Here is a 55,833-nt window from a genome sequence, read left to right as displayed (position 1 = left end):
CCTATAAATACAGTGTGGATGACTTTCGAGTGTTGGCCAGACAAAATGGATTTACTCCGGTCACGTGTTTTACGGATCCAAACCAATATTTTAGTGTCCATTATCTAGAAAAGGCATGACGACAAAGAAACGACCATCCGATGGCGGATGGTCGTTTCTTTGTCAGGTCAGTCGGCTTCCGTCCGGAATCGGGTGTTCCGGGCAGACCAACACGGGCATGAGCTGATCGAGAGAGCCCAACTCGAGAATGCGTCCGGATGAGCCGCCGACGAGCCCCGGGACGTTTAGGGCGACCAGTGCTTGTTTGCCGATGATTTCTTCGTATTCAAAACGTGTTTCTTTCCAATCAAGAAACACAGACTGTTGAAATTCTAAGAAATCAATCAGCAGTAACAGTAAAGCGGATTCTTCGTCCGAAGTCTGAAGCGAACGAATTGTACCGACACGAATGTCAAGGGATTCCAGCTGATCAAGAGTCACGAAAGGTTTGATCGGATGCACATTCAACTCTCCTTTGATATCTTAAATATAGAACGTTTGTTCTTGTTTAATGGCGGGTATAGACTATCAAGAAGGTAAAAGTTCGTTCGTCGTGCGCTCATTGCGGTAAATAATCCTCCAGATTGATATCGAGTTCTTGCCCTAACGCTAACTTCGCTAATTCACGCCCGAGATAAGGACCAATCGTTAAGCCGGAGGCTCCAAGCCCGTTAGCGACCAGTACATTCGGATGAGTCGCGAGCCGTCCGATGATCGGTAAGGAAGTACTGGTATAAGGACGAAGTCCGACACGCATCTCATTGATTTTCGAGTCTTCCAGTGCAGGGGCAACCGGCAAGGCGCGTGTCAATAAAGCATGCATGCCCTTGACGGTCGGTTGGAGGTTATAGTCAAGTTGTTTCTCGTGCGTGGAGCCGAGTGCCAATTTTCCATCCTCGATCGATACAAGGTACAGTCCGCGTTGCCCCATGATGACGGGCCATTGTTCTGTCTGTTCCGCCATGATGTCCAGATGGAGAATCTGTCCCTTCTCAGGACGGATGTCAAGTTCAAGATGCAACGGTTTCAACAACTCATTGACCCAGACACCTGCCGTCAAGATGATCTGCTCCGCGTAATGCATTTCATCCTCAATTCGGACACCTTTCACTTGACCATCCACAACGATTAACGAGGCATCTGCTTCAACCACCTTCGCCTGCTGTTTGAGGGCGCCGCGTTCTAGTGCAGCGCGTAACGCACGTCCGTCAACTCGTGCTCCGCCGGAAACGAACAATGCATCCTCGACATATTCAATCAACGGAAACATCTGTTGCACGCGATCAGCGGTCAAACGCTCGATTTGCTGGATCGCCGGCGCCTCGGGAAAACGATTTTCAGCAATGATCTGCATTTTTTCGATTTTTGATGTTTCGTGTAAAGCGATGGCGCCTACTTTTTGATAGCCGGTCGTCGTCTCACCAAGTGCCTCGAGTTCCGGAATCAAGGTGTCATAATAATGAGCACCGTTATTGGCTAACCGATACCAAGCCTTGTTGCGACGTTGCGTCATCCAAGGACAAATGATTCCGGCTGCGACGTGCGTGGCACGACCCGCTTCTTTCCGGTCCACCAACAAGACGGATGCTCCTTCTTTCGCTAAATGATACGCGGTTGAGGCGCCGAGAATACCTGCTCCGATCACGATATGGCTGTACATGCTTTTCATCTCATTTCTAAAATAATCTAGTTCAAGTGTAAAGAAAAAAACGGCAAAGAACAAATACGAATGAGCAGCTGAAAACAGCACATTCAAATATGGGGAATGATGGGAAAATAAAACTTTTTATCAGAATGTTTCGTATACTCAATATAAACCTACATTTCACACGAAATTTACGGTTAGAAACTGCCTAATTCGGAAAGATACCCTTATAGGCATCACGTCCCGACATCATCGACTTGAGCATGGAGTCACCATTGAAGGAGGGGAAGGCAATGAACATTAGTCGCGCCATTGTACGCAAACGCTACACGGATCACACTTTGTTTTATTCTGCCATCCTAACTTGGAAGTTGCTTTTCTTCCTGCCCTTACTCATGTACGTCAATAGTGGGTCGGACCATGTTTTTCGTCTTTATTTTGTTCCTTATTTGACGGTCATTGTTTTATTTCGTGTCATGACCTACTTTGCCACGTATAAAGCTTCCTTTATGGAAATGACCGAGATGGGCTTATCTGTGTTCCTGATCATCGCAGATTTCTACTTGATTGCGTTATTTGATATTCCATTACCGTTTGGGATGGTCATCATGCTGTTATCGATCTTGCATTTTACTGCCGCATTCAGCCGTTTTCGTTGGTTTCGTCGTCGGCTTTGGCTCAACCGCCATTTGGAAATCTTAAATTTTCTGACCGATCATGGTGAGACGCCGATCAAGATTGCCGTGGTATCTGAAGACGAGATGCTTGTGACGACAAAAAGCGGCAAAGAGTTCACGTACCGTCACGTTTACTGGAACGGCTTTTACTTCGAACGCGGATAAAACAAAAAGACTGCAGCTCAGAGCTGCAGTCTTTTTTTGATGGAAATGGTACCGATTGTTTGCGATACTGAAGGCACAGTAACGAAAAGTAGGTGAACGTTTATGATACGTTGTCTCCTTGTGACAACCGATCATCAAGTTTTGGTGGAATCGGATTTAGATCGACTGCACGCACCAAATATCAAATGGTATTTTGTTGATTTTGACCAACCGACGGAGCATGAAAAACAACAGTTGGTGTCGGCATTTGAGTTTCATCCGTTGGCGCTTGAGGACTGTTTTCAATATTTGCAACGTCCGAAGTTAGAATATTATGAAGGGTACAGCTTTTTTGTTCTGCATGCCTTAGATACGGAATCGTTAAAAGGGAAGGAAATTAATCTGTTTGCCAATGAGAAGTATGTCGTTTCCTACCATGAAGAACCATCAAGCGAGATTGATTTGGTGTTCAATGCCTTTCAACGGATTCATGGCGACCATGAGCACTGGACGATCGAGATTGTACATAAAATCATGGATAAGATCGTTGACGGCTATTTTCCAATCGTGCATGCATTGGAAGATAAGATTTTTTCACTCGAAGGACGTTACGAACAGCGTGGAAACGATAAACGCATCATGGAAGACATCTTTGATATTCGATCCGATTTGTTGGAAGTGGCGCGAACGATTTTACCAATGCGGGATTTGTTATACCGTGTCGTTGAATCAAGACGACTGGCGATTCATGCAAATAAAAAAGCATTTTTCCAAGATATCTACGATCATCTGCTGAAACTCAACGACATGATTGAGTACAACCGCGAGATGACTTCCGAATTCCGGGACAATTTTATTTCGCTTAATTCATACCGGATGAACAATATCATGAAGACGTTGACAATTTTTACGACGATTTTTATGCCCTTGACGTTTATTGCCGGGATTTACGGGATGAACTTTGAACACATGCCGGAACTGACGACGAAGTATGGCTATTTCTTTGCTTTGGGCGGAATGGCGATGATCTCGATTAGCATGATTTTGTATTTCAGAAAAAATCATTGGTTTGATGAGTGAGGGGGAAAGCGGTTGGATATTCGACAATTACGATTTTTTACGACTATCGTGGATCAAGCGTACAACTTAACCCGTGCCTCGAAACACCTACATATTTCGCAACCTGCACTCAGCCAGCTGGTCCGCGATTTTGAAGAGTCGGAGCAAGTCGAACTGTTTGAACGCCATCATGGGCGTTTGACCGGTCTGACCGATGCGGGTCGACAATTTTATGAAGACGCCTTAAAAGTGTTACGCCAACATCAAGTCATGATGGAACATCTGCATGAACGATCCAATCTGATGCGGGGGAAAGTCCGGCTCGGCATTCCGCCTGTCATCTTACCGGTCCTGTTCTCGCAACTCATCCCGAAGCTGATGGCAGAACATCCGGGGATCGAGTTGGAAGTGATTGAAGAAGGGGCATTTGAATTAAAACGTCGTCTGTTGCTTGAAGAATTGGACTTAGCGATTTTGATTGAGCCGGGAGAGTCGTATGGAATCGAACGTTACCGGTTGATTGAAGATGAGGTCGTCGTCGCAGTCCGTCCCAGCCATCCGTTGAGTCAGCAACAGAACGTATCCTATCAAGAGTTGGCTGCAGAACCGCTTGTCATTCTCAATGACAGTTTCATGTTGCATCATCAAATTCTGTCGCAGTTTCGAAACGTTCAGGTGGAACCGCACATCTTTTTTACGTCCGGAGCGTGGGATTTATTGATCGGGATGGTCCAGGAACTGGATGTCGTGTCGATTTTACCAGAACCGATTTTACGGTTTCATCACGCGGAAGATATCCGAATTCTTCCGTTCGACCCACCGATGTTATGGGACGTCTCCCTCAATCATTTGGCGGGAGTCGAACAACGGCCGCTCGTCCGTCACGTCCACGAGTATGTCTTACATTATTTTAAATCGTACTGGCCGCATCCTTCCGGTCGAGAGGAAGCGGAATAAAAAAATCCCGGACGATTCGTGTCTCTTTCGATAAGAGGACGAAATCGATCGGGATTTTTGTTGACGTTCGGCTGGTATCAAGACGCGGACGCTGGTAACAGCTGATTGATTTTTACCTGTGCTTCTTTATACGGAGCAAGCGGATTCGGGGCGCTCAAGGTATCGCGTTCGACCTCGATTTGCTTCCGTAATGTGTCCTGCAGTGCCGCATACATCGCATCGAGTAAGACGACGACGTGTTGATGGGCGACAGTGCGTAATTGTTGTTCCTCGGAGTCCAGATATGCGGTGGCGTCCGGTTTCGTCATCTGCATCAAAGCGTCTTTTAATTGTTCTTTTTCGTTCCGTTCAAAAAAGGCTTTGGCATTTCGGAAATACTGTTTGACGGATTCGTAAGGTGTCGGGTCAAGAAACGGTCCCGTAAAACTTACAGCCGGCATCGAAAATGCCTCGAACGGCGATAATTGGAAGGACGGATTTAATTTCGTCGCAAACTGTTCTTCCTCTTGAAAACGTTGCGCAATGGCAGTTTTAATCCAACTGTCGATCCGGAAATGGGTCACCCGCAGTTCTTGTTCAAAATCATATTTTAAGAAGCCGAGCAATTCCTCCAAGGCTTGTTGTAAAGCGTGCTGTTTCGTGGCATTGGCAAACCGGACCGGATGATACGCTTCTTTAAAGAAGTCCGGGAACCGGTAATAAATACGCTGATTGACATGATGCAACAACTCATGAATTTCAGCGGATAACGCATGCCGCAGCAAGTCGGGACGATGATTTGAAAAATGTGTCTCGATTGTGGCCGCAATGTGGTCCAGTTCTTCCAGACGGACCTCTTTTCGCGCAATGTTGGATTCAGTTTGTTCAATCACTTGTCCTAACCGATGAACGGTTTTTTCCGTCTCATCCGATAAGGCTTGTAAGGCCAGTCCTTTTAAATCTTGTTCCAAAAACTGATGGAACACCTCTTCAAATGCGGCCAGTCCGGATTGCTGACGCTGTCCCGTCTGTTTTTCGGACAACGCCTGTAGGCTGGAGACGCCAAACAGTCGCGGTGCACGAATTCCGAACCGTTGCAATTCGGTTCCGACATACTGCAAGACGTCTTGCTTTTCAGACTCCTGACGGGCTAAATCAATGGCATTGACGATAAAAAACATCTTGTCGAGCTCAAAGGCATCCTTGACGCGCCCGAGTTGAATGAGAAATTCCCGATCTGCACGGGCAAACGCATGGTTGAAGTACGTGACGAACAGAATCGCATCGGCATCTTTGATATATTCAAAAGCGACGTCGGTGTGGCGGGCATTGATCGAATCAGCACCCGGTGTGTCGACCAACGTAATCCCGAGACGCGTCAGGGGGCTGTCGAAATACAAATCGATGATATCGACAAAACAACTGAGATGTTCTTGGGCGACGTATTCCGTAAACGTTGTCCGATCAACGGTTTGGGTCGTACCGATGAACCGTTGAACGATCGGATAACCGGTCGAAAAGGCACGTAAAAACGAGGCGTTTCGTAACTCCTGTTCCGAGCGGCTTTCAATCCAAGCGAGTGCGTCGGCAAGGGATTCGGCGGATGCGTCGAATTTGTCCAGCACATCATTTAAATCGCTGAGCAACTCCTGCTCGGTTTTAAACAGGATCGTCGCCGTCTCATGCGGATGTTCCGGACTGACCGGATTGATGCGGTTGATCGATGCCGTCGTCGGGTTAGGTGAAACCGGCAAGACCGCTTGCCCGAGCAACGCATTACAAAACGACGATTTACCGGCACTGAAGGCGCCGAACAAGGCAATCGTAAACGTACTCGCAGTGACCCGGGTCAACTTGTCTTCGAGATAGGCGACCGTTTCTTCGAATCCGTGCACTTGTGACAAAATGTTCTGGATCTGTTTGATGTCATGAAGCGAGTAGGTCAGCGCGTCTTTAGATGTGGTTGCGACCGGTTGTTCGATGGTCGCCGCTGTTTCTTTGAGTGATTCATGTGGTGTGAACGGGACGACATCTTGTGCTGCCCGTATCCGGTTTTGTTTCCATGCCGCTACTTGTTGCCGGGCAAGTTCCAGTTGATCATCAGAAGGCGCGGCGGCTTGTTCGAGATAGGTCGTCATCCCTTGCCGCGTTATCGTTTCTGTCGTCAACAGGTCACGTTTTTGGCGTAAGACATCTTGTTCGGCCAGTAACGCCTGAACGGCTGTCCCATCCATCCGTTCGAGTTCTCCGCGAACGGCGTCCCGCCACCGGTTTGTTTCTTTGACGTACCAGGCACTTGTCTGGCTGACGACCCGGTTTGTAAATTGCAGGACGGATTCGCCCGTAATCGTGATGCCTTCTTGCAACGCTTCTTCCATCACGTCGAGTGGAGGATCAAGCGGAAACTGATCGATGTGTAACGATTGCGTATCCGACAACAAGCCGGCTTCTTTTAATGATTGTTTCATCAGTTTGCGCAGGTGCAAAACGACTTCGGAGGTCGTGACGGACTGCAACGCATGCAACACTTCTTCGGCAATCTGTTGCTGGGTTTCTTGTGTTTTCTTGGCACTTTTGAAAAAGCCGACTTTAAACGTCGGCTGACGCGATTCAAGAAACGTTTTCATCTTTTCGCGGAGTTCAAACGGCATCAACGTCGCATTTCGAAGTAAACTTTCGCGGTGTTTGGAAAAACGGCTGACCCATTGTTCCGGTGACATCAACTGGATTTGTTGCTCGATCTGTGCCAAGCGTGAGAAAACCGTCTCCGGCTGGAGTTGTTCTTCGCGTGTCAGCTGTTCTTGACTGGCTTGTTCGGCTTCTTCGATCCGGGTACGCAAGTAGGTGACGTGTTCTTGATGCAGGCTTTCGAGCGTTGTCGCCGCGGACTGGAGCAGTTTCGGTTGAACGTCCCGGATGCTTTGTTCCACCAATTGCTTGACCGTCGCAAAATCGTTGTCCGGCTGTTCGGCTTCGCGCAAGCTGGTAAAGAAGATTCCTTTTGGTTCAACACCGTGCGCTGCAAATGCCTGGCGGACAGAGCGCTTGAACGATGCAAACGATAACTCGTTGGACTGGTGTTTATCAATTTGATTGACGATCAGATACAGCTCAGGAACGGAACTAAGCAATTCCTTCGTGACCATGAAATTCAACTCGGACTGAACATGATTGTAATCCATGACATAAAAAATAATATCGGCTAAGTGTAAGGCGGATTCGGTTGAGATCCGGTGCGCGTCGTCCACGGAGTCGACACCCGGTGTGTCCATCAAGACCAAACCGTTTGGTAACGTCGATGCCGCATGGGTGATGTCGATTCGTTCGACCGTTCCGTCACGCCCCAACGTCTCGAGGTGAGACAGCTCATCGGACGTCAACTTGACGGACGGACGATCATGGAAATGGACGATTGCTGCATCGTGTTGGTCATGTTGGACCGTGACGATATTCGCGCTCGTCGGAATCGGACTGGTCGGTAAAATCGATTCGCCCGTCAAGGCATTGATCATGCTGGATTTCCCGGCAGAAAAATGCCCGGCAAAAGCAATCGTAAATTCACGTTTCAACAATTTTTCCGAAAATTTATCTAATTTATCCAGTCGGAGTTGGTCCGACGAGGGGTGAATGAGTGTTGTCAGAAGCGCGGTCGCTTCTATCTGGTTCGTTAATCGTTCTTCGAATGAGCGCATGCGTATGAAACCCCTTTCTAACAATCCTGTTTTAGTGTAGCATGGTTAATTTATGTTCGTCATCTGTTGCAAGTAAGTTGTTGATACCCAATCTACCTAAAGCATTCAAACTGACGTTTTTCCAAAAATGGTTTATGCTGATACAGCAGGAGTAAACAGGAAAGAACTGTTAGATTTCATGTTACATAATGAAACGAAACATGGCTTGAGTCCTCTGAAAAGAAGGACTCAAGCCATGTTGGTCGAAATTTAAACAGTCAATTGGGTTCAGGAACAATCATTTCGGATTCGTCCGGACGCTCTTCAGTCGTTTGCATGAGTCGAAGCAAGTGTAATTTAAACAGATACATCACAAGTAAATGGATGTTGGCTTGCGTCGTTTTGTACAGCATCCACGGTAAGGCGGGTACATACTCATGGATGGCGATGAGACATTCTTGGGAACCCGGAATTTGGCGGAACTCGATCCGGCCTTTACTCCCGTCTTGTACTTGGGCGAATAGTCCGCCCGTAATCCGGTACGTCGCTTGTTGGGCATCTTGGAACGGTTCTTTTGTCAACTCAAGCAAGGGTTGATCCAAGAAGGGAACTTGAATCTGGACAAGCGTTTCGTCCGCCAGATGAGACGTCAGAAACGGTTTGGCGAAAGAGGACAACCAGTCGACATAATCATCGGCTGCCCAGTTCGCATCCCGGCCTTCCGGAAGACGGACCCGTTGGACGGACCGGACATCGAGTGATTCGGGCTTCTTCGCTGAACCCGACGAGCCTTTTTTCTGTTGCTTTTCTTCTTGTTCTTCTTGAAGTGCCATCCGAACCGACTCTTCAAAGGAAATTTTCCCGTCGCTGATCCCGTCGACCATCTTTTCCGGGTCGGCGACCATTTCATGTACCATACTTTCAACGAGTGGGTAAACCGTTTCTTTTGGTTCACCGGAGACTAAAGTGACCCAAAGCCGCGACAGATTGACCGTCATGAACGGTAAATCAAAGGTCGGCTGTTTTTTGCCGATCACTTCAGCCGTTTTTAAAATCATTTCTTTATAGGTCATGGATTCGGGACCGCCGATGTCGATCGCCCGATTCTTTAAGTCATCCCGTCCGACGCTTGCACCCAAGGCGTGGATGACATCAGGCAAGGCGACCGGGTGCGTTTGATTGCGTGTCCATTCCGGAAGCAACATCACAGGCAGGCGTTTGACGAGCTTAGATAGAATCGGGAAGGAAGAACCTTTGGGTCCGACGATCAAAGCGGCACGAATCGTCGTCACCGGTGTTCCGTAAGCTCCTAGCACCCGCTCGACTTCGAGACGGCTTTTCAGGTGGCGCGATAAATCTTCTGTTTCTTCGGGAATGATTCCGCTTAAGTAGACGATTTGCTGAATGCCGTTTTCTTTTGCCGCGCGGGCATAATTGTCAGCTAAAATCAAATCCATGTCTTCGAAAGAACCTTGCGTCAGCTTGGCGGACGGCATCATCGAATGGACCAAATAGATGGCGATGTCTGCGCCCTGTAATCCGTCAATCGTATCGTTGAGTGAAAAGAGATCGCATGACCGCCACTCGACGTTCGCCTCATCATCCTTGTCGTCGCCGTTCCGGGACAGCGCAATGACATCATATTTTTTCTTTAATTCATTTAATAAATTGTGTCCGATATATCCTGTTGCACCGGCGAGCGCCAGTCGTTTGCGTGGTTGTGTCATTTGATTTCCTCCTTGATTAGCACTACTTGAGCAATTTACCCGAATCGACTGCTTCGTAATCCAAACAAGTGTTTTCAAAAAATAAGGCTTCAGTCGTTAAAAACAGGGAAAAGAAAAAACAGGGAACACAGTCAAGGATTCAGCAGCAGTATCATCTGCACATTTACTTTTAGTTTAGGGAGAGGGACGAAGATGAATGAAGTCTGTTTCTTAGATGAACACCACTATAAGCGCTATCACATGATTTTGAGACGGTTGAATGCGAGGAATCGGTCGAACCATTCGTTTCAGTCGATCCTGTTCTTGGCAACGGGTAACTTACAATTGTTGCAACTGTTCAGTGATTATTTTTTCCCGGAGACGGGTGAGTTTTTTTACCAAGAGTTGTTAGCGGAACCGGTTGATAATCGGATTATTGAAGTCGAGCGTCAATTGCTGGTTCAGCTGTATAATGGTCGCACGACCTTGACCGTCATCGAGGTGATCGACCAGTTGAACCCGAAAGACTTGGAACTTGCGTTAGGGGCCATTCAAATCCGGTCATTCGGCGCAGATGAAGGCATCGTTCATCGGTAACAAAACTAACCCCATAGCTGACTAAAAAAGAAGTGGAATCGTTGATGATTCCACTTCTTTTTTGTGAGTCTGCTCTTCTATTCCATAACAAAAGAAGAAACGCTAAAAGATGTTTGTGATATCAGTTTATTATCATAAAACGGTATCCGAATAAAAGCTAAGCTTGTTTATTAAGATTTGATTGAAGGGGAATCCAACTGGAAATAAGATGTAAGTAACAGGAAATGTATGACGACCATCGTCTGAAAATTACGATGAGACGGGAGAGGAGTGGACGTATGCAACTCAAACAATCGATTTACCTTCATTCGCCGATTTTCATTCAAAACATCTTGACGACGATATATGGGCGCGTCTTGTACCAAGAACGATATGGAAGCGTCTATCAAAAGCGTTTTCAAGAATTAAAGGAGAAAGAACAATTTCGAGTCAACGCTGAAAAAGAACAGTTAAACCGTCTGAATCACTTTCTGGCGTTTTGTTACGACTACAGCACTTATTATAAAGAGCTTTTTGACGAAGCGCAGATTTCCTTACCGTTTCACGAATTAGAGGAGTTGAAGCAGATTCCTATTTTGAGCAAGGAACTGTTACGCACACGCAATGCAGACATCCATGCCAAAGTCCGGGCACCGATTCTTGGAAAAACGGGAGGGACGACCGGAAAGTCGATTCAAGTCCATTACACAAAAGACGATATGCAAATCCGAATGGCGCATCTGGATTACTTCAAATGGACACACGGGATTGAGCGCGGGATGCGCCGGGCCAGTTTTACCGGTCAAGTACTCGCAGCAACAAATCAAAAATCACCGGTCTATTGGCGGATGAACAAAACGATCAATCAAATGCTGTTTACAATCAAAAACATCAATCCGCAGACGGCTACTTCCTACATCGAACAATTAAACCGATTTGATCCCGAATCGATTGACGGATTACCGTCCGGAATGATTGAAGTCGCCCGACATGCCAAAAAATATGGGATTCCCTGTACGTTTCGACCGAAAGCGATTTTCCCGACGGCAGAGATGATGACGGCCGAAGAACGGAAATTGATTGAAGAAGTGTTCCACGCTCCGATTTTTGATCAATATGCCTCATCGGAAGGGGCGCCGATCGTCGCTGAATGCCGTTACGGAAAAAAACATCTGCATTACGAAATGGGCATTATCGAAGTCGAGGCAGATGGGCAGATTCTTGTGACGAGTTTTGACACACATGGAACGCCTCTCGTCCGCTATCGTGTCGGAGACCGGATGACACTCAGCGAAGAAACGTGTCAATGTGGTCATGCCGGTCCAATCATCGCATCGATTGATGGACGCGGACGCAGTTTCATTCAATTGAAGGACGGCCATCGCATTTTTGAAGGCGAACTTGCCGGTATCGTTCGTGCCTTTCCGAACTGCATCGAACGTGTCCAATACATCCAAGCAGATGAAGAGGAAGTCGTCATGCTGTATGTACCGGACGAACGCTGTTTTAAAGAAGAACATGAAAAAGAGCTTTATTTTGTCTTGAAACGGTTGTTTGGGGGACAAATGGAGGTTCTCTTGCGAGCGGTTCCGGAAATCCCAAAAGAAATCAGTGGCAAGACGCTGCTGATTAAACAGTTGATCCCGGACAACTTATAGAGAATAAAGATGTAAAAAAAAGCAGGTTTTTCCTGATTTTAAAAGGGAATGATCTGCTTTTTTTATGTTGTCAAAAGAGTCGCAAACTGTAAAAAACGGTAAAATGCTAGCACATTTCAAGGAAACCGGATGATTTTGTCATGTAGTTGTCAGAAAAGCGACATAAGCTAAAGGTATCAGATAAGTTCAGAATTATTTAAAGTGGATAAGTGATCGATTCATTGTTCGAGTGGTCGGCAATCCAGTCGTTGTTCGAAAGGACGTGCGCAGATGGGAATCAAAGAGCAAGTGTATCTGTATTCACCTGTGTTCCTACAAAATCTTTTGACGACATTGTACGGCTATCAGTTGCAGCGGGACCGGTATGGACCGGCGTATCAACAGCGGTTTCAGGAATTGATGGACAAACGGGCGGAAACGATCGATGTCGCAGCGGATCAATTGAAACGGCTCAATGATTTTTTGTTGTTTTGCCAGCATCACAGTCCTTATTATGAAGCGTTGTTTGCAGAATTGAACCTACAATTGCCGTTCGAGAAGCTGAAGGATCTGAAGCAGATCCCACCACTTGAAAAAGAAACGTTACGGCAACACATCGGATTAGTCCGAACAGATCTGCCGGCCCCGATTATCGGCAAGACAGGCGGCACGACAGGAAAGTCGATTCAAGTCCATTATACGAAGGCCGACATGCAGATTCGAATGGCGCATCTGGACTACTTCAAAGCGACGCATGGGGTCGAAAAAGGAATGCGGCGCATCAGTTTTACGGCGCAAGCCCTGGTCTCGGAACATCAGCGAACCCCCGTTTACTGGCGGATGAACCGAGCGCTCAATCAATTGTTGTTCACCGTCAAAAAAATCAGTCCGCGTACGATGACCGCCTATCTGCAAGCGATCGACGAGTTTGATCCGGAGTCGATCGACGGTTTACCGTCCGCAATGATTGAACTTGCCTATCATGCGAAACGAGAAGGAATCGAGCTGTCATGCCGGCCACGCGCCATTTTCCCGACGGCCGAAATGATGACACGAGAAGAACGGCAATTGATTGAAGACGTGTTCCATGGACCGGTTTTTGATCAATATGCTTCATCGGAAGGGGCACCAATCGTCTCGGAATGCCGGTGCGGACAAAAACATCTGCATTACGAGATGGGCATCATTGAACTGGAAGCAGACGGAGAAGTGCTCGTGACAAGCTTCGATACCCACGGTACACCGTTGATCCGCTACCGGGTCGGAGACCGGATGACCAGCAGTGGGAAGACGTGTTCCTGTGGTCATCCCGGTCCTGTGATTGATTCAATTGACGGTCGAAAACGGGGCTATCTCATTAAACCAGACGGTCAAAAAGTATTTGAAAGTCAGCTGTCGAGTCTCGTTAAAGTGTTGCCGAACAGCGTTGAACGGGTCCAGTATATTCAAAACAGTGAACGGGATATCACGTTTTTGTACATTCCGGATTGGACACGTTTTTCGTCGGAACACGAGCAGCAACTTTATCGTTTTTTGAAAACCTTACTGGGCGCAGACATGCAGGTGTCGCTTCGGGCAGTTCAAGAAATTCCGCGTGAGGTCAGCGGCAAAACGTTACTCGTCAAACAAATGATGGCCTAAAAGGCGGATCTTTTCGAAGATCGGTCTTTTTTTGTCGATGCCTTCGTCCAACTCAATGGAAATAGATGACAATCTCTTGTAGAATGGGAATCATTAGTGGACTAGGAGGAGAGACATGAAACCAGGCCCTAGCCTTTTGATTCTCGGGACGATGCACTTAGATCGTCCCGAGAACGGTGATCTGTTGCACCCGGCGCCGATTACAGTGTCGGATGCAGACCGTCAACAGCAAATCCAGACACTGATCGACGTGCTGTTGACGTTTCGACCAACGAAAGTGGCGCTCGAGACGACAGCGGACCGACAAGCACAACTCGATCAAGACTATGCCGCCTATCAAGAAGGCGCTTTTGAACTGACGGCCGATGAGCGGCATCAAATCGGGTTCCGGTTGGCCCGTCAAGCGAAGTTGCCACAGGTAAACGGCGTCGATTGGAATCAATCGATTGAGGGAGTGCCAAACCTCAGTCAACTCGAACAGGAAAAACCGGTTGGATTTCATCAGATCATCTCGCGGGAAACCGTGCGGATGAAACAATTGGATCAAGACATCAGGGGGCTCGATTTTTTGACCTTCTTTCAGAAAATCAATCAACCAGACACGACACGGGGTATGCATCAGACCTATTTGGAACTCGCGCGTCTCGGGGAGACGGGCATGCAGTGGGTTGCCCGGTATTGGTATGTCCGGAATCTGACGATCTTTAAGAACATCCTCGCACTCGTCGAATCATCGGATGAACGGATTATCGTGATTTATGGGTTGGCCCATGTGCATCTACTGCAACAACTGTTAACAGACAGCGGTCTGGTCGAAGTGACGACACTTGACGACCTGACACGATAAGGAGAGAAGTCAATGTTATTTCATTACCATCTGTGGACACCGTTCGTCGAAGAGACGGAACGGTTTTATCAAAAGCTTGGTTTTCGCGTGACGCAACGAATTGGAAAACAGGACGGAACGTTCACGTCGTTTGACCCGCCACTTGACTGGGACGATTTCCGTCATGAAAAGATTCTGTTTCGGATCATTGAGATGAAGCGGGGCGCAATCAACATTACGTTTGGGTACGGAAAAAAAGTCGCCTTCGACCACATCGGCTTTTGGGTGACAAAAGCCGAGCGGCTGGCGACACTTCAACGGGCGGAAACGTTGGGGTGGACGGTCCAGGCGAACGAACGCCGGACGTTCATTCAGACGCCTTACGGCTTTCGGATCGAATTGCAGACGCATCTGGATGCGATCGAATCACGATCGGGAGATCAACTTCTGCAGCTCGAGATTGCGACACCAAAATCAGGTCTTGCAGCGATGTTACACCGGTTACTCGAGCGACCGGTTCCGGAAATCACGACGTCAGCAGCCGAGCAGACACGTTTGGTTGACATGACGTTTTCCGGTGAGCACGCAAGACACGAGCAGGATCCAAACGGTCTGGAAGTGCGGACGGTGAGTAAGGTGCAACGTTAATCAACGAGTGGATAGGTGACGAAGACTTTTAACGGATGCGCGTCTGTCAGCAAGCGCTCGAAACATGCGACTAGATCGCGGGAAGCGACCGTTTGTTCATACAGTTGCTCGAGCTGCGGAACGTGCGGTGCCGTCTCGAAAAACCACGCAGCATGAGTGCGGTAATCCCACCCGTCACTCGAGCCGACAATCCGCAATTCTTTTTCGAAAAAAGCCGGCGTCAACGATAACGTCTCGTGATTCCCGTCCGACAAGATGCAGAGCTGACCGTGAGGAACCAGTGCCTCCTGTAACAGAGCAAAAGCGTCCTGACGGGCTAAGCATTCGAATGCATGCGTAAACGTGTCGGAAGACGGATCGTCGGGCTGAAACAAAGCCGTCGCGCCAAGTCGTAAAGCGAGGGCTGCCCGGACGGGATCCGGTTCAGAAACAATAATGCGTTCGACCTGATAATAGTGACGGAGATAAAAAACCGTCAATAACCCCATAACTCCCATCCCGGTCACGAGTACAGAATCCGTCGGCAGAGGCGCGAGTTTCCGCACGCCCTTCGCGGCGTCACACGACAAGATGTTCAGTAAGGCGAGTTTAGCGGAAATCCCGTCCGGAACAGGAATGGCTTTTGATGCCTCGACAAGCGCGACGTCCCGATGACCTTGAACTACCTCCACCTACGCTTCACTTAGAGGTGAAGGATTCCTGAGTTATCCGACCTAACGGTCGAAACTTGATCAGGCTAACCCCGTCGTCCCGACGGTTGAAGAAGCTAAGATACGTTCGGCTTCTTGTTTGAGATTCAGTCCTGCGTTCACATCCCGGTCGTGATGGATGCCGCAACTCGGGCATGTCCATTCACGCAAGCCAAGATGTTTCACGTCTTTGTGTTGATGTCCGCAACTGGAGCACAGTTGACTGGAAGCAAAGGTCTTGCCGACCTTCACGACGATTTTCCCATACCAGTCCGCCTTGTATTCCAGCATACGGAAGAACTCCGACCAACTGACGTCAGAGATGGATTTGCTCAACTTACGATTCTTCTGCATATTCTTCACTTGTAAGGTCTCGATCCCGATGACGTCGTGGTTTTGGACGATCTCGGTCGATACCTTCTGCAGGAAGTCAGTGCGCTTGTTGGCAATCTTCTCGTGGATACGGGCAACCTTTCGCTTCTGCTTCTGATAGTTCCTCGCCTCGGACAGCGTGACTTTCTTGTTCAAGGCGATGCGTTGACGGCGGGAGAGCTTACGCTGTTCGCGCGCCAGTTTCTTCTCGAGCGTACGGAAGTAACGGTCGTTCTTGTACACTGTGCCGTCCGACAGGATGGCGAAGTTCTTGAGTCCGACGTCGACGCCGACGGATGAACCGGTCTTCGGCAGTTCGTGGATCTCCTGCTCGACGAGCAGGGAGACGAAGTATTTGCCTGAAGCGTTACGTCGAATTGTGGCGTTCAAGATACGACCTGTGACCTGTCTCGAATGGGCGAAGCGAACCCATTTCAGCTTCGGAAGTTTGAGCTGGTTGCACACAATCGAGACTTCAGGAAGTTGAGACTTTCCCTGTATGTTCGTCTTGTACGATTGGACGGGATGGCGCTTGGACTTGAATCGAGGGCGTTCGTTCTGCTTCTTGAAGAAGCGGTCAAACGCATCAGCAAGATGTTTGACGCTGATCTGAACAGAGGTACTATCCACTTCTTTCAACCAGTCGAACTCCTGCTTCAACACAGGAATTTCTTTGGAACAAGAACCGTAGGACAGTCCTTTTCCAGTGGTCTTGTACAATTCATCCCACTTCGCCAAGAAGTGGTTGAAGATGAAGCGTGAACACCCGATCGTCTTCGCGATCAGGATTTCCTGCTCTTTTGTGGGGTAGATTCTGAATTTGTAGGCCTTGTGCTTCAACACCATTTTTCACCTCCTTTAAGGAAAATATACCCGAAAAGCAGGCTGGCGATTCATCTCCCACGTTCACTTCGTTTAAAAGTGGGTGTATTATCGCCTAATTTTGGTAAAAAATCCTTTTCAGAATAAAAATATGACAATTTTGTAAGGTGTGAACTTTTGGGAAGTAACCTGTTTACCGATCAGGATATGCTATTCTAGACAAAAGACTGAACAAGAAGAGGACGTGGCAGACATCGAACGCATTGAAATGTCGATTCATCGTGGATTAGTGGAATTAAAAAATTTAGATAAACGGATTCAAAAAGCACAGACCAAACCGTTCATCGGTGTTCATACCGGCAGTCAGGCTCCGGCAGGTTATCCGTCGGTCGTGACGTTTGCCGAAGAAGCCAAAGCCAATCTCCAATCGATTCGGGACTTGATGGAACGACGGAACCGGATCAAGTCGGCCATCACGGCGTCGAACGCTGTAACGGTCGTCCGGATTGCCGGGCGCGAGATGACCGTCGCCGAAGCCATCGACCGACGGGATGCCGGTCTGGTCTATGACCGTCAATTGTTGCAGACATTACAGACGCAACTCCGGCAGGTCGAGCAGACGATAGAAGAAGAACGTCAGGATATCACGCGTCGGGCTGACAGCCATATCGAGGCGACGTATGGTTCACGCGAGAAGGGCAATGCCGAGGAAATCGAAAAGTCACGGCGTTTGTTCCTTGAACGCTTGGAACCAAACTTGATTGATCCGTCACAGTTACGTCAAGTGATCGCTGAGCTCGACGAGACGATTGACACCTTTGAGGCGGAAGTCGATTTCACGCTGTCGGAAAGTAATACGGTCACGAAAATCTTCGCCTGATGAAAAAATTCCTTGTTTGTCCGATGATCCTGCGACCAAACACGCTTGTTTTGTGCGATAACAAAACGTCGGTGCGATGCACCTCACATCGGTTCTGAATGGAACCTCAAGTGAAAGTTCAACGCTGACAGCTCAACGGATAACGAACAATGGTCAACGATCAAATGATCAAAGCTTAAAGTTGAATGAGCAAAGACGGATAAAATCCACGGTACAACGGAATGAGAGAGGATTTGTTTGTTGCCTCTAGGAACACCGCGTGGCTGGGCAGACAAGGAATATACATAACTAAGAGAAGTAAAACAGGAAAGGATGAGACGGATGTTGCCGATTTATTTGTCTGTTTTGGAAATGTCGAATCTCACCCTTGCAGTTCTCATCGTGGGCGTCATCTTGACCTTCAAATACGGACGCCTGTTTGTGAGTAAAGAAATCCCGGCTGCAAGTAAACGAATCGCCGCTGTCTTGTATGGTGTGTGTCTGTTCGGTTTGAGCGGCATCGTCCTGGTGTTTTCATGATGACGAGACCTTTTTTGACAGGAACCTACCGTGTCAAAGAAGGTTTTTTTGATTCAAAGGCGAAAGGGTAAAGATGGAACAGTGAAGTGATTATTAAACCAAGGGGGAACTGAGGATGGACGGATTATTAAAACGCCGGATCGGGGCAGGCATCGTTGATTTACTCGTACAAGGAGTGGTTGCCGGTGTGCTCGAAGAAACCGTGTTGAAACGCGTCAAAAATAAGGCGGTTCATTCACTGATTACGGAACCGGCCGTCAATTTCCTTATCGAGACGACACAACTCGCGACAGGAAGCCGGCAAACCATCGGGCAACGACTGTTTCAGATTCAAGTCGTCAGTGACAACGGACAACCGCTCGCTGTCAAACAGATTGCGAAACGGATTGCTTACCGGGAAACGATTGCCCCGATCAAAACATGGAAAAACCGCAAAATTTATCTGCAGGACGGATCGGTGTTACCGGAGGATGAATTTGCCGGTACACGTGTTGTGCGGAAGGGAAAATAAAACAGCTGATTCGAAAAAAATCATATGAAATTACCGGGGACAGCAGATTTAAAATCTGCTGCCCCCTTTTCTTGTCGTAGTACTCAATAAGTGGTGCTAAACGAATATGTGGTGTGTTGAGAATATGGAGATCGTTGGTTGACGAGTGAGGATAAGATAAAAGGCTTCGAATCAAAGCACACACCAGAAACGGATTTTGTTCGTTGTTCACCTGCTTCAATAGACGGAATCCAGGCGGTAGACAAAAGAAATCCAGGTTGAGATGATTCAATGGTCATCCATCGACCGCTTAACGCTTCGTGAACGGCGATGACTGGTTTTTGACAAAACAAAAAATACGTATCTGTAAGGGATGCTGGCGTAGTCTCATCAATAAATAGGTGCTTCAAACGGCGTCCTAATTGAAAATCAAAGACTGTCCCCTTTGTCCGCATGAACCACGAATCGTTTAAAAGAGCGTAGGTTGGATTAAGGAAATAAGAACTAGAAAATTTTAAATCGTGTTGTGAGATACTCTCTTTTAAATTTCCACTTAAGTTGAAGAAGATAAGATTTGAAAGTGAGAGACGTAACGGCTGCTTAGTCTTAGCAAAATACCGAAGTATCAGTTGATTATCATTGGTCAGAATATAAAGGATTTCTATGTGAATGACGTGAATGTTTATGAAAATCGTAGTACACAGACGAACGCCTATTCGATGTGTCGTCGTAAACGCTTCCCCTGTAAATGGAATTAGATGCAAAGATAAGTTTGTTTCACAAGGCATACTGGATACCGATAAGTCATATAGATGACCCGATAGCCCATTAAAAAGCGAATTTTCGAGAGACGACGATTTTAAATTTCCGAGGAGGATATCTTCTTGATGACCATTTCGGTCAGGCACAAGTAAACGCTGGATTTGTCCTCCTTTGCTTAAAATATCGACTTCGATTCCTCGACTATTCTTTAAACGATACTGTGTCGACTGATCTGTTAATTGATTAATTTCAACCTTCAATTTCTTTCCTCCTCTTTTCGAATGAAATAAACCGGGTTTTAACGGTATAATAAAATAATGGCAACAGATTAAGTAAAAATGTTTTATTGAATTTTACCATAAAATAATTATTTTTTACTAAAATTTTTTATCTTTAAATTAATCAAAATCAGAGGTGGATGGATGATGGCAACGATTAAGGATATTGCAAAAGAAGTTGGATGTTCGATTTCGACGGTTTCGCGTGTGTTAAATAATGATCCAACTTTATCGGTGGGAGAAGAGACGAGGACTAGAATTTTTGAAGTGGCAGAAGAGGTCGGTTATCGAAAAAAAACATTAAAAACGCTCGTGAAAAACATCGCTTTTTTGTACTGGTTGACTGACAATGAAGAGCTCGAAGACGTCTATTTTCAAACGATGCGGGTTGAAATTGAGAAAAAAGCACGCGAAAACAATATTGAATTGACGACATATAAATTAGAAGGCGGAATTGAGAAAATTCCATTTGATATCGACGGATTTATTGCTGTTGGTTCCTTCATGAATCGTGAACTGGAATATTTGAGAGAATTGACAACACACGGCGTGTTCATCGATTCTACGCCGGATCCGGCATATTACGACTCTGTTCGTCCGGATCTTGCGCAAATCACGCGCCAGGCAATCGAGGTGTTGGTGGAACAAGGGCATAAGAAAATCGGATTTATCGGCGGGACGTATCATAATCTTGATACGGATGCAGAGGAGATGGACGGACGGGAACGGGCTTTTCGTCAAGCGATGGAAGAACGTCAGTTGTTGCGTGAAGACTTCATTTTTTGCCGGAAGGGTTTTTCGGTGGATAACGGTTATTACTTGATGAATCAAGCGGTTGAACAGCTCGGGGAAGAGTTGCCGACAGCTTTTTATGTCGCGGCAGACCCAATCGCGGTTGGTTGTTTACAAGTCTTGAATGAACAGCAAATTGAAATTCCGAAACGTGTCAGCCTGATAAGTGTCAACGATACAAGCATCTCGAAATATGTATCACCACCTTTGACAACATTCCACATTGACTTGGAGGAAATCTGTCAGAATGCGATTCAGTTGTTGCTGGAACGAATTTTAAAGAAACGGAAAGTCGTCAAAACCGTTTACATCGGCGCTGAATTAATTACGCGTAAAAGTACGTTGTAAATAAATTTAGTAAAATATTTTACTAAATTTATTTACAACGTTTTCTTGTGGTGTTATATTTTGAATAAGAAAACGCTTTCAAAAATGTTTTTATTCTTTTCATAATATGACTCATAGGAGGAGTAAGAAGATGAAGAAAACCATTACATACATGACTGTCCTGAGTAGTCTGGCATTAACGGTCTCGCTCGCGGCATGTGGTCCCGGGGAAGAGTCGCAGGAGAAGAAGGATGAAACATCGGGTAAAGAAGCGAAGCTTATTGTCTGGGAAGACATTGAAAAAGGAGAAGGAATCAAAGACATCGTTTCAAAATTCGAACAAGACAACGGCGTTGATGTGGAAATCGTTGAAAAACCGTATGCCAAGCAAATCGAGGACTTACGATTAGATGGTCCGGCGGGGACGGGTCCCGATTTATTGACGATGCCAGGGGATCAGATTGGGACTGCCGTAACAGAAGGAATCATCATGGAGATGGATGTTCCGAAAGAGATCCAGGCCATTTATACTGATGTTGCGCTCGATTCGCAAAAAGTGGATGGGAAACTCTATGGTGTCCCAAAAGCAGTGGAAACAACCGTTTTATACTACAACAAAAAACTGGTGTCTGAAGAGAAGTTACCGAAAACATTGGAAGAGTGGTATGCCTTATCCAAAAAAACGGCAACGGGGCAATCATTTGGATTTCTCGCTTTATTTGATCAAATTTATTATGCCCAAAGTGTCCTGAGCGGATATGGCGGCTACATTTTTAAGCAGGATGGCCAAGGGAAGTATCAGACGAAAGAAGTCGGGCTTGGGAATACCGGAGCCATCGAAGGTGCGACGTATATTCAAAAGTTTTACAAGGAAAAATTATTCCCGGCAGGCATCATCGGTGAGCAGGGAATCAATGTCCTCGAGTCCTTGTTTACGGAAGGGAAAGCGGCAGCCATCATCTCCGGTCCCTGGAATGTCGAGCCGTTTACGAAAGCCGGCATTGATTTCGGTATCACAAAATTGCCGGAACTTGAAAACGGGAAAAACATGAGTTCTTTCATCGGCGTCAAAAGTTATAATGTCAGTGCCTATTCCAAACAATCGGAGCTTGCGGGCAAACTGGCGCTTTATTTGACGAATGCGGAAAACTCTAAAAAACGTTTTGAAATCACAAAAGAAGTTCCGGCCGTCAGTGCGTTGGCAGAAGATCCTGCGGTCACAAAAAGTCCAGCCGCACAAGCAGTAGCCGAACAATCTAAATTTTCCGAGTTAACACCGAACGTCCCCGAAATGAATGAAGTCTGGAAGCCGGTTGATGCCGCACTTCAAACGATTGCCACCGGAAAAGCGGAACCGGAAGCAGCGATGAAGCAAGCCGTCAAGACGATTGACGGTCAGATTAAGGCGAAACACGGAACGAAATAACCGTGTTTGATGCGACAATGCCTGACAGTCAGAGATTCTAATAAAGAGGTGAAGGACGTGCAACACCGGAAAATTGGATTGATGTTATCGATCATTCCAGGACTTGGCCAATTGTATCACCGGCAATGGATGAAAGGCGGACTCTTGCTCGCGGTCAGCATTGCCTTTTGGATAGCGTTCGCCGATTTGCTCAACATGGGACTATGGGGAATCGTGACGCTCGGAACAGAAGTACCCCGCGACAACTCGATTTTTTTGTTGGCACAAGGCATCATCGCGATCATCATTTTGTTATTTGGGATCGGTCTTTATGTATTTAATTTACGGGACGCCTACCGCAATGGGCAAAAGCGGGACCAAGGCGTCCGACCGGATTCTTTGTGGTCGGATTATCGGAATTTAATGAATCAAGGTTATCCCTATTTAGTCAGTGGACCTTCGTTGTTTCTGTTGATATTTGCCGTGATTTTTCCTATTTTGTTCAGTTTCGCCTTGGCGTTTACGAATTATGATTTGTACCATTCCCCGCCTGCCAAACTGGCGGATTGGGTTGGATTTTCTACCTTTGCTCAAATCTTCACAGTTGATATTTGGCGGTCGACGTTCTTTGATGTGTTGTCTTGGACGATTGTCTGGACATTGGTCGCCTCGACGTTACAAGTGTCGCTTGGTATTTTTTTAGCAGTGCTCGTCAATCAAAAAGAGGTCCGGTTCAAACGTGTCATTCGGACGATTTTCGTTTTGCCGTGGGCGGTTCCCGGTTTTGTGACGATCCTTGTCTTTGCCGGACTTTTTAATGACAGCTTTGGTGCCATCAATCTGGACATTTTGTCTCTATTCGGTCTTGATCCGGTCCCGTGGTTGACAGATGAAAAGTGGACACGGGTTGCCCTTGTGTTCATGCAGGGATGGCTCGGATTCCCGTATGTCTTTTTAGTGACGACAGGTGTTTTGCAATCGATTCCTGATGATTTATACGAAGCAGCAACGATTGACGGCGCTTCGATTTTTGCGAAGTTTCGACATATTACGATGCCGATGGTACTGATTGCGATGTCGCCGATTATCATTACCCAGTTCACATTCAATTTTAATAACTTTAACATCATCTATCTCTTTAACGGGGGCGGACCGTCCGTACCGGGTTCCAATGCCGGCGGAACGGATATTCTCGTCTCCTGGATATATAAATTGACGATGCAGTCCGGTCAATACGCGTTAGCTGCTGCTTTGACGATCCTGCTTTCGATTTTTGTCATCGCGATTGCGTTATGGCAGTTTAGACGAACGAATGCCTTTAAGGAAGGAGCGTGACCGGGATGGCGACACGTAACATGACGCGGACGGTTCGTCTGACGCTGACCTATTTGATTCTGCTGTTCGTTGCGACCTGCATCATCTATCCCCTCTTGTGGACGATTGGTGCGAGCTTTAATCCGGGCAACAGTTTAGTCAGCACATCGATCATTCCAAAAAATCCAACACTTGATCATTACCGGGAATTATTTGCCGGAAAAGAAAGTCTGCAATACGGTCATTGGTATATGAACTCTTTGAAAATCAGTCTCTTTACGATGCTCGGAACGGTTGTCAGCGTTTCTTTTACAGCCTATGCTTTTTCAAGGTTTCGCTTCAAAGGACGCCAGCAAGCCCTGACGTTGTTCTTGCTGTTGCAAATGATTCCGCAGTTTTCTGCCTTGATTGCCCTGTTCGTACTGGCCCAGCTACTTGGCATGATGAACAGTCACTGGCTACTGATTCTATTATATATCGGCGGGCAAATTCCGATGAATACATACTTGATGAAAGGATATATGGATTCAATTCCGGTTGATCTGGATGAAAGTGCAAAACTCGACGGCGCCGGTCATACCCGGATTTTCATCCAAATTATTTTACCACTGTGTCGTCCGATGCTTGCCGTGGTCGCGATGAACGGATTTACGGGACCGCTCGGTGATTTTGTGCTGGCTTCGACAATTTTACGGACGCAGGAAGCGTATACGTTGCCGATTGGTCTGTTTAATCTCGTCAACGAAGCGATGGGAGCGAGCTATACGACGTTTGCTGCCGGAGCGATTTTAATCAGCATACCGGTCGCTATTCTGTTTGTCCTGCTGCAAAAACATTTTGTATCCGGGTTAACAGCCGGAGGCACAAAAGGGTAAAAGAGAAAGAACAGCTAAATTGGTGAGTAAGGGAGAGTTATATAATGGGACGAAGAATCTATACATCAAAGGCCAGGCATTTGTTGCACGGTGGGGACTATAATCCGGATCAGTGGCTCGACGTCCCGGATGTCTTGCAGGACGATTTACGGTTGATGCGTCTCGCACACACGAATACGTACTCGATCGGCATCTTTGCTTGGAGTGCGCTTGAACCGATCGAAAATCAGTTCACGTTCGAGTGGCTCGATCAAATCATCGACGAGATTCATGCGAACGGAGGCCAGGTCATATTGGCGACACCAAGCGGGGCGCGTCCTGCCTGGTTATCTCAAACGTACCCGGAAGTCCTGCGTGTCGATGAGAGGCGTGTCAAACAGCTCCACGGCGGGCGTCACAATCACTGTCTGACGTCGCCCGTCTATCGCAGGAAAACCGAGCAGATAAACCGCTTGTTGGCCGAACGTTACGGGACACACCCGGCGCTTTTGATGTGGCATGTCTCGAATGAGTACGGGGGCGAGTGTCATTGTCCGCTTTGCCAGGAAGCCTTTCGGAATTGGCTGAAAGTGAAGTATGAGACGCTTGAAGCGTTGAATGCCTCGTGGTGGAGTGCCTTCTGGAGTCATACATTTGATGACTGGTCGCAAATCGAATCGCCGTCGCCGATTGGTGAAAGTATGGTCCATGGTTTGAATCTGGACTGGAAACGCTTTGTGACGGATCAAACGATTTCCTTTTTTGAACAGGAAAGCGTACCTTTACGTGAATTGACGCCGGCACTTCCGATTACGACCAATTTCATGGCGGATACGGAGGACTTGATTCCTTTTCAAGCTCTCGATTACAGTCAATTTGCCAAACACGTCGATGTCGTCAGTTGGGATGCCTATCCGACTTGGCACAATGATTGGGAGACGACGGCCAATTTAGCGATGAAGGTCGGGTTCATCAACGACTTGTTCCGGAGTTTAAAACAGCAACCGTTCCTTTTGATGGAATCAACACCGAGTGCCGTCAACTGGCATCCCGTCAATAAAGCAAAACGTCCGGGCATGCATCTGTTATCCTCGATGCAAATGATTGCCCACGGTTCCGACAGTGTCCTTTATTTCCAGTGGCGCAAATCCCGCGGATCATCAGAAAAGTTCCACGGGGCGGTCGTCGATCATGACCGATCGGAGCATAACCGGGTCTTTCGGGAAGTCGCCCAAGTCGGACGGACCCTCGAACAATTAGATGCTGTGGTCGGTACGACGCGACCGGCGGAAGTGGCGATTGTCTATGATTGGGAAAATAACTGGGCATTAAACGATGCTCAAGGGTTTGCAAACGGGACGAAAGACTATCCACAAACCCTCCAGGAGCACTATCGCTTTTTTTACGAGCAGGATATTCCCGTCGATGTCATCACGAAGGAACAGCCGTTTGATGCTTACAAACTGCTGATCGTTCCGATGCTGTATTTGGTTAGTGCGACGACATTAGAGCGGTTGCAGCGTTTTGTCGAACAGGGTGGGACATTAGTCACGACGTACATGACGGGTCTCGTCGACGAACACGATTTGACGTATGCCGGATGGCCGGATGAACTGAAAACACTGTTTGGTCTGACACCACTCGAAACGGATACCCTTTATCCGAATGATCGGAACGGGGTGGCGTTTGACGGCAAACATTATGAACTGCAGGATTATGCGACGATCATGGAAGTAGCGGAAGCAGAGATCGTTGGTAGCTACACCGATGACTTTTATCGTCATACGCCGGCCGTGACAAAAAATCAATATAAACAAGGTGAGGCATGGTATATCGGCGGACGACTCGAGTCTGCATTTCAGCATGACTTGTATACGATGATAACGGATCGGTTAACCATCAAGGCGCTATTCGATACGTCGCATACGGCTGAAGTTTCGGTTCAAGTACGTCGTGGACAGGATGTGTACTACGGATTCATCATGAACTTTTCGGAAGTCGAGCAATCGATTAAACTGTTTGAGCCTTTGCTGGAGTCTTTAACACAAACGGAGATCAGCGGTCAACTGACGCTTAAGCCGTATGAAGTCAAGATAGTTGAACGGACGAATACAAACAATAAATGAATACGATACAAGGCGATTTTCCGAATGTAAATGTTCTAATGTTCGGAAAATCGTTTTTTTTGATGATGTTTCATTTAAAGGGCTGTCTCATTTTGCGAATGTCTCAACCACTCCAATAATTTTTTTGCCGGACGTGACAGGACGGCTTCCTTTTTCCAAATCAAAAACGTGTTTGAGGTGACGTTCGGCAGGAGCGGCACAAAAATCAGTTCACTGCCTGTTGTATTGATGATGTGATCAAGGCATAAAGCGTGACCAAGTCCTTCTTTGACCAAAAGTGACGCATTAAACAGTAAGTTATAAGTTCCGACGATGCGGCTTGCATTGAAATCGAGTCCCGTTTTTTCCGCAAACTGTTGCTGGTCTTTGGTTTGTTCCGAGATGATCAACGGTGCATTCCGTAAATCCGCTGCATCGACCGTCGTTTGTTGGCCCAGCGGATGGTCTCTTCGTGTCAAGATACCCCATCGGTCGGCTGTTGCAAGCTGTAAATGATGATATTCCTTGACGTCAAACGGTTCAATTACAAGACCGAAATCGAGAATGCCTTTGTCGAGTTTATCGAGGATATCTTGACCGTTGCCGCTGTGGATCCGGATGGTGACCTCAGGGTGCTGCTGATGCATCTCATGAAATGCCCGGATAACGCTTAACATACTGGTCGTCTCGCCGCCGCCGATGTAGAGATCACCGTGCAACGTTTCTTCCGTCGTCAGATTGGTGACGATTTTATCCGCCAGAGTAACCATTTCGCGCGCCCGTTCGGCTAAATAATAACCGTTCTCCGTCAAGATGATACCGCTCGGCGTCCGGTCAAATAAAACACCGTTTAACTCGTCTTCCAACCGTTGCAGTTGGCGGGACAATGCCGGTTGAGAGATCCGGAGAATGCGGGCGGCCCGGGTAATGTTTTTTTCTTCGACGACCGCTAAAAAATACCGTAACTGTTGTAGTTCCATGAGAATCCTCCTATGCGTTTTAGTTATGTCTTGTGATGTAATATTAGCATTAGACATGACTAATGGATACTTGTAGTGTTGTACACAAGCAAGACATACGAGGAGGAACATCAATGAGTACACCACTAAACAAAGTCATCGTCATCATGGGGGCATCCAGCGGGATTGGCGAAGCGACGGCCCGTTTATTAGCAGAACGAGGAGCGACACTGATGTTGGCAGCCCGTCGTCTCGACCGATTACAGGACATCCGGGACGCGTATCCGCAAGCGGATATTCGGATCAAGCAGGCAGACGTCACCCAGTTTGATCAGGTCGAAGCTGTGATTCAGGAAGCGAATTCGGCATTTGGACGGATTGATGTTCTGTTTAACAATGCCGGCATCATGCCGACCGCACCACTTGCCGCGGGTCACCGGGAGGACTGGAAACAGATGCTTGATATTAATGTCATGGGGGTACTAAACGGGATTGCCGCGGCGTTACCGATTATGGAACACCAACAAGCCGGTCATATCATTGCAACGGACTCAGTCGCCGGTCATGTCGTCTATCCGGAATCGGCCGTCTATTGCGGGACGAAGTTTGCCGTCCGGGCCATCATGGAAGGTCTGCGGCAAGAACAACGGGAAAACCAGATTAAATCAACCATCATTTCACCAGGTGCCGTGCAGACGGAACTCTACACGACGATCAAGGATCAAGCTGTCGGCGAATCGCTTCGTCAAGCGCAACAGGAATGGGGACTGACGAGCGAAGATGTGGCACAAGCCGTATTGTATGCGATCGACACACCGGACCGGGTTTCGATCAGCAACTTAATCATTCGCCCGACGCAACAACACGTGTGATGCCGATGGAATCATCATCACTTCTTCAACAGATTCAAAATCGACTGATTGAGGCAGACGATCCCCTGTTCGAGCAGATTCATGCCGTACAACGCGACGGAGAACGATTGCTCCACCGGTTGAACCAGCAACTGTTGTCACCAAAGGCGTTTCGTGACACGTTAGCCGAGTTGATCGGTCAGCCGGTCGATGAAAGTGTTGTCGTCTTACCCCCGTTTTATACGGACTTCGGGCAACACATTTCGCTCGGAAAAGACATCTTCATCAACCGTGGGGTGATGCTGACGGATCTCGGTTCGATTCAAATTGATGATCATGTGTTGATTGGTCCGTTTGCCAAGTTGTTGACCGTCAACCATCCGGTCAGTCCGGCAAAGCGGCGTGGTTTGCTCGTTGCCCCGATTCACTTGAAACAAAATGCCTGGATTGGAGCGGGGGCGACGATTCTACCGGGGGTGACGATCGGCGAACACGCGATTGTCGCAGCAAATGCGACCGTGACGAAAGATGTCCCGGACAAGGCGATTGTCGCCGGTACCCCGGCTCGAATCATCCGTTACGTTGATGAGACGGAGGGATGAAATGAACCGTCGTGTGATTGTCATAATGATGATTCTCTCGCTTGTACTGTCGGGGTGCGGTACGTCGGCGCCTGTGTCGACCGAATCAGACAAAACGGTCAAGGAGAGAGCAACCATGCGCATCGAAATCAATGGTCAAATCGCTTCAGTACAACTGGAAGACAACGCAACAACTACAGCCTTAATGGCGGACGCCCCGTTTACGATTAAAATGGATGACTTGCATCGAAATGAAAAGTACCATTATTTCGACAAGGCATTTCCGACGGATGCCCAATCGGTTCAGACGATTGAGGCTGGAGAAGTACTGCTGTATCAAAACAATTGTTTAGTGATTTTTTATGAAGCGGTCGAACCGGCGGCTGAATATACACGAATCGGACAAATCACCGATTTTGAGGACATTCAATCGCTGTTTGCTCCCGCAAGTATCCAGGTTCGTTTTCTGAAGGAATAGACGACGTAAAAAAGACTTACATCTGGTCACTGACCGATTGTAAGTCTTTTTAGGTTGATGTGTTTTGCGGTCATTTCAGGGACGGAGGTGAGAAGGAACTATCCAAATTCCATAACCGGTCTCCCAGTTGTTTAAGCAACTCGTTGGCCCGGCGCTCAATCGTCTCGGGAAGTGTCGTCTGGCTGAAGTAGCTCAGATTCAGACTTTCCCCGTCGCGCATCGCAAGCGTCCCCGTGACGTCTTTTGCGTGGTAAAGATGAATGACGCTGTATGTTTCATCCCCGTTCGGATACTGGAAGTAAAAGCGGGGACCGGAAAAGACGCCGATCAGTTCCAGTTGAGTCGTCTGTAGACCAGTCTCCTCCTGCAGTTCACGGATGGCGACTTCTTCGAGTGTTTCGCCGAGTTCCATCGATCCGCCCGGCAGTCCCCAGTCGTGTGTATCGGACCGGTGTTGGAATAAGACTTCCCGTTGATCGTTCGTCACGAGGACCGTCGCACCGACGCTGATGATCGGACGACTCCCGATGGTCTTGCGTAATTCTGAGATATACCCCATGTAGAGACCTCCTTTAAGATCTGTAAGATTGGCTTTGATGTAACCAGTATTTGCACAGGACGGAACACCATCCTTGTTCGTGATCACGTCTCAATCATTCGGCTGGATTGAGGTGGATCGCATATGTTGACAGGACATCGGTAAATTGCCGAACACTCATGTTCGGTCGCTCCTCCATTACCGGATGAATCCACCCTCTGCATGAATGATCTGTCCTGTGATCCAGGCGGCGTCTTCACTGACGAGGAAGGCAATGGTCCGCGCGGCATCACTCGGTGTACCGATCCGTCCGAACGGAAACTGCGGTTGGAGCTGCGTCCGGACGTCATCCGTCATCCACGTCGAATCGGTTGGTCCGGGATTGAGCGCGTTGACGGTAATCCCAAGCGGCGCGACAGCGAGCGAAAACGAAGTCGTAAACGCTGAAATCGCCCCTTTCGTCGCTGCATAAGCGAGTTCATCCGGCATTGGACCGAGATCCTGTCCGGACGTCATGTTGACGATGCGACCATTCTGTAAACCGGCTTGCTCGAACTGGCGGGCAAACAGGACCGATAACAGCAACGTGCTCCGGATGTTGACGGCGTAGTGGGCATCAAGTGCTGCAATATCTAAGGAAGCCAGATCGGTCTGCGTCGAGTGAGCGGCATTGTTGATCAGGACGGACGGTGTGCCGACTGTTGAGCGCGTATGGGCAAAAACACGTTCTGCCGCATCGGGCGCCGAAAGGTCGATTTCAAGCGCTTCGCTTTGGGTACCGTTTGCCGCCAGCTCTGCTTGAAACGTCTTGATCCAGGAAGGATCGGCTTTCCAGTATGTAAAACAAATTGTCATTCCTTGAGCCGCGAGCTTCCGGCAAATCGCCGTACCGATATCATCGGGATGGCTCGCACCGGTAATGAGTGCGATCCGGGGTGAGTATGACATGATAACGCCTCCAATGTAAGTCCGTCTATGTGTGTCATTGTACCGTGATGAAAAGAAGGGCGTCCAGAAAAAAAGAGGGATTTTTTTACAAAATGTAATAGAATCCATCTGTTTCCAAATGCTATGATGAAAAAAGAGGTGGTTCAAGGTGCTGAAACGGAAATACGCGGCGCGCTCGTCGTGGAAGCGGATGATTGAACGAAATTACCGGGAGCTGTACATGGAGACGGAATCATTCACCGGGTATGTAACACGGCTTGATATGATTCAAGTGACGCACCCGTTGCATGTTCGGTATTCAGAACGGACGGTTCAGCTTGTTGGCGACGGCTATTCCTGGCTGCAACAGTTTCCGAGCGGAAAAAAGCATGTCGTCACGACGATGTTTAATGAACGCGGAAAAATCGTTCAAACGTATGTCGATATTTGTTTTCGTCACGGACGGGATGCGAACGGGATTTTTTGGGATGACTTGTTTTTGGATCTTGTGCTGTTGCCGTCGGGAGAGTGTTTGATCCTTGATGCGGATGAGCTGGAAGCGGCATTAAGAGCGGGGGAAATCAACCGGGCACAGTATGATGAAGCATGGCGGGAGGTCGACCGGTTGCGCGAACAAATACGGACATCGGATTCTGTGACCGGTACGCTTGCTTATGCGCACCATGCCTTACTGAGCAATTCGTGATTCGAGCAAGCAAATCCCGTTGAGTGTCAAAACAATCAACGGGATGATGGAAGGGTGCCGCTAGACGATTTTGTTGTTGTTATGATAGAGGACGAACAGAACGATGCTGATGACGGCTAAGGCGATCACAATAAGCACCATCATGACGTTTCATCTCCTTGCGCTTTCGAAAAAAACATGGCACATCCCTGTCCTAGTCTTTACCCTGTATTCAGAAGACTGAGTGAGCAGGCCGCAGAAAATTTTTAACAGATTGAGTTGACTGACGAGAAGTCTGATCTGAACCATCAAGGAGGTTGGAAATATGAAACAGGCGTACATATTTGATATGGATGGGACATTATTTCAAACGAATCGTATTCTTGGTCATGCCTTGGACGACGCGTTCACGTTCTTGCGCGAGCAGGAACGCTGGAGCGGAGAGACTCCGCTTGCGAAATATCAATCGATCATGGGAGTACCGTTGCCGGAAGTCTGGCGGACACTGTTGCCGACGCATACGGATGACGAACGGATACTTGTTGATCAAATCTTTCAAGGCGCGTTGATCACCCATATAAAACAAGGGCATGGTGCGTTGTATCCGGGTGCCGAAGCGACACTCCGTGCCTTAAAAGCAGCGGACCACCCTTTGTACATCGCAAGCAACGGCTGGAACAACTATTTAGCTGCGATCGTGACGTATTATGAACTGGATCGTTGGTTAGACGGTGTCTACAGCATCGAAGACGTGGCGTCGTTACAGAAAAGTGATTTGGTACGGCACATCTTGTCAAACCATCAGTTGACGCAAGCGACGGTCGTCGGAGACCGGATTTCTGACTTTATGGCGGCACGGACGAATCAATTACCGGCCATCGGCTGCCGTTTTGATTTTTCGAATGAAGCAGAACTGGCAGAAGCTGATTATATCGTCTCCGATTTACGGGACATCCTAAAGCTGAGTCTTGCTTCGCTCTCGAAATGAGATGATCTAGTTTCAACACGACACAACCGGTGCCTCCTTTAAACGCAAGGGGACACCGGTTGTGTTGGATTGTGTCATCTCTTTTGGAAAAGCGCTGTCCACAGTCCGGAGAGTCCGAAGACCGGATCGGTCGGGGCAGCTTCCTGCATCAATCGGATTTCAAGGACGTCAAACGTATCAAAAATCGAGCGGAGTTTGTCTTCCGTGAAGCCGAGACCGCCCTGCAGACTGCGTTGACGGTAAACGTCCCAGTCGGTCATGTCGGACCCGCCGTACTGACCGCCCTCGACGAAGCAGGTTAAGGCAAAGCAACCGCCCGGTCGTAACGCATCCGTGACGACGCGGATGTAATCGTGTCGTCGGTGCGGGGCGATATGATGGAAACAGCCGGAATCGTAGACGAAGTCGTAAGCACCGTCTTCAATCGAGAGCTCAAACAAGTTTCCTTGCCGGAACCGGACATCAAGTTGCCGCTCGTTTGCCCGTTCATTTGCCCAATCAATCGATGATTGCGCAAGGTCAATCGCGTCAACCTGACTTCCACGTTCCGCCAGATACAAGGCATTGCGTCCGGGACCGCTTCCGAGTTCGAGGACACGTGTCAGCGGAAGTTGTGTTTGTTCCACGTAGGCGACAAGATTTTCATCCGGTTTATCGACGAAAAAGGGAATCCGTTTCGTCCGATCTTCATAAAAGCTATCCCAAAACGCAGTCGGTTCCCGCAGTAAAGCATCCAGCATGTTCAGGATATCGTCCTGCGTGCGAATCGTTTCCTTCATCGTGGTTCCTCTTTTCTCGCCGGCAGATTTCTCAAACGGACCGCAGTTGTCAGTATGTCTTCCAGATGTTCCGCCCGCTTGTCGATGAAGGTCGTCCAGAACGTTTCCCCGATTCTTGCCAGTTCGTCCGGTGAATAGACGCCGGGCTCAAAATGGCCCCAACAGCCGTCCGTTGTCAGTTGATCCCAAAAAACATAATCAGCGACCGGGTAATGAGACAGCGGAACGTCTCCCCCCATCGGTTTTAAATCGACGAGTTCTGGACAAAGCCACATCGCCGTCGCGACGGACAACAGACCGCCGTGACGTTCGTTTAACCCGTCCAGTCCGGCAACGTGTAACGCTTCCTCAAAAGCCTGATAACGGTGGGTCGTGATGACGACCAGTTCCGGATACTTGAAGTTAATCTGTTTGACGAACGCCGATTCCCAGTAGGCACCTCCGTGCCCGTTGCAAAGGACAAATTGATTAAATCCTTGACGGAACAGATTGACGATGATTTCTTCGAGCATCGCCGATAACACCGTCGGACTGACGGTGACGGTTCCCGCTTGATTGGCATGTTCTTCGGAGGTATTAAACGGCAAGGTCGGTAAGACATAGGCGTTTAAGCGTTCGCCGAAAACGGTCGCATACCGCTCGGCAATCAATGTATCAAGATGCATCGGCAAATACGGTCCGAACTGTTCCGTTGCACCGACCGAAAGAATGGCAATGTTCGTCTGGCTGTCTTGGATGACTTGTGTACTGTTTTTGTAGCTGAGCATGCATCAATTCTCCTTTATTCGAATACTTGTCTTAATTCGATTTGTCCTTCGCCGTGACCTTGCGGATCCGGCATACGTCTGGCCCAGGCGATCGCTTCCTCTTTTGACGCCACATCAATCAACAGGAAACCGGCAATCTGCTCCGCCGACGGTTCAAACGGTCCGGATGTGACGTCCGCTTGTCCATTGGGTTGTTGATACGTAAAGCGGAGCGCTTCCCGTGTCGGGTGAAGTCCTTTTGCCATGACCCGGACACCTGCCGTCACCAACTCCTGATTAAAGGCGGCCATCGCGTCTTGGAGCGATAAATCAGGGAGTAAATCGGCTTCCGACCGGTGAGACGCTTTGACGAGCAACAGGAATAACATCAATTAACCTCCAAACAAAAGTAGAAAATGGTGATGACTGTATCACCTATTTAGTATTCTACAAACAGTAAAAAATTCCTGCTGTATCAACTAAAAAATGGATGTCGGAAATTTCGATGGCGAGTAGATAAGGAAAATGATTGCCAATTTAATCGTATTTAATTAGCATGGAAATGGAAGTTATGAAATCATAAATGGTCATGAAAGGGAACAGGAAGATGGTATATGGCATCGGGTTATTTTTGTTAGGGGTCGTCGGATTGACGGCGCGCGGGTTGTATTTTGGGATCTTCGATATCACGGAGTGGGCGAGTCTATCGTTGCTTCTGCCCGCCGCCTACGGAGCGGGGTGGATCGAACGGATCCAACAAAACGGGACGGGACCTTTTGCGGCTTAGACGCCGGATACGCTTCACGCCTCGGTGAACGATTATCGACAGGGGTAAAACAGATCTATCGGGCGGATGTTGCGTTCGGTACGTATCGGCGGACGTTCCATAAACCGTGGCACCGCTGGTTCATTGCTTTTCCGAAGGTGGAAGGATTTTTTCTGAATTTGGTGTTCGACGTGTCAAACCAACAATTTCAGCTAGTCGAGAAACCGAATCAACGGTTGTGGAGAAATCAGACGGAATGGTGGATCGAGGAGAGGGGAGAGACTGTCGGTGAAATCAAAACGGATAATACGTTCCGTCATGCGGCCGCGTTCAGCGAAGTGTTGCAGATGACTTACCGAACGGAACAGTATCAGATCCGGTCATCCAAGTTATAGCGGCGCATAGAGGTGTTGCAGCAAGGCACAACGATCGCCACGAGCAAACGGAAACGGAATCTTTTGACGTTTGATGTTCCAAAGCAGGATGCGCACGTCGCGCTCATCGCCGGAATGGTCTTGTTTCGTTTCCATTATCGGGAATGAGACGCCTCCCGGATGAAGTGCGGAGTGTGATATCCTAAGACAAAGCAAGAGAATCAAAAACAGAAAGCAGGCGATTTGTGATGAGCAATCCACTGAGTCAACTTGCATGGACCTTCGTCTCTGAGTGTGACATCCCGCATGACGTGCAAGGATTATTGATTCAAGGCGAACAGGCATTGTCCGCCTACAAGACGATTCGTGACGTCGCCGTCTTCACGACCCACCGGTTGATCATTCGGGACGCACAAGGACTGACAGGGAAAAAGGTCGAAGTCTACTCGATTCCCTATAAGTCGATCAACATGTATTCGACGGAAAACGCCGGTGGGATGTTTGACATCAACTCCGAAGTTCAACTGTTTACCCGGGCCGGAACGATTAAGATCAATCTCAACAAAAAGGTCGACGTTCGCAAAATCGATCTGTTGATTGCCAATGCGATTTTATGAGGAGGAAAGCGTAATGAAAAGAACGTTCAAGAAAAAACGAGTGATCCTCTTATTGACGTTGCTCGCCGCTATCTGCCGACCGAAACGAGTCCGTTAATTTTATTTCAACTCCCGTAATTCATGCTTAAACGTATAGAGCGTAACGACGGGCAATCTTTATATGCTGAATCCGTCACTCTGAATAACAGGGAAACAGCACGAAAACGCTCCGCCAAATAAAAACGGATCCATCAAGGACCCGTTCCGCAACTGACCGTATAGTGATGATCTTGTTTTTTGCTGTAACAAATGGTTGGTGTCATCCCCGTCTCGCTGTCATAATCGTACCAGAGGACGTCGTACATGCGCCCGTACTCCGGATCAACCATTCTTCTGTCGAGAAGGGCGCTGTAACTCTGATACGGATGTCCTTGTTCGTACAGATAATGGCGAATCGCTCCGCGCTCTGTATCGTCCGAAAAGACGACCGGCGACAGCAATGGTAAGACGATCAACAAGGTGAGTAGAGAACCACCCATCCAAAGTCCAATTTTTTGCCAACGCTTCATTTGTAAATCACTCCATTTTAGTTAAAATATTGAATTTATATGTAAAAGCAACGACCGACAGTCACTTGATTGTCGGTCGTTCTGGTTTACCCCGTCTTTCGCATCGATTCAAACAAACGTCCCTTGTAGACGTCTGCGATCGTGTTCAAGAAGGACTCGGAAAATCGTTTTGGGAAAAACGGTTTCGCATAAAAGTACTGATAGGCCCGTTTTAAATCGTCCCATTGTGTACACGGATCCGTTTGTCGGAATCGCGCGACATCGATGATTCGGGTGCCGGTCGGCGTCAATAAGATGTTGCGTAAGTGAATGTCGGATGGATTCAAGCCGACCGATCGTGCTTCTGCTAAAGCCTGATCGACGGTCTGGATGACATCGTCCGTAATGAGCGTGCCGCTGATCAAACATTCGAACAACGTTTGCCCTTCGATGTATTCGATGACAAGATAATCCGCGCCATACTCGTATTGTTTGGCATACGTCGTAAAAGGGCTTAATTGTTCATAAATCGATCCTTCGATTGCTGCCAGATGTCGATGCGACGGGAAAAACTTTTTGATGACCCGGTCCGTTCCGACGATCCGAAATACAAACGCACTTCGACCCGTTCCAATCCACTCCAGTTCATCGGGATAAGAGGAGACCGTATAGCCATCTTGTATCTCTGTCAGATGGATCGCAAAAGCCAGTTCGGAATCTGTCTTCACACATGCCACTTCCTTTCTCTTCTTTTAATTATACGCTGTTTGGTGTGAGAAGGTTTCATAAAACGACTCCTGTGTGAAAGTTTTGAACATTTTGTGATATGCTGAAAATGTACAGCAAATACCTAGCTCAGGGGGTTCTTTTATGAATACATTACAACAATGGCGTGACCATTTTGAAGCGCTTGGTGCCTATGACGAAGCAGTGGCTCTACTTTATTGGGACATGCGGACGTACATGCCGGATCAATCGGCAGAAAACCGTTCCAAATCGATTGGATTCCTGTCGACGGAGAGTTTCCGCCGCCGGACCGGCACAGCGTACCAGACGTTGCTGAAGGCAATGGGACAAGAGACGCTGACGGGGTTAGAGGCGATTTCTTACGAAAAAGCGAAACAGGCATACGATCGGGACTCGAAGATTCCGGAAGCGGAATATCAGACGTTCATCACGTTGATCTCGGAAGCCGAAAGTGTCTGGGAAAAAGCGAAGGACGCGGATGATTGGGATCTGTTCGCCCCGTACTTAGAAAAGATCGTCGCCATGGAACGTAAATTCGTCGAGTACTGGGGATATGGGCAACATCCGTATGATGCGTTACTTCATGATTATGAGCCGGGGATGACAGTCGCGGAACTTGACCCGTTGTTCGCGGAACTCCGTCAAGCGATCATCACTCTGTTAAAAGAACTGGACGGGAAAACGTTCCCGACGCTCGACTGGTCAGCAAGCCGAAAGACGCAGATTCAATTGAATCACGATTGGTTAAACGATATCGGCTATGATTTCACGGCCGGCCGCCTCGATGAGACGGTTCATCCGTTCCAGACGACCATCAACCGGAAGGATGCCCGTGTCACGACGAAGTATGATGAAAATGATTACCGGAACTCCGTGTTCGGGACGATGCATGAAGCGGGACACGCGACATACGAACAAGGCATCGCTCCGGAGCTCGATGCGCTCGGACTGGGAGAAGGCGCGTCGATGGGGATTCATGAATCGCAGTCGTTGTTCTTTGAAAACTTCATCGGTCGAAACCAAGGATTCCTCGCAGCACGCTACGAAGGACTGCAACAAGCGATTCCTTCGCTAGCGGACGTTCCGTTTGAGACGTTTTATGCGGCCGTCAATGAGGTCAAACCGTCCTTGATCCGGATTGAGGCGGACGAATTGACCTATGCCCTCCATATCATCATCCGCTATGAACTCGAAAAACGATTGATTACGGGTGAACTGGAAGTCAAAGACTTGCCGGCTGAGTGGAACCGTCTCTATAAAGAGTACCTGGGAGTCGATGTCCCTTCAAACGCCAAAGGGGTGTTGCAAGACGTCCACTGGTCGGGCGGATCATTTGGTTACTTCCCGAGTTATGCCCTCGGACTCGTCTACAGTGCGCAGTTGAACGAAGCGTTACGTCGGGATGTGCCGAACGTCGATCAATTGATCGCGGACGGAACGCTTCAACCGATTAAAGGGTGGCTCAATGAACACATCCATCAACACGGAAAAGCGAAGACACCGGCTGAATTGATTCAAGCGGCAACCGGACAATCGATTTCCGTCCAACCGTTGATCAACTATTTGACAGCGAAGTACACGCGGGTCGTCGAGGCGTTATGATGCGTTGGTTTGCCCATCGGGGAGCCAGTGATCAGTTCCCTGAAAATACGCTGGAAGCCATCGAAGCGGCGATTCCGTTCGTTGACGGGATCGAATTTGATGTCCACTTTTCACAGGACGGTGTCGGTGTCATCATTCATGACGAGACGGTCAATCGGACGACCGATGGAACGGGACGCGTCGTCGATTTGACGCTCGCGGAACTGAAACAGCTGAACGCCGGTGCACGCTTTAAAGGAAGCGGCGGACCCGTCCGGACGACGATTCCGACACTCGACGAAGTCTTGGCGTTACTTGCTCCGACAAGCGTTATCCTGAACATCGAGCTGAAGACGGATACGATCCGTTATCCAGGCCTTGAAGCCTATACACTCGAACGGTGTCGTGCCCACGGTATCGCAAGCGACCGATTGATTTTCAGTTCGTTTAATCATTATTCAATCGCGACCGTCCGCGAGCTCGATCCGGCGATTGAGACAGCGATTCTGTTTCCTTATCCGCTGTACCATCCGGAACAGCAGGCAAAACAACTCGGGGCAAAAGCGATTCATCCGGATTACCGTCGCGTCACGCGAGACGACGTCATCCTTGCGCATCAGGCGGGAATCGAAGTCCGCGTTTATACGCCGAAAACCGCGGCTGATGTCAAACAGATGATGGCGCTTGGCGTCGATGCCGTCATCGTCAATGATCCAAAAACGTTTAAGGCGAGCTTGTCCATCCACTAAGGAGGAAGCGTCATGCGCAAGGAGCATGTGTTAATCATACTAGCGTCAATCACGGCGCTCGTCATCGGTCTGCAGATTGGTTTTGCCAGCCTGCCGGCGCCGAAACCAAAACAGGTCGAGGAGTCGGTGACGAAACCGGATGATTTTCAGGCAGGACTGCGTGACGCAAAAACCGAATTAAAGATGGTACAACGTTTTGCCTTGACGAGTACGATCAAGCATGACCGTTCAAACGAGACGTGGATCTACGCCAGTCAAACCCCGACCCGCATTGCGGTCGATTGGTATTATGTTTCGAGTTATCCGGAGAGCAACGTCCAGATGACCCGAAACGACGTCTCGCGAATCGTGACGTACGACCGGTACCTCATCGTCGTGCGTCCGATTTACGGGGTTGTCGAAGACAGTGAACTGGAACAGTTTGCGCTGCGTTTTTCAAGTTATTTTATGACGCTAAAACAACAAAAGGAGGATGACGATGTCAGGTAAAATCATTCTGTTGATTGGTGGATCGGGCAGCGGAAAGTCTTCCTTGATTAAACGGTTACGCCATGAATATGAACGTGTCCGCTTTATCCCGTCCGTCACGACACGGCCGAAACGTCCGACGGAACAGGATGGGGAGAGTTATCATTTCGTCGACGTCAAGACGTTCCAGCAATTGATTCAAGACAATGGTTTCATCGAGTACGCGCACGTTCATCGCGCCTGGTACGGAACACCGCGCCAAGCGTATGAAGATGTGCTGGCGTCCGATGGAATCGTCATCAAGGATATCGATCCAAAAGGGGCAACCGCCTTTAAAACGATGTTTGCCGATCAAGTAATCACGATTTTTGTCTCAGTTCCGCCGGACTTGATGAAAGAACGGCTGTTGATGCGGGGTGATACGCCGGAGTTCGAAGCCCGGCTCATCGACTATGCCGATGCGTGGAAAGAGCGTGATCATTACGACTACATGATTGAAAACATTGACTTTGAACAAGCTTATGCCGATCTGCTCGGCATCATTTCCGCCTATATTCCGGGACAACCGTCCGAATCGTAACAGCAGGGAGTCTCCCTGCTGTTTTTGACTGTTGCAAAAGGAGGTACTGATGGATCCGATTTTAGACTGCTTACAACAACACCCGGCTTTAAAAGATTTTACGGGTTGGCGGCGCCATCCGACCCGGTATGGTATTGATCCCAAATATACAGCACAGGACGAAACAGGAACGTCGATCTTCCACATCAATCCGTTACGGGATGTGGAGCGAAAACAGCAAGAGTTCTGTCTCCTGCAACAGATGCATCAGGACGGTTTGGCGGTGCCGGAACCGCTTGACCTCATCGTGATACCGGGCATGTCTTGGTGCTGCAGCCGGTACCGCTATCTGGAGGGAACGACGGTCCGGCAACTGTTCCCTTTGGGGCAGGAGTCGGAGTATCGTCTGGGACTTGAAGTAGGGCAACAGTTAAAACGACTGCATACCTACGCTGCACCGTCAGTGCTTGAACCGTGGGCGAACCGTTGTCTCGCCAAACATCAGCGGTACGTCGATCAGTACCGGCAAGGACGGATCAGAATCCAAGACGATCAGCCCCTTCTTTCCTTCATCGAGCGCCATGTCGAGTTGCTGGACGGTCGACCGAACCGGTTCCAGCACGATGACCTGCACCTCGGTAATCTGATTGCGGATGAGGGTCGGTTCGTCGGATTGATTGATTTTTCGAATCATGATTTTGGGGACCCTTGGCATGATTTCGTCAAGGTGGGATTGTTTCAAGTCGAGGAGAGTGTGCCGTTTGCCGTCGGTCAACTCGACGGATATTTTGACGGGGAGGTGCCGGAAGCATTTTGGGTGCTATACAGTGTTTATCTTGCGATGGCCGTTTTTTCTAGCGTGGTCTGGACCGAGCGACATGCGCCGTTGGAAACGGAACAAATGGAACAACGCCTTGCCGGTATAGTGGCGGCTCATCACCAGTTCGAACAAGTGATTCCGGATTGGTACCAAGACTTCATCTACTCCAATTCCGAAAATGCATGAAACCACCACAACAAACGTTTCCTTGATGAAGACGACTTCGTCAGGGAAACGTTTGTTGTGGTATTCAGCTGTCCCATGTGTCATCGAGGTGCTCTGCATAAAAACGGAGCGCCGGTCGAGATTGTGTAAGGTCAACGCTTGAACTACCTCCACCTACGCTTCACTTAGAGGTGAAGGATTCCTGAGTTATCCGACCTACCGGTCGAAAATTGATCAGGCTAACCCCGTCGTCCCGACGGTTGAAGAAGCTAAGATACGTTCGGCTTCTTGTTTGAGATTCAGTCCTGCGTTCACATCCCGGTCGTGATGGATGCCGCAACTCGGGCATGTCCATTCCCGTAAGCCAAGATGTTTCACGTCTTTGTGTTGATGGCCGCAACTGGAGCACAGTTGACTGGAAGCAAAGGTCTTGCCGACTTTCACGACGGTCTTCCCGTACCAGTTCGCCTTGTACTCCAGCATGCGGAAGAACTCCGACCAACTGACGTCCGAGATGGCCTTGCTCAACTTGCGGTTCTTCTGCATGTTCTTCACCTGCAAGGTCTCGATGCCGATGACGTCGTGGTTTTGGACGATCTCGGTCGATACCTTGTGCAGGAAGTCGGTGCGTTTGTTGGCGATCTTCTCGTGGATACGGGCGACTTTCCGTTTCTGCTTCTGATAGTTCCTCGCCTCGGACAGCGTGACTTTCTTGTTCAAAGCGATGCGTTGACGGCGGGAGAGCTTACGCTGTTCGCGCGCCAGTTTCTTCTCGAGCTTACGGAAGTAACGGTCATTCTTGTAGACCGTGCCATCTGACAGGATGGCAAAGTTCTTGAGTCCGACGTCGACGCCGACAGATGAACCGGTCTTCGGCCGTTCGTTGATTTCCTGCTCGACGAGCAGGGAGACAAAATATTTGCCTGAAGCGTTACGTCGGATTGTGGCGTTCAAGATACGGCCTGTGATCTGTTTCGAATGGGCGAAACGTACCCATTTCAACTTTGGAAGTTTCAGCTGGTTGCATCCAATCGAGACTTCAGGAAGCTGGTTTTTGCCTTGGATGTTGGTCTTGTACGACTGGACGGGATTACGCTTGGACTTGAAACGAGGGTATTCGTTTTGCTTCTTGAAGAAGCGGTCAAACGCATCAGCAAGATGTTTGACGCTGATCTGAACAGAGGTACTATCGACTTCCTTCAACCAGTCGAACTCCTGCTTCAACACAGGAATTTCTTTGGAACAAGAACCGTAGGACAGTCCTTTTCCGGTGGTCTTGTACAATTCATCCCACTTCGCCAAGAAGTGGTTGAAGATGAAGCGCGAACATCCAATCGTCTTCGCAATCAGGATTTCCTGCTCTTTTGTGGGGTAGATTCTGAATTTGTAGGCCTTGTGCTTCAACACCATTTTTCACCTCCTTTAAGGAAAATATACCCGAAAAGCAGGCTGGCGATTCATCTCCCACTTTCACTTCGTTTAGAAGTGGGAGTATTCTCGCCTAATTTTGATAAAACGTTTGGAGCACGGGGTGGTTCGGAAATCGCACGAGTCCTGCAGTCAAGGTCTCCTCCGCCTCCGCATAGCGTCCAAGCGCCCGGTAGGTGCTGCCGAGTCCGATATACGCTTGTTGTTGTAAATAAGGCGGGATTAAGCCAGGGGTGATTGCTTGGACATAATAGGGAACGGCAGCTGATTCTTCGCCGAGGCTGTCGTGGCACCAGGCCATCTGGTAATTGACGAACGGATCGTCCGGTGCTTGCCGGATGTAAGTCGCGACGACGTCTTTTGTAACGGTATACTGTTTTTCCTGCCGTAACCGACTGACTTCCGTCCAATCAAAAGGAGCTGTTCCGGTCGGCGGCGCTTCCGTTTTCAGACGGACGAAAATCTGCTGCTCCATCCAGGTGTGGTTATCGGGGAACCAGATGGATCGGATGCCGTCGTCCGGAACACACCGAAGCAGTAGCCAAGGTCATCCGCCGCCCGCTGCTGTTGTTCTGCGATCCATGCTTCGAACCAGTCCTCTGTAAACACGGCCACATCCGGTTGTCCGGAAGAGGGGACGGAAGATTGCGCAAGCCAACTCGGAAAATCCGTCAGTTGGTATGGACGGATCGTCAAGCGTTCCGTCTGTGTCGTGAGTGTGCCTGTCATCACTGAATCACTCCTTTTTTGAGGTGGGAACCAAAAAAACCTTCAACCGAATCGGCTGAAGGGTTGGATGAAGATTAAGCCTGTTGTTCGAGTTTTGTCAGCAATGTCCGGAACGTATCGAGTTCGGCATCGGAAAAGTCAGCGAACACATCAGACAGATATTCCATCTTCATCGCTTCCAGTTTCCCGTATAACTCGATGCCTTCTTCTGTCGCCCGAAGTTCGACGACACGACGGTCGAGTTCACTCCGCTCACGCGAAATCAATCCTTTTTTCGTCAATTCATCCGCAAGCGCCGTAATCATGCTGGCTGAAAATTGGAATTCATTGGACAAAGCCGACGCGATTTGCGGACTGCTTGTGCAAAGTGACTTCAAAATAAAGAATTCATTTCGCGTCAAGTACGTCGTAAACATGCTCCGGACGTCTTTTTTGATGGCGCGGTAATTCATGCGTAAACCCTTTTCTGTATCCACGATCAATTGGTCGCGGTTTGCTACTTCTAGTGTAGTGGCCATAGTTTCACTCTTTCTGTACCGTAGTTTCTTCTTCCGAGATTTAGTATAGTGAAAAATTTTAGTTTAATCAATATTTTTCTCTTGAATCATCTGTTTTGTTAACGGTTGGACCTGTTTGATGATTTCCTCGACATTCCGGAGTTCAGGATAGAAGCGGCGGAAGAAATAATCGATCCGGTGCGGATCGTTGCCGGCGATCGTCACCGCCATGCAGATGTAGGCAATCCCGATCCCTTGGCGGGGCAGGAAGGGGTTCGGCATGACCTGGGCACATTTCAAGGCAAGCGGACTGTGGACGGAAACGGCTTCGATCAATTCGCCGTAGTTCCGGATATCGACGTAATGGAACATCCGGATCAGTTCGTTGATCAATTGTTGATCGGAGTCAAGCATCATCTGGGACGTGACCAATTGTTTATCCAGATCATTGATGACAGCGGAATGATCAATGAAATAATTTAAGTTGTCGGACGTGATCCGGACTTGGTGGGGATCAGACAAAATCTGTTGAACGGTCTCGTCTTCGAATTGTTTGAGCTGTTTTTTGATATTGACGAACTCTTGGTCGGCGATTTCAAGCAGACCGGCGACCCGGCTGAAACTGCGGCGGACTTCCGCCGGCACGCTGTTCGGATTTTTGTAACCGAGATCGTGTTCGATTTCGGCCCACGCGTGTTGGAGGATGGAGCGGATCTGAATCTCGGCTGTATGGTCCTTGAAACGGCCGTATTCGCTGAGCGCGAGCCGTTGATCACTGAGGGCGGCGACGAAGTGGACCGACAGATAACCGAACTCTGTCGTATCGAGTAATGTCGATTTATCGACGGATTGATCCCGGTCGATCGAAAACTCATTTTCGATGATCCGTGCCGCTTCCCGGACATCATCGTGAAAATACGTCACGATCCGGATCCCGGTCAAGTCATGGACGTCCCGGAGCGACTGGTATTTATTTGGTTGTCGTAACACTTTTTGATATAAGCTTTCCGATTCCTTGGTCCGCGCAACAATCGAATGGTATTTGATCCCGGCAGCGTCTAAAAGTTCGGATAACAACACCTTTAATTTATCCGCAAACGCGTCATAATCTTCCTTATCGTTTACGTATTCCAGCATCATCGTATTTAAATCTTGTGATTGCACGGATTTCACCTTCCTCATCAAGTCTCTTCTAGCCATATTGTAGCACTCGTTTTCGATGGACGCACGGGAAGACCCTGTTTCAACGACTGCCGTTCGTGGGAAAGAAAGAATAGAACATCTGGGAGGGGTGCTACAATGGAAATCTTGGACGCACGGGCGTTGCCGGCCGATCATTCCGATATCTTACATGTCACACCATCGTCAGTTTATTTCAGACGCCGACTCGACGAAAATCAATTTCATATCAGCCGGTTTGATTTGGAAGATCAGGAACAAATCGATTTGACGACGGATGTGTTGCGCGATCACGGACCAACCCGTCCGTTCGTCAAACAAGGCAAAGTGTATTGTTTAAACGAGCAACACCGGGATGACGGCGGGGAAACCCACCTACTCGCGATCGATCTGCACTCGGGGAAAAGCGAGCAGCTCGCCGTGTGGAACTTACCCGGTGATTTGACGCTGTACTGGGTCTTAAACGCCCGTTATATGGTCCTGTTGCATGTCGATCAGACGACGACGGCTTTTCTGTATGACGTGACGACAAAAACCCAGCACCCGATCAACGATGAACGATTGTACGGCATCACGGAAAACTACCGGGAACTGTACTTTTTCCTCGTCAGTCTAAACGAGACGGATTATATCGTCTGTAATGCCCGGCTCGATGAGTTTTCATTTTATGACGCGCTTGAGAGCGGTGTCATCTCACCGGAAGATCCGATTGATCACTCCGAAAGTCTGTTGATTGCTTCGCTTGCTACGATTGTCCAGGAAATCGAACAAGGGGCTGACCGCTTGTCGTTTCAGACGTTACTCCGCTTGGACGGGGAAGGGGACACTGTTCAATATTTAGGGGAACAGGGTGGTCACCTTGTGTTCAGTGCCTACACCGAACGGTTAAATGAAGAAGTGTTTTATCAGATCAACAATGAATCGGACATTACGGAACTCGGTCGGGTCCGGTGGAGTGATTATGAACCGCTGGACTTTACGTATGACGACGTCGAATCGACGATCTTCATCGTCAACGATCGATCCGATGAACACCATGAAGTCATGAATCTGCGGACAGGCGCCCGCTACTTGGAACGGGACCCCTTTGAACGGGTGTTACGCGACCGGTTTTATCTGCATGAATCGATCGGCGATGACGCCGAACCGATGGTGACGGTATTTGACGGCGAACAAAATGTCCGTCACCGGTTTGAGGATGCCTATTATATGATCGTTTCCGGAGAGCTCGTCATCTTGTCCGTCAAACAGTTGCAATGATCCACCGAACGATTGGCGGAATCACACTGTGAATTCAAGCAGTGTGATTTTTAAACTGAAGGCATATTTATTTCATATACCGTACGCATCAGTAAAGTCAAAAATAAAAAAGGCAAAAATTATATTATTTTCCTTTGTAAACACAACAAAAACTCTCCCATCTTAGCCAATTTGACCAAGACGGAAGAGGAGAGTGGTATGCTTATTCTGCGTCAGATGTCCGTGTGAAGATATCGACTTGAATGTTTCCAGCTGTTGCACGTGAGTACGGGCAAACAGTGTGCGCGATTTTTCCGAGTTCAGCAGCTTGTTCTTCCGATACACCACGGACAAGAACATCGAGTTCAACCGACAGGGTAAAACCGTCTGCTGCTTCGTTTAGGGTAACGTGAGCAGTGACTTCGCTGCCGTCGTGTTTGATGCCTTGTTTACGGGCAACAAGGTTCAAGGCAGAATCAAAACAAGCAGAGTATCCGGCAGCAAATAATTGTTCCGGGTTTGTTGCTTCTTTTTTAGATCCTGGTACAGGCATTGCGAGGGCGACGTCTAAGATTCCGTCTTCCGATACGACGCGACCGTCGCGTCCTCCTACAGCAGTTGCAGAGGAAGTAAACATTGGTTTCATGGTTGTAACATCCTTTCGTTTTTAGGTATTCTTTTTAAGTAGCTTACAATTAGATTTTATACAATCTAATTTAAAACACAACTATTATGCTTGAAGGAGGACTTTTGATGTCAAATCCACTCTTACTGGATGAACAATTATGTTTTCCGTTTTATGCGATTTCACGGGAAATCACGAAACGATACCGTCCGTTGCTCGACCCGCTTGGGTTAACCTATCCGCAGTATCTGGTCATGCTGGTCCTATGGGAAGAAGATGAACAATCGCTCAAAGCAGTCGGTGAACGGTTGCATTTGGACTCCGGCACGTTGACGCCTTTATTAAAAAAACTGGAGGTGTCCGGTCTGGTTCGGCGTATCAAGAATCCGACAGACGAACGGCACATCAAAATCACGTTGACAGCGGAAGGACGGGATCTTCGGCAACAGGCCGAACGCATTCCGCTCGCTTTAAAGGAAGTGCTCGGCGTGTCGGAAGAAGATCTTGAGCTCGTCAAACAGACCTTAAACCGGCTGACATTAAAAATGAACGGAACTGATTAAACAGTTCCGTTCATATGGCAAATGCTCATTTACGGCGGAAACCTTCTTCTTCCAGATAGTTTGCCGCTTCTTTGTACGAATTAAAGGCCCCGTCGAGTAAATCGCCGGCATAGACCAACCATGTATCCAGATCTTCGTTTAATAACGTCAATTCGAATTGATTGTCATTGATCCATGTTTCTTCTAATGTTTCGACCGTCTCGACGGTTTCCAGTGCCTTGATGGCATCTTGAAGTAAGAGGATTAAAGCCGGCTCCGAAAATTCACGGATGTTGACGAATCCTTTCCGGTCTTTTTCATATCCTGGTAAACCTGCTGCGTAAACAAACCCGTTTCCGTTTGGATGCAGGTGATAGACGACGATTTTTTTCTCGAACTGACTTTCCGGGAAGTGGAAGTTGACACGATTCAGGGAAACTTCTTTCCGGACAAGTTGTGGGAAAGTCTCGATGATAGTTAATTTTTCTTCAAATGTTAGCATGGTTCCTCCTTGAGATACATTTCTACTCTCTTATATATGCGATGATTCGCAGGGAAATGTCAACGTCTGATTGATGATGCTGAAACTTCAACGGGTCTCCTCCCGTATGAAAAAACGAAAGGCAGGAGATTTTATGCAAGCAAACCATCCGACCGGGGAGTGGCAATATCTGCCTCAGGCCTCGGTAACCGCTGAACGTCAATACGTTGGAATCAAGTATACCATTGTTGCCCTCCTCATTGGAGTCGCGACCGTCGTCCAAATCACCTGGCTTGATCTGTCTCCTTGGTGGATGTGGATTGCCGCCGCCGTCGTCGGTCTGTTGTTCATACTGCAGTTCGTCTATCTTCCGCCGATCCGGAAAAAGTATTTTAAGTTCCGCGTCGATGAGGAATTTTTAATCGTCGAGTCCGGCATCTTCATCTTACATCATGTCGTGACACCGCTCGTCAAAGTCCAAATCATCGACACCTCGTCGGGTCCGATTTTACGTCGTCATGAGTTAATGAACATGAACGTCCGCACCGCGTCGGGAGAAATCGATCTGCACGGACTCGAGGTGACTCAGGCGAAGAAACTGCGACAGCAGATCGAACGGATCGCGAAACTTGAGGAACAAGAGGAGGAGACGTTATGACACGGCGGGTCCATCCTCTGTTCATCCTGATGACGACCTTGACTCATCTCCGCTCGCTTGTCATCCCGATTGCGGTCATTTTGTTTAATGATTTGAAAAATGACGGGTTTGGTGTTTACACGGCAATTGGCGTCGCAGTCGTCAGCCTGATCATCCTGTTGTTTGGAATCGCGTCCTGGTATTTCTACACGTTCACCTTGGACGACCAATCGATTCGGGTCAATAAAGGGATTTTCCGGAAAAGTGAGCGGACGACAAAACGTCAGCGGATCGAGTCGATCGGAATCAACCAAAACGTTCTCGAACGTCTGCTTGGACTGGCGACCTTGACGGTCGAAACATCGTCAGACGGCGGCAAACCGGAAGTCGAGCTCAAAGGGGTCCGGTTGAAGTTCGCCAAACAATTGAAGTCAACAATCGGATCGACGGATCAGATTGATTCGTCAGAACACTCCTCCTCGTCTGACACGTATTCCGTCAGCATGACGGAGCTGTTGCTGGCCGGTGCCTTGTCCGGGAGAATCGGTCTTGCGCTGGTCGGGTTCGGTGCCGTTTATCAATTTATCAACCGCTTCATTGAAAAGCACATCAGTCAACTGTTCAACGAATTACTCCATCTGTCGTTACTGGTGTTAGTTACGATCGGCCTGTTGGTGTTAGTGATCATCTACATCGGCTCCATCCTCGTCTTTGCATTACGGTATGGATCGTTTCAAGCCACTTTACACCAACACCGGTTGACGATCGGGTACGGTCTCTTGAACCGGACGGAAGTTGTGTTTCATCAAGATAAGGTTCAAGCCCTCGTCATCGAAGAGAACTGGATCAAACGCCGGTTTAAGCGGGCACATCTCTCCCTGCATATCATCTCCGCCAGCGGGGAAGAGGAAAAGCTGTTGCTCCATCCCTTCATCCGCGTCAGTGACATCGATGGCTTTTTAGAACGGTTTTTACCGCGGTTTAAGCAACTTGTACCGGAACGACGTGCTGCCGATCGCGGATTTTTCTACATCGTGCGTTGGCCGTTGCTCGGTTATGCAAGTCTGTTTCTGGCTGTAAACGGTGCCTTGTACTTTTGGCTGCCGGAAGCGATCCGGTATATCGGCTTGGTGCTGTTCTTATTTTTGCCGCTGTATTACGTCCTCGCCCGGTCCGGTTACCGGCATACGCGTTACGGTTATGAAAATGATCTGTTCGTTTTACGAAAACAACTTGTCAACCGGGAAACAATTTATGCGCCCCGTCTGAAAATCGAAGCCTTTTCCGGGCATGTCTCCCGTTTTTTAGAAGAAAAAAGCATCTTGAAATTCCGAATCACGCTGCGTGGTTCAACGGGGTTTGATGCCGGATATTTTACTGCAACCGAATTTAAGGAGATCTTGCACTGGTACCAGCAAACATTCTTAAAACCGTTGCCGCCGGCAGCAGGTCCTGAGGCAAAGGACGGCGAATAAGTGTAGGAAACATAGGACGGAAGGGAGTTTACAGCGTGCGCAGATGGTTATTCGTCATCCTTATTCCCGTACTGATCATCAGTGGATTGATTCTGTATGATGGTCACCGGATTCAACAGACGCTCAGTGGACAGTCCGATGCGTCCCGCCTGTTAGCAAACGAAAGCAAAGCGTCTGATGAGAAGCAAACCGATGATCAAACGTGGTTTACCGAACAAGACGTCGTATCGAAAAAGCTGACGACATCAGGACCGGAACGTGTTGGTCAGTACCTTGCTGCAACAGAGGCTTCTGACAAAACAGTCATTGTCCTACCTGACGACACACCACATCAGGCCTCCCTGTTTTCACTGATCCGCTTGTACCATGAACAATTTGGTTACCATGTCCTGCTTGTCGAACGTCGAGACACGGAGGCACGGAACTTTGGTTGGTTGGACCGGCTGGATTTGATTGATTGGACAAACCAGCTGATTGCGGAAAATGGACCGGCGAGCCAAATTTTATATCACGGATTAGGTGTTGGAGGCGCGACGGCCTTGTTGGCTGCGGGGGAAGCAGACGTCCCGAAACAGCTGAAAGTCGTCATCTCGGAAGGTGCTTATGCCCGCCTTGACGATTGGTTGGCGTTCCGTGCCAAAGAAGATCTCCCGTATCCTGCGGGTCCGTCACTGGCTGCTGCCAGTACGTTCAACAAATTCCGACAGGATTTCTTTTATGGGGATGTGTCCGTCACGCGACAGACCTCACGCATCATGGTTCCGACCTTATTCATTCACGGAACGGACGATCAACGTGTCCCGTCGCGGATGGCCTATGAACTGTACCAAGCGAAACCCGGCCTCAAACAGCTGTACCCGGTCCGGGGAGCAGGACACGACGACACGTCTTCCAAAGATCCCGAGAATTATGAAAAACGGCTCCGGTTGTTTATCGAACCTTTCGTCACACCGCTATAAGCCATAGAGGCGAGAACGGCAGATGTTGCATCCGCCGTTCTCGTTTTTGTATTGACCTGATTTAAAACAGGATAAATATACCAGTTTCCTGTTCGTATGCTACGCTGTCACTATTAAAAAGAAACAGGCGCAGGTAGTGTCTTGTTTCGAAAGGAGCAAGCCATGACAGGAACTCAGTTGTCTTGGATAGGAAATGAATCGGCGTTCGTCGATCAGATAGACATTCAAACCATCGGTCACGTCGCGGTCGGCCGGTTTGGCGGATGCAGTCGGGCAGGACAAACAAAAAATGAGGACGGGTGTTTAATCTGGCTTGGTGACGATTGGGAATTCACGTTGGTCCTTGACGCCCACGATACAGCAGAGAGCGCCAGTGCAGTCGTGCGTCAGATGACACGGCATCAGCAGAAAATTGAACAAACGTTACATCAACCGGTCGAACAGGCATTTTCGTCACTGGAACAGCTGTTGCTCGGACTGTTGCAGGACGAAGCGTTTCGGACGACCTGCCGGAGCGTACAAGGGGAGACGGCCTGTTTGTTTCTTGCGCGAAAAGGAAAATACTTGTGGTGGTTATCGGTCGGCGATGTGCTGGCATATCTGTTCCACCCGGACTTGAGCCGGCATCGTCAGTTCAAACTGAACGAACGTCAATTTTTTGAATGGATCGGGCGGGTCAACACGTTTGAGTTACCGGTTCCGTGTTACACGCGCGGCGTCCGCGAGTTACGGCGCGGGATCAACCGTATTCTGGTGACGACGGACGGTCTGGTCGAATGTCCCGGGACACCATTCGAAGATCCGGAGATGATGGCGACGCTGTTTGCGATACAACCCGAAACGGCAGCACTTGCTACGCTGCTTGAAACGATTGAACGACACGATGTCCGGGACAGTACAACGATTGTGACCTGGACGGTGACGGTCGACGAAACGGTTACGATGCCGGGCAACGCAAAATAAAAGCATGACCCGTATTTCCGTCGCTGGTGGAAAGGGGGGTCATGCTTTTATTCAGTTGGTTCCATCGGAGACTCGGTGACAGCAGTTTGTTCTGTCGAAACGATGTCTGTCTCCGGTGTTTCCTCCGCATCGGTCGACGGCAACACGATGCCGACGCTCGCCATGACGGCAAGTAAAGTGGTATTCGTTAAAGTTTGACGCATCTGTTCCCCTCCATTTCTTACAGATAAAGTGATCTTTCTCACTATTCTGAATATTTATGGCGGATTCGTCAAGTAATCGCCATCTTCCTTAGAAGTATTTTTCCCGTTAAACCGTTATACTTAAACATGAAAAAGGGGGATCTCGCTTGAAACTAACTAAAGCCAACACACGTATTTTGGAGTCGTTGTTACCACGACTCAACCTGAATGTCGAAGAACCGGAGCGGACGGAAATCGAACACCGTCTCCAAGCCGATTTGTACGAAGCACAACGGTCGCAAAAGCCGTTTGAAACGGTGCACGGTCAATCGCCGGAAGAGCGGCTTGATCAAATGATCGCCGAAATCCCGGAACGCCGCCGCGTCGAGACGCAAAAACGGTGGACCCGCAACTATGTCTCGACGATTCTGATGTTCATCTTCATCGAAGGAATCGACGGCATTTTTCAATTTGCGTTAGCCGACTACATCCTCTTTTCCATCATCGCATTATTTTTAATCGATGCAATGTCAATCTTGATCACGTCACCGAAAATCCGTCTCGTCAAGAAGCGGGTCTGGGCACAATTCCTTATCAGCTTCATGCTGTTCGCGACGTATAAAGCTGTCCTGATTACGTTCGTTCCGAATCCGGACGTCTTGATTCAAGTCAGTGGAACCGCTTCGTATGTGATTGGAATCGCCGGACTGGTCGGACTGTACATTTACTGGTCGAAGAATCCGCTTCGTAAACGGGCCTAATCAGCAAGGAGGGGAAAACATGGAATTCACGCACTGGAAAAGACGTATGCAAGACCATTTTGAACGAATGGGATTTGATTTACGGATTGAACGACTGGCGATGCAGGATATGCTGAAGCTCGAGGCGACACACGGAGCGTTCCTGTTTTTCCCGATTACAATCACTTTATATGAGCGAATGGGTTGGCAAATGGTGGCGATTGAATCGCACCATCCGGAAGAAGTCGACGACTTGTTTGCGGAAGCACAAGTCCAATCGTTGTTCCAGATGACGATGATGACCTTCGAAGAAGAAGAACGCGAATTCATCTTAGGTTTTTACAGCAATACCGGGCGTTACTTGACGGACCAGGTCTCTTCGACCGGTCAACTGATCCGCGTCATCGAAGAGGAGTGGAATGATGGAGAAGTCTTACGAATTTCAACGTTTGAGTCGTTTCCGGGCTTGTTCGTCGCTCCGGCATTTGCGCATCAGACCTATGCCTTTGCACCGGACGGGGATGACTGGCAGGTCTTGGTCGGTCGGACCGGCCGGCCGGCCAGTGATTACCGCTTTGACGGGCACGTGTTGAGCGCGCACCGCGTGCCGGAAGGGGAACTGTTTACACCCGCTCCGATCCGCGTCCCGATTCATCAGTTTGAGGAGGTACGCAAACAATTGCGCACCGAACAGGTCGAGATCGAGACCTTTTTACAACAGGCGATGGAAACGATCCGTCAATATGATCCGTCATTCGGGTTTGCCTGGCGGGGGACGGTCACGTTTTTCCACGGAATCCCCGTCAATCCGTTTGCGCAACGCTTGTGGCTCGAAGAAGGGCAGAAGCGCTTTCGCGTCATGCAGCAAGGGTCCCGGCGGATTTTGGCCATCGGCGCCACGTCCGACGAGACGATTCAGCTGCTCGATCAAGCAGTCGGTGCCGGAGAACCGGACGGGACACCCGTCAGCGCCGTGGGACAGCTTCTGTTAGGAATTTGGCAACAATTCGAGTCCGATGAAGCGACGTATTTGACCGCGGTCGACTGTGAAGGGATTTCACGCCAACAAGCCGAAAACCGGATTCGTCACAGCCTGGCACGCCGCGAACCCATCGAATGGATCGACCGGGCACAAAACGGGAACGACAGCTGTCGCTTCGGCGGTCTGACGCTTACCTTTCCGCACCGCCCGCCCGGAGTCGTCCGAATCAGGCGAACCGATGAATCAACTGCTGTAGCAGAGCAAACCGATACACCATGATACACAACCGAAAAAGCGACTGTCGTCTCTCGATTTACGGAGAGAGGACAGTCGCTTTTTTTTACTCCGAAAACGGCTGACCGAGTCCGAGGGAGGCAATCAACTTCCTGATCCGTTCTTCCGACTGTTTCGGGGTCAAAATCAACAACTGATCTCCGCCGATCAGCCGGGTTTGTCCCCGTGGGGTGATGATGGCATCGTTTCGGATTACCGCGACGACCAACAAGTCTTGCGGCATCTCGATTTCTTGCAGTGTTTTCCCGTCGATGCGGCAAAATGACGGGACACTGACTTCGACAATCTCGGCGTTCGGATTGGCGACGGTCATGAACTGAATCAAGGGTTCAACATCAATCAGCGGTTTGACATCAAGCTTCATCAATTTGACGATCCACGGCAAGGCCGTCCCCTGCAACAGAGCGGATGTCATGACCGTAAAGAAAACGATGTTGAACAACAGGTTCGCTTCCGGCAAACCGCTGGATAGCGGATAGGTCGCCAAGATGATCGGAACGGCGCCGCGTAATCCGGCTGCCGTGATGACACTTTGTTCCCGGATGTTATAGGGAAACGGCAGTAAGGACAAAAAGACGGCGAGCGGTCGGGCGATCAGCACCAACGTCAGGACGATGACAGCGGAGACGAGTAGCGTTTGTGGGTCGAGCAACTGTTTCGGGAAGACAAGCAGACCGAGCATGATGAACATCCCGACTTCCGCCAAATGGGACAAACTGCCGCTGAAACGGACAAGGATGTCCCGGTAAATCAAATCGTGATTACTGAGCCAAATGCCTGTCACATACACGGCGAGGAATCCACTGGCGTGCAGACTCGTCGCCACGCCGTAGGAGAGAAGGGCACCGCTGATCAACAGCGTCGGATAGAGGGCGGAAGATTGGAGCTGAATCCGGTTCATCAACGTCGTCAAGCCCCAACCGATCACGAGACCAATCAGAAGTCCAAGCCCCATCTCATAAAGCAACGCCACGATTCCCTGACCGATCGAAAATGCGGCCGGACTGAGAGCGAACTCCGTAAAAAGGATCGTCAGGAAGACGGCCATCGGATCGTTGGTTCCGGATTCCGCTTCCAGCGTGTGTTTGACCTTCTGATCAATCGATTGTCCGTTGAGCAATGAAAAGACGGCTGCCGCATCCGTCGAACCGACCAGTGCTCC

63 protein-coding genes (2 of these 63 only partly in view) are annotated in these 55,833 nt (G+C 48.8%); 38 read left to right on the top strand and 25 right to left on the bottom strand.

The annotated features are described in order from the left end of the window. Positions 1 to 119: the end of an L-histidine N(alpha)-methyltransferase gene (egtD, locus tag D3D03_RS05495; protein ID WP_119923072.1), read on the top strand. 838 nt of this gene lie to the left of the window's left edge; the window shows 119 of its 957 coding nt (coding positions 839-957); its start codon lies beyond the left edge, outside the window; it ends in the stop codon at positions 117 to 119. A 43-nt stretch (positions 120 to 162) separates the two neighbouring features. Here the strand turns inward: egtD and D3D03_RS05490 are convergent, their stop codons facing one another. After that, positions 163 to 501: a hypothetical protein gene (locus D3D03_RS05490; RefSeq protein ID WP_119923071.1), complete on the bottom strand. Its 339-nt coding sequence runs from the start codon at positions 499 to 501 to the stop codon at positions 163 to 165. Between the two features lie 97 nt (positions 502 to 598). Beyond that, on the bottom strand, positions 599 to 1,699 hold the full coding sequence (locus tag D3D03_RS05485) for an NAD(P)/FAD-dependent oxidoreductase (protein WP_233550654.1): 1,101 nt from the start codon (positions 1,697 to 1,699) through the stop codon (positions 599 to 601). A 278-nt stretch (positions 1,700 to 1,977) separates the two neighbouring features. Here D3D03_RS05485 and D3D03_RS05480 point away from each other — a divergent pair, with 278 nt between their 5' ends. The 3 genes from D3D03_RS05480 to D3D03_RS05470 all read left to right on the top strand — a co-directional run bounded on the left by D3D03_RS05480 (position 1,978) and on the right by D3D03_RS05470 (position 4,521). Then, a complete protein-coding gene (locus D3D03_RS05480; protein ID WP_026832811.1) occupies positions 1,978 to 2,526 on the top strand; it encodes a hypothetical protein in 549 nt (182 codons plus the stop codon). Positions 2,527 to 2,628: 102 nt separating this feature from the next. Continuing rightward, the gene (gene corA, locus D3D03_RS05475; RefSeq protein ID WP_119923069.1) at positions 2,629 to 3,585 is read left to right on the top strand and encodes a magnesium/cobalt transporter CorA; all 957 of its coding nucleotides are present in this window, start codon (positions 2,629 to 2,631) and stop codon (positions 3,583 to 3,585) included. 12 nt (positions 3,586 to 3,597) lie between these two features. Further along, complete coding sequence (locus D3D03_RS05470) at positions 3,598 to 4,521, top strand: LysR family transcriptional regulator (RefSeq protein WP_028106134.1); 924 nt, start codon at positions 3,598 to 3,600, stop codon at positions 4,519 to 4,521. Positions 4,522 to 4,598: 77 nt separating this feature from the next. On the opposite strand, the gene D3D03_RS05465 is transcribed toward D3D03_RS05470, so the two are convergent. Continuing rightward, positions 4,599 to 8,192: a dynamin family protein gene (locus D3D03_RS05465; RefSeq protein WP_119923068.1), complete on the bottom strand. Its 3,594-nt coding sequence runs from the start codon at positions 8,190 to 8,192 to the stop codon at positions 4,599 to 4,601. 257 nt (positions 8,193 to 8,449) lie between these two features. After that, positions 8,450 to 9,898, bottom strand: a complete 1,449-nt coding sequence (locus D3D03_RS05460) for an NAD(P)H-binding protein (RefSeq protein ID WP_119923067.1) — start codon at positions 9,896 to 9,898, stop codon at positions 8,450 to 8,452. Between the two features lie 192 nt (positions 9,899 to 10,090). Between D3D03_RS05460 and D3D03_RS05455 the strand changes: the two genes are divergently transcribed. The 5 genes from D3D03_RS05455 (at position 10,091) to D3D03_RS05435 (ending at position 15,205) form a co-directional block, all read left to right on the top strand. Beyond that, complete coding sequence (locus tag D3D03_RS05455; RefSeq protein ID WP_026832816.1) at positions 10,091 to 10,474, top strand: hypothetical protein; 384 nt, start codon at positions 10,091 to 10,093, stop codon at positions 10,472 to 10,474. Positions 10,475 to 10,752: 278 nt separating this feature from the next. Beyond that, a complete protein-coding gene (locus D3D03_RS05450; protein ID WP_119923066.1) occupies positions 10,753 to 12,111 on the top strand; it encodes a phenylacetate--CoA ligase family protein in 1,359 nt (452 codons plus the stop codon). A gap of 270 nt (positions 12,112 to 12,381) precedes the next feature. Continuing rightward, a complete protein-coding gene (locus D3D03_RS05445) occupies positions 12,382 to 13,731 on the top strand; it encodes a phenylacetate--CoA ligase family protein (RefSeq protein WP_119923065.1) in 1,350 nt (449 codons plus the stop codon). Positions 13,732 to 13,846: 115 nt separating this feature from the next. Further along, a complete protein-coding gene (locus tag D3D03_RS05440) occupies positions 13,847 to 14,578 on the top strand; it encodes a DUF5694 domain-containing protein (protein ID WP_119923064.1) in 732 nt (243 codons plus the stop codon). A gap of 12 nt (positions 14,579 to 14,590) precedes the next feature. Further along, positions 14,591 to 15,205, top strand: a complete 615-nt coding sequence (locus tag D3D03_RS05435) for a VOC family protein (protein ID WP_119923063.1) — start codon at positions 14,591 to 14,593, stop codon at positions 15,203 to 15,205. Here the strand turns inward: D3D03_RS05435 and D3D03_RS05430 are convergent. Together D3D03_RS05430 and tnpB (D3D03_RS05425) are read right to left on the bottom strand one after the other, a co-directional pair. Further along, the gene (locus D3D03_RS05430; protein ID WP_119923062.1) at positions 15,202 to 15,876 is read right to left on the bottom strand and encodes an MDR/zinc-dependent alcohol dehydrogenase-like family protein; all 675 of its coding nucleotides are present in this window, start codon (positions 15,874 to 15,876) and stop codon (positions 15,202 to 15,204) included. The two genes, D3D03_RS05435 and D3D03_RS05430, sit on opposite strands and share 4 nt — an antisense overlap. A 60-nt stretch (positions 15,877 to 15,936) precedes the next feature. Beyond that, positions 15,937 to 17,109: an IS200/IS605 family element RNA-guided endonuclease TnpB gene (gene tnpB, locus D3D03_RS05425; RefSeq protein WP_119923107.1), complete on the bottom strand. Its 1,173-nt coding sequence runs from the start codon at positions 17,107 to 17,109 to the stop codon at positions 15,937 to 15,939. A 223-nt stretch (positions 17,110 to 17,332) separates the two neighbouring features. Between tnpB (D3D03_RS05425) and D3D03_RS05420 the strand changes: the two genes are divergently transcribed. From D3D03_RS05420 to D3D03_RS05410, 3 genes are all read left to right on the top strand, one after another. Then, on the top strand, positions 17,333 to 17,968 hold the full coding sequence (locus D3D03_RS05420; protein ID WP_233550653.1) for a hypothetical protein: 636 nt from the start codon (positions 17,333 to 17,335) through the stop codon (positions 17,966 to 17,968). Positions 17,969 to 18,289: 321 nt separating this feature from the next. After that, the gene (locus tag D3D03_RS05415) at positions 18,290 to 18,487 is read left to right on the top strand and encodes a hypothetical protein (protein ID WP_119923061.1); all 198 of its coding nucleotides are present in this window, start codon (positions 18,290 to 18,292) and stop codon (positions 18,485 to 18,487) included. 115 nt (positions 18,488 to 18,602) lie between these two features. Then, positions 18,603 to 18,998, top strand: coding sequence for an RDD family protein (locus D3D03_RS05410; protein ID WP_026832824.1), 396 nt, complete (start codon positions 18,603 to 18,605; stop codon positions 18,996 to 18,998). A gap of 83 nt (positions 18,999 to 19,081) precedes the next feature. On the opposite strand, the gene D3D03_RS05405 is transcribed toward D3D03_RS05410, so the two are convergent. Then, complete coding sequence (locus D3D03_RS05405) at positions 19,082 to 19,999, bottom strand: aldose epimerase family protein (RefSeq protein WP_119923060.1); 918 nt, start codon at positions 19,997 to 19,999, stop codon at positions 19,082 to 19,084. A 165-nt stretch (positions 20,000 to 20,164) separates the two neighbouring features. Here D3D03_RS05405 and D3D03_RS05400 point away from each other — a divergent pair, with 165 nt between their 5' ends. The 5 genes from D3D03_RS05400 to D3D03_RS05380 all read left to right on the top strand — a co-directional run bounded on the left by D3D03_RS05400 (position 20,165) and on the right by D3D03_RS05380 (position 26,835). Next, the gene (locus tag D3D03_RS05400) at positions 20,165 to 21,157 is read left to right on the top strand and encodes a LacI family DNA-binding transcriptional regulator (protein WP_119923059.1); all 993 of its coding nucleotides are present in this window, start codon (positions 20,165 to 20,167) and stop codon (positions 21,155 to 21,157) included. 130 nt (positions 21,158 to 21,287) lie between these two features. Next, positions 21,288 to 22,562, top strand: a complete 1,275-nt coding sequence (gene ganS / locus D3D03_RS05395; RefSeq protein ID WP_119923058.1) for a galactooligosaccharide ABC transporter substrate-binding protein GanS — start codon at positions 21,288 to 21,290, stop codon at positions 22,560 to 22,562. A 57-nt stretch (positions 22,563 to 22,619) separates the two neighbouring features. Then, positions 22,620 to 23,876 (top strand): carbohydrate ABC transporter permease, encoded by a 1,257-nt coding sequence (ganP, locus tag D3D03_RS05390; protein WP_119923057.1) that lies wholly within the window; start codon positions 22,620 to 22,622, stop codon positions 23,874 to 23,876. A 5-nt stretch (positions 23,877 to 23,881) separates the two neighbouring features. Further along, positions 23,882 to 24,730, top strand: a complete 849-nt coding sequence (gene ganQ, locus D3D03_RS05385; RefSeq protein ID WP_119923056.1) for a galactooligosaccharide ABC transporter permease GanQ — start codon at positions 23,882 to 23,884, stop codon at positions 24,728 to 24,730. Between the two features lie 44 nt (positions 24,731 to 24,774). After that, positions 24,775 to 26,835, top strand: coding sequence for a beta-galactosidase (locus D3D03_RS05380; protein ID WP_119923055.1), 2,061 nt, complete (start codon positions 24,775 to 24,777; stop codon positions 26,833 to 26,835). A gap of 74 nt (positions 26,836 to 26,909) precedes the next feature. Here D3D03_RS05380 and D3D03_RS05375 read toward each other — a convergent pair whose 3' ends face one another. Continuing rightward, the gene (locus D3D03_RS05375) at positions 26,910 to 27,794 is read right to left on the bottom strand and encodes a LysR family transcriptional regulator (RefSeq protein WP_158583689.1); all 885 of its coding nucleotides are present in this window, start codon (positions 27,792 to 27,794) and stop codon (positions 26,910 to 26,912) included. A gap of 113 nt (positions 27,795 to 27,907) precedes the next feature. Between D3D03_RS05375 and D3D03_RS05370 the strand changes: the two genes are divergently transcribed. The 3 genes from D3D03_RS05370 to D3D03_RS05360 all read left to right on the top strand — a co-directional run bounded on the left by D3D03_RS05370 (position 27,908) and on the right by D3D03_RS05360 (position 29,683). Further along, positions 27,908 to 28,645, top strand: a complete 738-nt coding sequence (locus tag D3D03_RS05370; RefSeq protein ID WP_119923053.1) for an SDR family oxidoreductase — start codon at positions 27,908 to 27,910, stop codon at positions 28,643 to 28,645. 5 nt (positions 28,646 to 28,650) lie between these two features. Beyond that, positions 28,651 to 29,226, top strand: coding sequence for a DapH/DapD/GlmU-related protein (locus D3D03_RS05365; RefSeq protein WP_199699996.1), 576 nt, complete (start codon positions 28,651 to 28,653; stop codon positions 29,224 to 29,226). A 115-nt stretch (positions 29,227 to 29,341) separates the two neighbouring features. After that, on the top strand, positions 29,342 to 29,683 hold the full coding sequence (locus D3D03_RS05360) for a cyclophilin-like fold protein (RefSeq protein WP_233550652.1): 342 nt from the start codon (positions 29,342 to 29,344) through the stop codon (positions 29,681 to 29,683). Between the two features lie 70 nt (positions 29,684 to 29,753). Here D3D03_RS05360 and D3D03_RS05355 read toward each other — a convergent pair whose 3' ends face one another. Both D3D03_RS05355 and D3D03_RS05350 read right to left on the bottom strand, forming a co-directional pair. Next, complete coding sequence (locus D3D03_RS05355; RefSeq protein WP_119923050.1) at positions 29,754 to 30,242, bottom strand: NUDIX hydrolase; 489 nt, start codon at positions 30,240 to 30,242, stop codon at positions 29,754 to 29,756. Between the two features lie 177 nt (positions 30,243 to 30,419). Beyond that, a complete protein-coding gene (locus D3D03_RS05350) occupies positions 30,420 to 31,169 on the bottom strand; it encodes an SDR family oxidoreductase (protein WP_119923049.1) in 750 nt (249 codons plus the stop codon). A 148-nt stretch (positions 31,170 to 31,317) separates the two neighbouring features. On the opposite strand from D3D03_RS05350, the gene D3D03_RS05345 reads away from it, so the two are divergent. Further along, a complete protein-coding gene (locus D3D03_RS05345) occupies positions 31,318 to 31,854 on the top strand; it encodes a ribonuclease FAU-1 family protein (protein ID WP_233550651.1) in 537 nt (178 codons plus the stop codon). Between the two features lie 304 nt (positions 31,855 to 32,158). After that, positions 32,159 to 32,821 carry an HAD hydrolase-like protein gene (locus tag D3D03_RS05340; RefSeq protein WP_119923048.1) on the top strand — a complete coding sequence of 221 codons (663 nt, stop codon included), beginning with the start codon at positions 32,159 to 32,161 and terminating at the stop codon, positions 32,819 to 32,821. 74 nt (positions 32,822 to 32,895) lie between these two features. On the opposite strand, the gene D3D03_RS05335 is transcribed toward D3D03_RS05340, so the two are convergent. Genes D3D03_RS05335 through D3D03_RS05325 form a run of 3 tightly spaced genes read right to left on the bottom strand, consistent with a single transcriptional unit; the run spans position 32,896 to position 34,735 of the window. Further along, on the bottom strand, positions 32,896 to 33,600 hold the full coding sequence (locus D3D03_RS05335; RefSeq protein WP_119923047.1) for a class I SAM-dependent methyltransferase: 705 nt from the start codon (positions 33,598 to 33,600) through the stop codon (positions 32,896 to 32,898). Further along, on the bottom strand, positions 33,597 to 34,367 hold the full coding sequence (locus D3D03_RS05330) for a creatininase family protein (protein WP_119923046.1): 771 nt from the start codon (positions 34,365 to 34,367) through the stop codon (positions 33,597 to 33,599). Before D3D03_RS05330 ends, D3D03_RS05335 begins: the two co-directional genes overlap by 4 nt. Positions 34,368 to 34,381: 14 nt before the next feature. Then, on the bottom strand, positions 34,382 to 34,735 hold the full coding sequence (locus tag D3D03_RS05325) for a YciI family protein (RefSeq protein WP_119923045.1): 354 nt from the start codon (positions 34,733 to 34,735) through the stop codon (positions 34,382 to 34,384). A gap of 218 nt (positions 34,736 to 34,953) precedes the next feature. Between D3D03_RS05325 and D3D03_RS05320 the strand changes: the two genes are divergently transcribed. Continuing rightward, complete coding sequence (locus tag D3D03_RS05320) at positions 34,954 to 35,133, top strand: hypothetical protein (protein ID WP_119923044.1); 180 nt, start codon at positions 34,954 to 34,956, stop codon at positions 35,131 to 35,133. Continuing rightward, positions 35,085 to 35,507 carry a hypothetical protein gene (locus D3D03_RS05315; protein ID WP_119923043.1) on the top strand — a complete coding sequence of 141 codons (423 nt, stop codon included), beginning with the start codon at positions 35,085 to 35,087 and terminating at the stop codon, positions 35,505 to 35,507. Before D3D03_RS05320 ends, D3D03_RS05315 begins: the two co-directional genes overlap by 49 nt. Here the strand turns inward: D3D03_RS05315 and D3D03_RS16720 are convergent. Beyond that, positions 35,502 to 35,642 carry a hypothetical protein gene (locus D3D03_RS16720; RefSeq protein WP_158583688.1) on the bottom strand — a complete coding sequence of 47 codons (141 nt, stop codon included), beginning with the start codon at positions 35,640 to 35,642 and terminating at the stop codon, positions 35,502 to 35,504. The two genes, D3D03_RS05315 and D3D03_RS16720, sit on opposite strands and share 6 nt — an antisense overlap. Positions 35,643 to 35,734: 92 nt before the next feature. Between D3D03_RS16720 and D3D03_RS05310 the strand changes: the two genes are divergently transcribed. Then, positions 35,735 to 36,103: a PH domain-containing protein gene (locus D3D03_RS05310; RefSeq protein WP_026832836.1), complete on the top strand. Its 369-nt coding sequence runs from the start codon at positions 35,735 to 35,737 to the stop codon at positions 36,101 to 36,103. A 230-nt stretch (positions 36,104 to 36,333) separates the two neighbouring features. On the opposite strand, the gene D3D03_RS05305 is transcribed toward D3D03_RS05310, so the two are convergent. Both D3D03_RS05305 and D3D03_RS05300 read right to left on the bottom strand, forming a co-directional pair. Continuing rightward, positions 36,334 to 36,651: a hypothetical protein gene (locus tag D3D03_RS05305; protein WP_119923042.1), complete on the bottom strand. Its 318-nt coding sequence runs from the start codon at positions 36,649 to 36,651 to the stop codon at positions 36,334 to 36,336. A gap of 86 nt (positions 36,652 to 36,737) precedes the next feature. Then, entirely contained in the window at positions 36,738 to 37,358 is a 621-nt protein-coding gene (locus D3D03_RS05300; protein ID WP_026832838.1) for a serine/threonine protein kinase, read from the bottom strand. Between the two features lie 142 nt (positions 37,359 to 37,500). On the opposite strand from D3D03_RS05300, the gene D3D03_RS05295 reads away from it, so the two are divergent. From D3D03_RS05295 to D3D03_RS05275, 5 genes are read left to right on the top strand one after another with little or no spacing between them, the layout of a single operon-like run. Next, a complete protein-coding gene (locus D3D03_RS05295; RefSeq protein ID WP_119923041.1) occupies positions 37,501 to 38,979 on the top strand; it encodes a carboxypeptidase M32 in 1,479 nt (492 codons plus the stop codon). Continuing rightward, a complete protein-coding gene (locus D3D03_RS05290; RefSeq protein ID WP_233550650.1) occupies positions 38,979 to 39,707 on the top strand; it encodes a glycerophosphodiester phosphodiesterase in 729 nt (242 codons plus the stop codon). The genes D3D03_RS05295 and D3D03_RS05290 overlap by 1 nt, the downstream gene beginning before the upstream one ends. Positions 39,708 to 39,719: 12 nt before the next feature. Further along, complete coding sequence (locus D3D03_RS05285; RefSeq protein ID WP_119923039.1) at positions 39,720 to 40,196, top strand: hypothetical protein; 477 nt, start codon at positions 39,720 to 39,722, stop codon at positions 40,194 to 40,196. Beyond that, a complete protein-coding gene (locus tag D3D03_RS05280; protein WP_026832842.1) occupies positions 40,186 to 40,755 on the top strand; it encodes a guanylate kinase in 570 nt (189 codons plus the stop codon). The genes D3D03_RS05285 and D3D03_RS05280 overlap by 11 nt, the downstream gene beginning before the upstream one ends. A gap of 49 nt (positions 40,756 to 40,804) precedes the next feature. After that, positions 40,805 to 41,740: an aminoglycoside phosphotransferase family protein gene (locus tag D3D03_RS05275; protein ID WP_119923038.1), complete on the top strand. Its 936-nt coding sequence runs from the start codon at positions 40,805 to 40,807 to the stop codon at positions 41,738 to 41,740. Between the two features lie 213 nt (positions 41,741 to 41,953). Here D3D03_RS05275 and tnpB (D3D03_RS05270) read toward each other — a convergent pair whose 3' ends face one another. The 5 genes from tnpB (D3D03_RS05270) to D3D03_RS05250 all read right to left on the bottom strand — a co-directional run bounded on the left by tnpB (D3D03_RS05270) (position 41,954) and on the right by D3D03_RS05250 (position 45,537). Continuing rightward, positions 41,954 to 43,126 carry an IS200/IS605 family element RNA-guided endonuclease TnpB gene (tnpB, locus tag D3D03_RS05270; RefSeq protein WP_119923105.1) on the bottom strand — a complete coding sequence of 391 codons (1,173 nt, stop codon included), beginning with the start codon at positions 43,124 to 43,126 and terminating at the stop codon, positions 41,954 to 41,956. A 94-nt stretch (positions 43,127 to 43,220) separates the two neighbouring features. Continuing rightward, positions 43,221 to 43,622: a tetratricopeptide repeat protein gene (locus tag D3D03_RS05265; protein ID WP_119923037.1), complete on the bottom strand. Its 402-nt coding sequence runs from the start codon at positions 43,620 to 43,622 to the stop codon at positions 43,221 to 43,223. Continuing rightward, positions 43,595 to 43,876: a GNAT family N-acetyltransferase gene (locus D3D03_RS05260; RefSeq protein ID WP_119923036.1), complete on the bottom strand. Its 282-nt coding sequence runs from the start codon at positions 43,874 to 43,876 to the stop codon at positions 43,595 to 43,597. Before D3D03_RS05260 ends, D3D03_RS05265 begins: the two co-directional genes overlap by 28 nt. A 74-nt stretch (positions 43,877 to 43,950) precedes the next feature. Next, positions 43,951 to 44,394: a MarR family winged helix-turn-helix transcriptional regulator gene (locus D3D03_RS05255; RefSeq protein ID WP_026832844.1), complete on the bottom strand. Its 444-nt coding sequence runs from the start codon at positions 44,392 to 44,394 to the stop codon at positions 43,951 to 43,953. Between the two features lie 63 nt (positions 44,395 to 44,457). Further along, the gene (locus D3D03_RS05250; RefSeq protein WP_233550649.1) at positions 44,458 to 45,537 is read right to left on the bottom strand and encodes a GTP pyrophosphokinase; all 1,080 of its coding nucleotides are present in this window, start codon (positions 45,535 to 45,537) and stop codon (positions 44,458 to 44,460) included. Between the two features lie 135 nt (positions 45,538 to 45,672). On the opposite strand from D3D03_RS05250, the gene D3D03_RS05245 reads away from it, so the two are divergent. Then, positions 45,673 to 46,812 carry a hypothetical protein gene (locus tag D3D03_RS05245; RefSeq protein ID WP_026832846.1) on the top strand — a complete coding sequence of 380 codons (1,140 nt, stop codon included), beginning with the start codon at positions 45,673 to 45,675 and terminating at the stop codon, positions 46,810 to 46,812. Between the two features lie 202 nt (positions 46,813 to 47,014). Here D3D03_RS05245 and D3D03_RS05240 read toward each other — a convergent pair whose 3' ends face one another. After that, positions 47,015 to 47,437, bottom strand: a complete 423-nt coding sequence (locus D3D03_RS05240; protein ID WP_026832847.1) for an organic hydroperoxide resistance protein — start codon at positions 47,435 to 47,437, stop codon at positions 47,015 to 47,017. A 107-nt stretch (positions 47,438 to 47,544) separates the two neighbouring features. Between D3D03_RS05240 and D3D03_RS05235 the strand changes: the two genes are divergently transcribed. Continuing rightward, positions 47,545 to 47,979, top strand: a complete 435-nt coding sequence (locus D3D03_RS05235) for a MarR family winged helix-turn-helix transcriptional regulator (protein WP_119923035.1) — start codon at positions 47,545 to 47,547, stop codon at positions 47,977 to 47,979. Between the two features lie 25 nt (positions 47,980 to 48,004). Here the strand turns inward: D3D03_RS05235 and D3D03_RS05230 are convergent, their stop codons facing one another. Further along, on the bottom strand, positions 48,005 to 48,460 hold the full coding sequence (locus tag D3D03_RS05230; RefSeq protein WP_014970474.1) for a hypothetical protein: 456 nt from the start codon (positions 48,458 to 48,460) through the stop codon (positions 48,005 to 48,007). Positions 48,461 to 48,593: 133 nt separating this feature from the next. On the opposite strand from D3D03_RS05230, the gene D3D03_RS05225 reads away from it, so the two are divergent. The 4 genes from D3D03_RS05225 (at position 48,594) to D3D03_RS05210 (ending at position 52,473) form a co-directional block, all read left to right on the top strand. After that, a complete protein-coding gene (locus tag D3D03_RS05225) occupies positions 48,594 to 49,097 on the top strand; it encodes a PH domain-containing protein (RefSeq protein ID WP_233550648.1) in 504 nt (167 codons plus the stop codon). Continuing rightward, on the top strand, positions 49,094 to 50,551 hold the full coding sequence (locus tag D3D03_RS05220; RefSeq protein WP_119923034.1) for a PH domain-containing protein: 1,458 nt from the start codon (positions 49,094 to 49,096) through the stop codon (positions 50,549 to 50,551). Before D3D03_RS05225 ends, D3D03_RS05220 begins: the two co-directional genes overlap by 4 nt. 35 nt (positions 50,552 to 50,586) lie before the next feature. After that, positions 50,587 to 51,510, top strand: coding sequence for an alpha/beta hydrolase (locus D3D03_RS05215; protein ID WP_119923033.1), 924 nt, complete (start codon positions 50,587 to 50,589; stop codon positions 51,508 to 51,510). Positions 51,511 to 51,672: 162 nt separating this feature from the next. Then, positions 51,673 to 52,473 carry a PP2C family serine/threonine-protein phosphatase gene (locus D3D03_RS05210; RefSeq protein ID WP_119923032.1) on the top strand — a complete coding sequence of 267 codons (801 nt, stop codon included), beginning with the start codon at positions 51,673 to 51,675 and terminating at the stop codon, positions 52,471 to 52,473. Between the two features lie 47 nt (positions 52,474 to 52,520). Here the strand turns inward: D3D03_RS05210 and D3D03_RS16785 are convergent, their stop codons facing one another. After that, positions 52,521 to 52,676 carry a hypothetical protein gene (locus D3D03_RS16785; protein ID WP_199699995.1) on the bottom strand — a complete coding sequence of 52 codons (156 nt, stop codon included), beginning with the start codon at positions 52,674 to 52,676 and terminating at the stop codon, positions 52,521 to 52,523. 146 nt (positions 52,677 to 52,822) lie between these two features. Here D3D03_RS16785 and D3D03_RS05205 point away from each other — a divergent pair, with 146 nt between their 5' ends. Further along, positions 52,823 to 53,416 carry a hypothetical protein gene (locus D3D03_RS05205; RefSeq protein WP_026832852.1) on the top strand — a complete coding sequence of 198 codons (594 nt, stop codon included), beginning with the start codon at positions 52,823 to 52,825 and terminating at the stop codon, positions 53,414 to 53,416. A gap of 19 nt (positions 53,417 to 53,435) precedes the next feature. Then, positions 53,436 to 54,656: a hypothetical protein gene (locus tag D3D03_RS05200; protein ID WP_119923031.1), complete on the top strand. Its 1,221-nt coding sequence runs from the start codon at positions 53,436 to 53,438 to the stop codon at positions 54,654 to 54,656. 61 nt (positions 54,657 to 54,717) lie between these two features. Here D3D03_RS05200 and D3D03_RS05195 read toward each other — a convergent pair whose 3' ends face one another. Further along, positions 54,718 to 55,833 carry the 3' portion of a potassium/proton antiporter gene (locus D3D03_RS05195; RefSeq protein ID WP_119923030.1) on the bottom strand. 366 nt of this gene lie beyond the right edge of the window, so the window shows 1,116 of its 1,482 coding nt (coding positions 367-1,482); its start codon lies beyond the right edge, outside the window; its stop codon occupies positions 54,718 to 54,720.

This window comes from Exiguobacterium sp. RIT452 (genome assembly GCF_003598705.1).
In the GTDB taxonomy this organism is placed as follows: Bacteria; Bacillota; Bacilli; order Exiguobacteriales; family Exiguobacteriaceae; genus Exiguobacterium_A; species Exiguobacterium_A undae.
The sequence above is the reverse complement of the archived record's forward strand: the minus strand, read 5'-3'. Positions and strand labels throughout refer to the sequence as shown.

Excerpts from the sequence above, each read along its gene's own strand:
- corA (WP_119923069.1), top strand. The coding sequence starts at position 2,629 with ATGATACGTTGTCTCCTTGTGACAACCGATCATCAAGTTTTGGTGGAA.
- D3D03_RS05485 (WP_233550654.1), bottom strand. The coding sequence starts at position 1,699 with ATGTACAGCCATATCGTGATCGGAGCAGGTATTCTCGGCGCCTCAACC.
- D3D03_RS05260 (WP_119923036.1), bottom strand. The coding sequence starts at position 43,876 with ATGACAGGCACACTCACGACACAGACGGAACGCTTGACGATCCGTCCA.
- D3D03_RS05245 (WP_026832846.1), top strand. The coding sequence starts at position 45,673 with ATGGAAATCTTGGACGCACGGGCGTTGCCGGCCGATCATTCCGATATC.
- D3D03_RS05415 (WP_119923061.1), top strand. The coding sequence starts at position 18,290 with ATGTTGCCGATTTATTTGTCTGTTTTGGAAATGTCGAATCTCACCCTT.
- D3D03_RS05375 (WP_158583689.1), bottom strand. The coding sequence starts at position 27,794 with ATGGAACTACAACAGTTACGGTATTTTTTAGCGGTCGTCGAAGAAAAA.
- D3D03_RS05480 (WP_026832811.1), top strand. The coding sequence starts at position 1,978 with ATGAACATTAGTCGCGCCATTGTACGCAAACGCTACACGGATCACACT.
- D3D03_RS05350 (WP_119923049.1), bottom strand. The coding sequence starts at position 31,169 with ATGTCATACTCACCCCGGATCGCACTCATTACCGGTGCGAGCCATCCC.
- D3D03_RS05360 (WP_233550652.1), top strand. The coding sequence starts at position 29,342 with ATGCGCATCGAAATCAATGGTCAAATCGCTTCAGTACAACTGGAAGAC.
- ganQ (WP_119923056.1), top strand. The coding sequence starts at position 23,882 with ATGGCGACACGTAACATGACGCGGACGGTTCGTCTGACGCTGACCTAT.
- D3D03_RS05225 (WP_233550648.1), top strand. The coding sequence starts at position 48,594 with ATGCAAGCAAACCATCCGACCGGGGAGTGGCAATATCTGCCTCAGGCC.
- ganS (WP_119923058.1), top strand. The coding sequence starts at position 21,288 with ATGAAGAAAACCATTACATACATGACTGTCCTGAGTAGTCTGGCATTA.
- D3D03_RS05335 (WP_119923047.1), bottom strand. The coding sequence starts at position 33,600 with ATGAAGGAAACGATTCGCACGCAGGACGATATCCTGAACATGCTGGAT.
- D3D03_RS05460 (WP_119923067.1), bottom strand. The coding sequence starts at position 9,898 with ATGACACAACCACGCAAACGACTGGCGCTCGCCGGTGCAACAGGATAT.
- D3D03_RS05305 (WP_119923042.1), bottom strand. The coding sequence starts at position 36,651 with ATGAAGCGTTGGCAAAAAATTGGACTTTGGATGGGTGGTTCTCTACTC.
- D3D03_RS05220 (WP_119923034.1), top strand. The coding sequence starts at position 49,094 with ATGACACGGCGGGTCCATCCTCTGTTCATCCTGATGACGACCTTGACT.
- D3D03_RS05200 (WP_119923031.1), top strand. The coding sequence starts at position 53,436 with ATGGAATTCACGCACTGGAAAAGACGTATGCAAGACCATTTTGAACGA.
- D3D03_RS05255 (WP_026832844.1), bottom strand. The coding sequence starts at position 44,394 with ATGGCCACTACACTAGAAGTAGCAAACCGCGACCAATTGATCGTGGAT.
- D3D03_RS05465 (WP_119923068.1), bottom strand. The coding sequence starts at position 8,192 with ATGCGCTCATTCGAAGAACGATTAACGAACCAGATAGAAGCGACCGCG.
- D3D03_RS16720 (WP_158583688.1), bottom strand. The coding sequence starts at position 35,642 with ATGGAAACGAAACAAGACCATTCCGGCGATGAGCGCGACGTGCGCATC.
- D3D03_RS05440 (WP_119923064.1), top strand. The coding sequence starts at position 13,847 with ATGAAACCAGGCCCTAGCCTTTTGATTCTCGGGACGATGCACTTAGAT.
- D3D03_RS05310 (WP_026832836.1), top strand. The coding sequence starts at position 35,735 with ATGAGCAATCCACTGAGTCAACTTGCATGGACCTTCGTCTCTGAGTGT.
- D3D03_RS05235 (WP_119923035.1), top strand. The coding sequence starts at position 47,545 with ATGTCAAATCCACTCTTACTGGATGAACAATTATGTTTTCCGTTTTAT.
- D3D03_RS05325 (WP_119923045.1), bottom strand. The coding sequence starts at position 34,735 with ATGTTATTCCTGTTGCTCGTCAAAGCGTCTCACCGGTCGGAAGCCGAT.
- D3D03_RS05355 (WP_119923050.1), bottom strand. The coding sequence starts at position 30,242 with ATGGGGTATATCTCAGAATTACGCAAGACCATCGGGAGTCGTCCGATC.
- D3D03_RS05240 (WP_026832847.1), bottom strand. The coding sequence starts at position 47,437 with ATGAAACCAATGTTTACTTCCTCTGCAACTGCTGTAGGAGGACGCGAC.
- D3D03_RS05400 (WP_119923059.1), top strand. The coding sequence starts at position 20,165 with ATGGCAACGATTAAGGATATTGCAAAAGAAGTTGGATGTTCGATTTCG.
- D3D03_RS05320 (WP_119923044.1), top strand. The coding sequence starts at position 34,954 with ATGGTATATGGCATCGGGTTATTTTTGTTAGGGGTCGTCGGATTGACG.
- D3D03_RS05435 (WP_119923063.1), top strand. The coding sequence starts at position 14,591 with ATGTTATTTCATTACCATCTGTGGACACCGTTCGTCGAAGAGACGGAA.
- D3D03_RS05455 (WP_026832816.1), top strand. The coding sequence starts at position 10,091 with ATGAATGAAGTCTGTTTCTTAGATGAACACCACTATAAGCGCTATCAC.
- D3D03_RS05445 (WP_119923065.1), top strand. The coding sequence starts at position 12,382 with ATGGGAATCAAAGAGCAAGTGTATCTGTATTCACCTGTGTTCCTACAA.
- D3D03_RS05330 (WP_119923046.1), bottom strand. The coding sequence starts at position 34,367 with ATGCTCAGCTACAAAAACAGTACACAAGTCATCCAAGACAGCCAGACG.
- D3D03_RS05280 (WP_026832842.1), top strand. The coding sequence starts at position 40,186 with ATGTCAGGTAAAATCATTCTGTTGATTGGTGGATCGGGCAGCGGAAAG.
- D3D03_RS16785 (WP_199699995.1), bottom strand. The coding sequence starts at position 52,676 with ATGCGTCAAACTTTAACGAATACCACTTTACTTGCCGTCATGGCGAGC.
- D3D03_RS05365 (WP_199699996.1), top strand. The coding sequence starts at position 28,651 with ATGGAATCATCATCACTTCTTCAACAGATTCAAAATCGACTGATTGAG.
- D3D03_RS05210 (WP_119923032.1), top strand. The coding sequence starts at position 51,673 with ATGACAGGAACTCAGTTGTCTTGGATAGGAAATGAATCGGCGTTCGTC.
- D3D03_RS05370 (WP_119923053.1), top strand. The coding sequence starts at position 27,908 with ATGAGTACACCACTAAACAAAGTCATCGTCATCATGGGGGCATCCAGC.
- D3D03_RS05265 (WP_119923037.1), bottom strand. The coding sequence starts at position 43,622 with ATGGAGCAGCAGATTTTCGTCCGTCTGAAAACGGAAGCGCCGCCGACC.
- D3D03_RS05295 (WP_119923041.1), top strand. The coding sequence starts at position 37,501 with ATGAATACATTACAACAATGGCGTGACCATTTTGAAGCGCTTGGTGCC.
- D3D03_RS05275 (WP_119923038.1), top strand. The coding sequence starts at position 40,805 with ATGGATCCGATTTTAGACTGCTTACAACAACACCCGGCTTTAAAAGAT.
- D3D03_RS05450 (WP_119923066.1), top strand. The coding sequence starts at position 10,753 with ATGCAACTCAAACAATCGATTTACCTTCATTCGCCGATTTTCATTCAA.
- D3D03_RS05230 (WP_014970474.1), bottom strand. The coding sequence starts at position 48,460 with ATGCTAACATTTGAAGAAAAATTAACTATCATCGAGACTTTCCCACAA.
- D3D03_RS05285 (WP_119923039.1), top strand. The coding sequence starts at position 39,720 with ATGCGCAAGGAGCATGTGTTAATCATACTAGCGTCAATCACGGCGCTC.
- D3D03_RS05290 (WP_233550650.1), top strand. The coding sequence starts at position 38,979 with ATGCGTTGGTTTGCCCATCGGGGAGCCAGTGATCAGTTCCCTGAAAAT.
- D3D03_RS05410 (WP_026832824.1), top strand. The coding sequence starts at position 18,603 with ATGGACGGATTATTAAAACGCCGGATCGGGGCAGGCATCGTTGATTTA.
- D3D03_RS05340 (WP_119923048.1), top strand. The coding sequence starts at position 32,159 with ATGAAACAGGCGTACATATTTGATATGGATGGGACATTATTTCAAACG.
- D3D03_RS05380 (WP_119923055.1), top strand. The coding sequence starts at position 24,775 with ATGGGACGAAGAATCTATACATCAAAGGCCAGGCATTTGTTGCACGGT.